The organism is Microbacterium hydrocarbonoxydans (genome assembly GCF_900105205.1).
Taxonomy (GTDB): Bacteria; Actinomycetota; Actinomycetes; order Actinomycetales; family Microbacteriaceae; genus Microbacterium; species Microbacterium hydrocarbonoxydans.
Window position 1 is genome coordinate 1,916,458 of the sequence record NZ_FNSQ01000005.1, and the last position, 57,671, is coordinate 1,974,128.

General features: G+C 69.4%; 43 protein-coding genes and 1 pseudogene (2 of these 44 only partly in view). 34 read left to right on the plus strand and 10 right to left on the minus strand.

Going from position 1 to position 57,671, the window contains the following annotated elements; translation table 11 throughout:
* From BLW44_RS09570 to BLW44_RS09575, 3 genes and pseudogenes are all read left to right on the plus strand, one after another.
* Positions 1–13,341: pseudogene (locus BLW44_RS09570) on the plus strand (beta strand repeat-containing protein); its annotated part reaches 3,071 nt to the left of the window's first position; the annotation flags it as partial.
* A 63-nt stretch (positions 13,342–13,404) separates the two neighbouring features.
* The gene (locus tag BLW44_RS18725; protein WP_476703355.1) at positions 13,405–13,881 is read left to right on the plus strand and encodes a DUF7507 domain-containing protein; all 477 of its coding nucleotides are present in this window, start codon (positions 13,405–13,407) and stop codon (positions 13,879–13,881) included.
* Between the two features lie 24 nt (positions 13,882–13,905).
* A complete protein-coding gene (locus tag BLW44_RS09575; RefSeq protein WP_245647394.1) occupies positions 13,906–14,385 on the plus strand; it encodes a hypothetical protein in 480 nt (159 codons plus the stop codon).
* A 30-nt stretch (positions 14,386–14,415) separates the two neighbouring features.
* Here the strand turns inward: BLW44_RS09575 and BLW44_RS09580 are convergent, their stop codons facing one another.
* Both BLW44_RS09580 and BLW44_RS09585 read right to left on the minus strand, forming a co-directional pair.
* On the minus strand, positions 14,416–15,762 hold the full coding sequence (locus BLW44_RS09580) for a cryptochrome/photolyase family protein (protein ID WP_060926791.1): 1,347 nt from the start codon (positions 15,760–15,762) through the stop codon (positions 14,416–14,418).
* A gap of 77 nt (positions 15,763–15,839) precedes the next feature.
* The gene (locus tag BLW44_RS09585; RefSeq protein WP_060926792.1) at positions 15,840–16,268 is read right to left on the minus strand and encodes a DoxX family protein; all 429 of its coding nucleotides are present in this window, start codon (positions 16,266–16,268) and stop codon (positions 15,840–15,842) included.
* A gap of 54 nt (positions 16,269–16,322) precedes the next feature.
* Here BLW44_RS09585 and BLW44_RS09590 point away from each other — a divergent pair, with 54 nt between their 5' ends.
* The 3 genes from BLW44_RS09590 to BLW44_RS09600 are packed head-to-tail and all read left to right on the plus strand — an operon-like array spanning position 16,323 to position 19,274.
* Positions 16,323–16,682, plus strand: a complete 360-nt coding sequence (locus tag BLW44_RS09590; RefSeq protein ID WP_060926793.1) for a YnfA family protein — start codon at positions 16,323–16,325, stop codon at positions 16,680–16,682.
* 46 nt (positions 16,683–16,728) lie between these two features.
* Positions 16,729–18,729: a threonine--tRNA ligase gene (thrS, locus tag BLW44_RS09595; RefSeq protein WP_060926794.1), complete on the plus strand. Its 2,001-nt coding sequence runs from the start codon at positions 16,729–16,731 to the stop codon at positions 18,727–18,729.
* Complete coding sequence (locus tag BLW44_RS09600; protein ID WP_060926795.1) at positions 18,726–19,274, plus strand: HIT family protein; 549 nt, start codon at positions 18,726–18,728, stop codon at positions 19,272–19,274. The genes thrS and BLW44_RS09600 overlap by 4 nt, the downstream gene beginning before the upstream one ends.
* A 47-nt stretch (positions 19,275–19,321) precedes the next feature.
* Here the strand turns inward: BLW44_RS09600 and pdxY are convergent, their stop codons facing one another.
* Both pdxY and BLW44_RS09610 read right to left on the minus strand, forming a co-directional pair.
* Positions 19,322–20,173, minus strand: a complete 852-nt coding sequence (gene pdxY, locus BLW44_RS09605) for a pyridoxal kinase PdxY (RefSeq protein WP_060926796.1) — start codon at positions 20,171–20,173, stop codon at positions 19,322–19,324.
* A 46-nt stretch (positions 20,174–20,219) separates the two neighbouring features.
* Positions 20,220–21,527 (minus strand): aminotransferase class I/II-fold pyridoxal phosphate-dependent enzyme, encoded by a 1,308-nt coding sequence (locus tag BLW44_RS09610; protein WP_060926797.1) that lies wholly within the window; start codon positions 21,525–21,527, stop codon positions 20,220–20,222.
* A gap of 112 nt (positions 21,528–21,639) precedes the next feature.
* Between BLW44_RS09610 and pdxS the strand changes: the two genes are divergently transcribed.
* Both pdxS and pdxT read left to right on the plus strand, forming a co-directional pair.
* Positions 21,640–22,533: a pyridoxal 5'-phosphate synthase lyase subunit PdxS gene (gene pdxS, locus BLW44_RS09615; protein ID WP_060926798.1), complete on the plus strand. Its 894-nt coding sequence runs from the start codon at positions 21,640–21,642 to the stop codon at positions 22,531–22,533.
* On the plus strand, positions 22,523–23,131 hold the full coding sequence (pdxT, locus tag BLW44_RS09620; protein WP_060926799.1) for a pyridoxal 5'-phosphate synthase glutaminase subunit PdxT: 609 nt from the start codon (positions 22,523–22,525) through the stop codon (positions 23,129–23,131). The genes pdxS and pdxT overlap by 11 nt, the downstream gene beginning before the upstream one ends.
* Here pdxT and BLW44_RS09625 read toward each other — a convergent pair.
* Complete coding sequence (locus BLW44_RS09625) at positions 23,110–24,504, minus strand: pyridoxal phosphate-dependent decarboxylase family protein (protein WP_060926800.1); 1,395 nt, start codon at positions 24,502–24,504, stop codon at positions 23,110–23,112. The genes pdxT and BLW44_RS09625 overlap by 22 nt on opposite strands.
* A 43-nt stretch (positions 24,505–24,547) precedes the next feature.
* Positions 24,548–25,234, minus strand: coding sequence for a carboxylesterase family protein (locus BLW44_RS09630; RefSeq protein WP_082724517.1), 687 nt, complete (start codon positions 25,232–25,234; stop codon positions 24,548–24,550).
* Positions 25,235–25,321: 87 nt separating this feature from the next.
* Between BLW44_RS09630 and BLW44_RS09635 the strand changes: the two genes are divergently transcribed.
* From BLW44_RS09635 to BLW44_RS09670, 8 genes are all read left to right on the plus strand, one after another.
* Complete coding sequence (locus BLW44_RS09635; RefSeq protein WP_060926801.1) at positions 25,322–26,083, plus strand: YebC/PmpR family DNA-binding transcriptional regulator; 762 nt, start codon at positions 25,322–25,324, stop codon at positions 26,081–26,083.
* 45 nt (positions 26,084–26,128) lie between these two features.
* Positions 26,129–26,710: a crossover junction endodeoxyribonuclease RuvC gene (ruvC, locus tag BLW44_RS09640; RefSeq protein WP_060926802.1), complete on the plus strand. Its 582-nt coding sequence runs from the start codon at positions 26,129–26,131 to the stop codon at positions 26,708–26,710.
* 9 nt (positions 26,711–26,719) lie between these two features.
* The gene (gene ruvA / locus BLW44_RS09645; protein ID WP_060926803.1) at positions 26,720–27,325 is read left to right on the plus strand and encodes a Holliday junction branch migration protein RuvA; all 606 of its coding nucleotides are present in this window, start codon (positions 26,720–26,722) and stop codon (positions 27,323–27,325) included.
* On the plus strand, positions 27,318–28,343 hold the full coding sequence (gene ruvB, locus BLW44_RS09650; protein ID WP_060926804.1) for a Holliday junction branch migration DNA helicase RuvB: 1,026 nt from the start codon (positions 27,318–27,320) through the stop codon (positions 28,341–28,343). The genes ruvA and ruvB overlap by 8 nt, the downstream gene beginning before the upstream one ends.
* A gap of 79 nt (positions 28,344–28,422) precedes the next feature.
* Positions 28,423–28,842 carry a preprotein translocase subunit YajC gene (locus BLW44_RS09655; RefSeq protein WP_060926805.1) on the plus strand — a complete coding sequence of 140 codons (420 nt, stop codon included), beginning with the start codon at positions 28,423–28,425 and terminating at the stop codon, positions 28,840–28,842.
* A gap of 55 nt (positions 28,843–28,897) precedes the next feature.
* The gene (secD, locus tag BLW44_RS09660; RefSeq protein WP_060926806.1) at positions 28,898–30,628 is read left to right on the plus strand and encodes a protein translocase subunit SecD; all 1,731 of its coding nucleotides are present in this window, start codon (positions 28,898–28,900) and stop codon (positions 30,626–30,628) included.
* Complete coding sequence (gene secF, locus BLW44_RS09665; RefSeq protein ID WP_060926807.1) at positions 30,628–31,617, plus strand: protein translocase subunit SecF; 990 nt, start codon at positions 30,628–30,630, stop codon at positions 31,615–31,617. Before secD ends, secF begins: the two co-directional genes overlap by 1 nt.
* Before the next feature lie 68 nt (positions 31,618–31,685).
* Positions 31,686–33,935 carry a RelA/SpoT family protein gene (locus BLW44_RS09670; protein ID WP_060926808.1) on the plus strand — a complete coding sequence of 750 codons (2,250 nt, stop codon included), beginning with the start codon at positions 31,686–31,688 and terminating at the stop codon, positions 33,933–33,935.
* Here BLW44_RS09670 and BLW44_RS09675 read toward each other — a convergent pair.
* Together BLW44_RS09675 and BLW44_RS09680 are read right to left on the minus strand one after the other, a co-directional pair.
* Entirely contained in the window at positions 33,922–34,473 is a 552-nt protein-coding gene (locus BLW44_RS09675; RefSeq protein WP_060926809.1) for a type IV toxin-antitoxin system AbiEi family antitoxin, read from the minus strand. The genes BLW44_RS09670 and BLW44_RS09675 overlap by 14 nt on opposite strands.
* A gap of 61 nt (positions 34,474–34,534) precedes the next feature.
* Entirely contained in the window at positions 34,535–35,896 is a 1,362-nt protein-coding gene (locus BLW44_RS09680; RefSeq protein WP_082724518.1) for a DUF349 domain-containing protein, read from the minus strand.
* 215 nt (positions 35,897–36,111) lie between these two features.
* Here BLW44_RS09680 and nirB point away from each other — a divergent pair, with 215 nt between their 5' ends.
* The 4 genes from nirB to BLW44_RS09700 are packed head-to-tail and all read left to right on the plus strand — an operon-like array spanning position 36,112 to position 40,944.
* Positions 36,112–38,691 carry a nitrite reductase large subunit NirB gene (nirB, locus tag BLW44_RS09685; protein ID WP_174521354.1) on the plus strand — a complete coding sequence of 860 codons (2,580 nt, stop codon included), beginning with the start codon at positions 36,112–36,114 and terminating at the stop codon, positions 38,689–38,691.
* On the plus strand, positions 38,688–39,056 hold the full coding sequence (gene nirD / locus BLW44_RS09690; protein ID WP_060926810.1) for a nitrite reductase small subunit NirD: 369 nt from the start codon (positions 38,688–38,690) through the stop codon (positions 39,054–39,056). The genes nirB and nirD overlap by 4 nt, the downstream gene beginning before the upstream one ends.
* Positions 39,053–39,820: a uroporphyrinogen-III C-methyltransferase gene (cobA, locus tag BLW44_RS09695; protein ID WP_060926811.1), complete on the plus strand. Its 768-nt coding sequence runs from the start codon at positions 39,053–39,055 to the stop codon at positions 39,818–39,820. Before nirD ends, cobA begins: the two co-directional genes overlap by 4 nt.
* Positions 39,817–40,944 (plus strand): uroporphyrinogen-III synthase, encoded by a 1,128-nt coding sequence (locus BLW44_RS09700; protein ID WP_060926812.1) that lies wholly within the window; start codon positions 39,817–39,819, stop codon positions 40,942–40,944. The genes cobA and BLW44_RS09700 overlap by 4 nt, the downstream gene beginning before the upstream one ends.
* Positions 40,945–40,997: 53 nt before the next feature.
* Here the strand turns inward: BLW44_RS09700 and BLW44_RS09705 are convergent, their stop codons facing one another.
* Positions 40,998–41,900, minus strand: coding sequence for a formate/nitrite transporter family protein (locus BLW44_RS09705; protein ID WP_060926813.1), 903 nt, complete (start codon positions 41,898–41,900; stop codon positions 40,998–41,000).
* Between the two features lie 166 nt (positions 41,901–42,066).
* Positions 42,067–42,381, minus strand: a complete 315-nt coding sequence (locus BLW44_RS09710) for a hypothetical protein (RefSeq protein WP_060926814.1) — start codon at positions 42,379–42,381, stop codon at positions 42,067–42,069.
* A 113-nt stretch (positions 42,382–42,494) separates the two neighbouring features.
* Between BLW44_RS09710 and BLW44_RS09715 the strand changes: the two genes are divergently transcribed.
* From BLW44_RS09715 to BLW44_RS09780, 14 genes are all read left to right on the plus strand, one after another.
* Entirely contained in the window at positions 42,495–43,826 is a 1,332-nt protein-coding gene (locus BLW44_RS09715; RefSeq protein WP_082724519.1) for a replication-associated recombination protein A, read from the plus strand.
* Positions 43,827–43,988: 162 nt separating this feature from the next.
* Entirely contained in the window at positions 43,989–44,618 is a 630-nt protein-coding gene (gene rpsD, locus BLW44_RS09720; protein WP_052677824.1) for a 30S ribosomal protein S4, read from the plus strand.
* 105 nt (positions 44,619–44,723) lie between these two features.
* Entirely contained in the window at positions 44,724–44,912 is a 189-nt protein-coding gene (locus BLW44_RS09725) for a hypothetical protein (RefSeq protein WP_060926815.1), read from the plus strand.
* Between the two features lie 82 nt (positions 44,913–44,994).
* On the plus strand, positions 44,995–47,655 hold the full coding sequence (gene alaS / locus BLW44_RS09730; protein WP_060926816.1) for an alanine--tRNA ligase: 2,661 nt from the start codon (positions 44,995–44,997) through the stop codon (positions 47,653–47,655).
* Entirely contained in the window at positions 47,652–48,128 is a 477-nt protein-coding gene (ruvX, locus tag BLW44_RS09735) for a Holliday junction resolvase RuvX (protein WP_060926817.1), read from the plus strand. The genes alaS and ruvX overlap by 4 nt, the downstream gene beginning before the upstream one ends.
* On the plus strand, positions 48,128–49,813 hold the full coding sequence (gene mltG, locus BLW44_RS17495; RefSeq protein ID WP_082724520.1) for an endolytic transglycosylase MltG: 1,686 nt from the start codon (positions 48,128–48,130) through the stop codon (positions 49,811–49,813). The genes ruvX and mltG overlap by 1 nt, the downstream gene beginning before the upstream one ends.
* Entirely contained in the window at positions 49,810–50,622 is an 813-nt protein-coding gene (locus tag BLW44_RS09745; RefSeq protein ID WP_060926818.1) for a shikimate dehydrogenase family protein, read from the plus strand. The genes mltG and BLW44_RS09745 overlap by 4 nt, the downstream gene beginning before the upstream one ends.
* A 53-nt stretch (positions 50,623–50,675) precedes the next feature.
* On the plus strand, positions 50,676–51,905 hold the full coding sequence (aroC, locus tag BLW44_RS09750) for a chorismate synthase (protein ID WP_060926819.1): 1,230 nt from the start codon (positions 50,676–50,678) through the stop codon (positions 51,903–51,905).
* On the plus strand, positions 51,889–52,413 hold the full coding sequence (locus tag BLW44_RS09755) for a shikimate kinase (RefSeq protein ID WP_060926820.1): 525 nt from the start codon (positions 51,889–51,891) through the stop codon (positions 52,411–52,413). Before aroC ends, BLW44_RS09755 begins: the two co-directional genes overlap by 17 nt.
* Positions 52,410–53,498: a 3-dehydroquinate synthase gene (aroB, locus tag BLW44_RS09760; RefSeq protein ID WP_060926821.1), complete on the plus strand. Its 1,089-nt coding sequence runs from the start codon at positions 52,410–52,412 to the stop codon at positions 53,496–53,498. Before BLW44_RS09755 ends, aroB begins: the two co-directional genes overlap by 4 nt.
* Positions 53,495–53,932, plus strand: a complete 438-nt coding sequence (aroQ, locus tag BLW44_RS09765; protein ID WP_060926822.1) for a type II 3-dehydroquinate dehydratase — start codon at positions 53,495–53,497, stop codon at positions 53,930–53,932. Before aroB ends, aroQ begins: the two co-directional genes overlap by 4 nt.
* Before the next feature lie 74 nt (positions 53,933–54,006).
* Complete coding sequence (gene efp, locus BLW44_RS09770) at positions 54,007–54,567, plus strand: elongation factor P (RefSeq protein WP_060926823.1); 561 nt, start codon at positions 54,007–54,009, stop codon at positions 54,565–54,567.
* A gap of 3 nt (positions 54,568–54,570) precedes the next feature.
* Positions 54,571–54,981, plus strand: a complete 411-nt coding sequence (nusB, locus tag BLW44_RS09775; protein WP_060926824.1) for a transcription antitermination factor NusB — start codon at positions 54,571–54,573, stop codon at positions 54,979–54,981.
* Positions 54,982–55,037: 56 nt separating this feature from the next.
* Positions 55,038–57,671 carry the 5' portion of a DEAD/DEAH box helicase gene (locus BLW44_RS09780; protein WP_245647395.1) on the plus strand. It continues 663 nt past the right edge of the window, so only the first 2,634 of its 3,297 coding nucleotides appear in the window; its start codon is at positions 55,038–55,040; its stop codon lies beyond the right edge, outside the window.

The window sequence follows — 57,671 nt, forward strand, 5'->3', positions numbered from 1 at the left end:
CGCATCCTCTGCCGAGGTGACGGTCGCGACCGTCGCGGCCGCACCCGGTATCGCGATCACGAAGAACGCGACCGGCGGCGGCGGCGGAGTCGGCAGCGTCGTGACGTACACCTTCCGTGCCGTCAACACCGGCAACGTCACGCTCACCGGGGTCGGCATCGCTGATCCCCTCGCCGGTCTCGCGCCGCTGGAATACCAGTGGCCAGGAGCCACCGGCACGCTCGCACCCGGGCAGGCCGTGGTCGCGACCGCCGCCTACACGGTGACGCAGGCCGACGTGAACGCCGGTGTCATCACCAACACCGCCACCGCGAGCGGCGCGGGCGGCGGGACGACCGTCTCCGCATCCTCGGGTGTCGTCTCCACCCCGACGGCGGCGATCGCCCCGGCTCTCGCTGTGACGAAGACCGGGACGCTCTCGGGCACGGGTGCCGCCGGCGATACCATCACCTACGACTTCACCGTGCGGAACTCCGGGAACGTCACTCTGACCGGCGTCTCGCTCGTCGACCCGCTGATCGGCCCCGCAGCGGTCTCGCTGAGCGGCTGGCCGGGTGCGGCCGGGACGCTCCAGCCGGGGCAGACCGTCTCGGGATCCGCGACCTACACCGTGAAGCAGTCGGACGTGGACGCCGGTGCCGTCGCGAACACGGCGACGGCGACCGGTACGCCGCCTCGCGGAGCTGCCGTGAGCGCCACCGCACCCTCCACCGTGCGCATCGCCGCCGTGCCCTCGATCTCGATCGTGAAGAGCGGCTCGATCACGAGTGGATCGGGTGACGTCGGCAGCACCGTCACCTTCGCCTTCACGATCCGCAACTCGGGCAACGTCACGCTCGGCGGGATCGCGCTCACCGAACCCTTGCTGGTCTCAGCAGCCCCGTGATCACGTGGCCGGGGTCGCCGAACAGCCTCGCTCCGGGACAGACCGCCACGGCGACCGCCACCTACACGGTGCGTCAGGCCGACGTCGACGCCGGATCGGTGCGCAACACCGCCGCGGTCAGCGGCCGCCCGCCGACCGGCGCGGTCGTGAGCGCCACCTCGGTCGAAGCGGTCGTTCCCACGAGTGCGGCGGCGCCAGGACTGACCGTGGTCAAGACCGCGGACACCGCGGCGGGCACGCGGGCCGGTGACGTCGTCTCGTACACGATCCGCGCGACGAACAGCGGGAACCAGACGCTCACGGGCGTCACCGTGACCGACCCGCTCGCCGGACTCTCCGCTCTCGCGATCACCTGGCCGGCGACGACCGGGGTGCTGGCTCCAGGCCAGACCGCGATCGCCAGGGGCACGTATGTGATCACCCAGGCGGATGTGAACACCGGCTCGATCCGCAACACGGCGTCGGCCGGAGCGACAGCGCCCGGAGGGGTGCCCGTCACCGCGTCGTCGGCCGAGCTCGTCACGCCCACCGTCACCGCCGCGCCGCGCGTGACGCTAGACAAGACCGCCAGCCTGGCCCCGGGCGCCACCGGGCGAGCAGGCGATCTGGTCACCTACAGCTTCACGGTGCGCAACGCCGGAAACGTCACGCTGACGGGCGTGGGCATCACCGATGCGCTGCCCGGGTTGTCGGCCATCACCTATGCGGGCTGGCCGGGTGCCACAGGCACCCTGCAGCCGGGCCAGAGCGTCACGGCCAGTGCGACACGCGCTCTGACGCAGTCGGACGTGGATGCCGGGTCCGTCGCGAACACGGCTCGGGCGACCGCCACGCCGCCCACCGGCGACGCCGTGATCGCCGATGCCCCCGCGACCCTCCCGCTGGCCGCCGGGCCGCTGCTCACCCTCGGGAAGAGCGCCGCCTACACTTCGGGCACCGGCGCCGTCGGCAGCGTCATCACGTACACCTTCACCGCGCGCAACACGGGAAACGTCACCCTCACGGGGGTGACCGTCACCGACCCGCACGCCGGGCTCAGCCCCATCTCGCTCGCGTGGCCGGGTACCGCCGGCACTCTCGCGCCGGGCGCGCAGGTCGTCGGCACGGCCACCTACACCGTCACCCAGGCGGATGTGGATGCCGGAATCGTGCGCAACAGCGCCCGTGTATCGGGCACGCCGCCCTCGGGTCCCGCCATCGGCGCGGATTCCCCGACCGTGACGCTCGCGACAGTGGCCGCCGGCCCCGCGCTCACGACCGCGAAGTCCGCGACAGTGGGCGGGACGGGCGCCGTGGGCGACGTCGTCGACTACACGGTCCGGGTGACCAACACCGGAAACGTGACGCTCCGCGATGTGACGGTGATCGACCCGCTGCCCGGTCTCAGCGCGTTCGCCTACACCTGGCCGGGCGACTCCGGGGTGCTGGCACCGGGTGCGCAGGTCGTCGCGCGGGCCAGCCGCACGATCACCCAGGCAGACGTGGATGCCGGCTCGCTCGTGAACGTCGCCACAGGTAGGGGTGTCGCACCGAACGGCACCCCGGTCACTGCGGCATCCGGCACCGTCACCACTCCGACGGCCGTGGGGGACCCGCGTCTCCAGGTGACGAAGGCCGGTGCGCTTCCGGCGGGTGCCACCGGAGTCGCCGGTGAGACGATCACCTGGACGGTCACGATCCGCAACACCGGCAACGTGACGCTCTCGGGCGTCAGCGCGACCGATTCCCTTCCGGGCATCTCGGACCTGGCCTACGGCGCGTGGCCCTCCGGCACCGCAGGGCGCCTCGCACCGGGCGACGCGGTGACGGCCACGGCGACGTCGACCGTACGACAGAGCGACGTGGATGCCGGGGCGATCTCGAATGCGGCCACCGCGACAGGAACGCCGGCGCGCGGCCAGTCGACGTCGGCGATCGGTGCCGGCACGGTGCCGCTGACCTCTGCGCCCGCGCTCGCCCTCCAGAAGTCCGGGGCGTACACGACCGGCTCCGGGGCGGTCGGCGACACCATCACGTACACCTACACGCTGCGCAACGCGGGCAACGTGACACTGTCCGGCGTCGCCGTCACCGACCCGCACAGCGGGCTCTCTGCGATCAACTACGGCACCTGGCCATCGGGGACGGCGGGGACGCTCGGCCCGAACCAGACCGTGGTCGCGACCGCGACCTATCAGGTGCGCCAGAACGACGTGAACAGCGGCTCGATCACCGATGTGGCGACGGCATCCGGACGTCCTCCCACGGGTGCGGCGGTGTCGGCGACGTCTCAGACGGTCGTGCTCGGCACGGCGGCGGCCGCCCCCGGCATCCTCACGACGAAATCGGCCTCCGTCGGCGGCGCGGGGCAGCTCGGCGATCTCATCACCTACACCTTCCGTGCGACGAACACCGGAAACGTCACGCTCACCGGCGTCGCACTGTCCGACCCGGCCCCCGGATTGAGCCCGCTCGCCTACGGGCCATGGCCGGGTGCCAGCGGCACACTGCAGCCGGGGGAGTCCGTGACCGCCACGGCGACGCACCGCATCACGCAGGCCGACCTCGACACCGGGTCGGTCACGAACATCGCGACCTCGACCGGCACACCGCCGACAGGTCCTGCGGTCAGCGACCCGTCGGACACCGTCGTCACCCCGACGGCGACGAGGGCCCCCGACCTCGAGGTGACCAAGTCCGGCACCCTCCGCGGCGGCGCCACCTCTCGCGCCGGTGACACGGTCGCCTACTCGTTCACGCTGCGCAACACCGGCAACGTGACCCTCACGGGTGTCGCTCTGACCGATCTCGAGCCGGCCGTGTCGCCGCTCGCGTACTCGTGGCCGGGCTCCGCCGGCACTCTCGCTCCCAACCAGGTCGTGACCGCGACGGCGACGTACATCCTGACGCAGGCCGACATCGACGCCGGCGGCGTCGACAACACGGTGAACGGCTCCGCGACGGCGCCGGGCGGCACCACGATCAGCGAAGCCGCCGCAGTCTCCGTGCCGATCGACCCTGCAGCGTCCGTGACGGTCTCGAAGACGGGAACCGTGGTCGGCGACGGTGTGGACGACGGCGAGGTCGGCGACGACATCCGCTTCGAGTTCGTGATCGCGAACACCGGGAACGTCACGCTGACCGATGTCGAACTCGCCGACAGCATCCCCGGCCTCGTCCCGACCGTCACCTGGCCAGACCCCGCGGCGCCCGGCGTTCTCGCCCCCGGTGCCACCGCGACGGCGGTCGCGCTGTATGACATCACTCAAGCCGATGTGAACGCCGGGTCGGTGACGAACGCCGTGACCGTGACCGGGACCCCGCCGTCGGGCGCAGATGTGCAGGCCTCGGACGACGTCGAGGTCGCCACCGGTGCCCAGCGCTCCGAGCTGCGGCTCGCGAAGTCGGGCACGACCGTCGCGGGAGAGGCTGGCGTGGGCGACGTCATCACCTACTCCTTCGTGCTCAGCAACACCGGGAACGTGACGGTCGACGACATCGTCATCACCGACCCGCTCGCAGGGCTGTCCGCGATCGTCGCCGACTGGCCAGGAGCCACCGGCGTGCTCGATCCCGGCGAGCGCGTCACTGCGACTGCGACCCTGCAGATCACCCAGGCGCACGTCGATGCAGGCCGCGTGCTCAACACGGCGACGGCGTCCGGATCGGCGCCCGATGGGGACGTCACCGCGTCCTCGCCCGAGAGCACCGTGCGGGTCGAGGCCGCCGCGCCGTCGATCGCCGTGACGAACCAGGGCACCCTTCCTCCGGGGTCTGTCGCCGGTTCGACCGTGACGTGGACGTACTCGCTGCAGAACACGGGCAACGTGACGCTCACCGGCGCCGCGCTGTCGGACGCGCTCCCGGGGACCACCGCACCGGTGTACCAGTGGAACGGGACGGCAGGTGTGCTGGCACCGGGCGCGACTGTCACAGCGACCGCGACGACCGTGCTCACCCAGGCCGACGTCGACGCAGGGTCGATCGTCAGCGTCGTGACCGGACGCGGCACGGCGCCGTCGGGCGCGGTCGTGTCGGCTGCCGCGCCCGCGACCGTTCCGATCGACTCGACCGCGGGCTTGACGCTGGTGAAGACCGCCTCGCGAGAGGACGATCTCGCGGTCGGCGACGTCGTCACGTTCACCTTCGCCGTCACGAACTCCGGTACGGCCACGATCGACGCGATCGCGCTGAGTGACCCGCTCCCTGGGCTCTCGGCGATCTCGTTCGGTGCATGGCCGGGTTCGCCGGGCGTGCTGGCTCCCGGCGGCACAGTCACCGCGACGGCTTCGTACACGATCACCCAGGCCGACGTCGACCGCGGTGGTGTGAGCAACACGGCGACGGCGACGGGACTCACCCCGGCCGATGCCGCCGTGTCCGACTCCGACGCCGTCGAGCTGACCACTCAGACGCGCGCACCGGCCCTGGAGCTGGTGAAGGACGACGCGCTGACCGGCGACGGTACGCTCGGCGACTCGATCGAGTACACCTTCACGGTGCGCAACGCCGGCAACACCACGATCACGGACGTCGCCGTGGATGACGAGCTGGAGGGCATCTCGGGTCTCGCCTTCGGAGCGTGGCCGCGCGGTCAGACCGGCGTCCTCGCTCCCGGTGACGTCGCCACGGCGACCGCGCGCTACACGGTCGTGCAGCGCGACGTCGACGCCGGCGAGGTCGTGAACACTGCCGTCGCGACGGGCACAGCTCCGGCCGACGTCGATGTCGCGTCGAGCGACGCCGAGGTGACGACGGAGCTCGCGCCGGCGACTCCAGATCTCACCGCGACGAAGCGAGGTGCACTGGCCGCCGGTGCGACCGGCCGCGCCGGGGACATCGCCGAGTTCCGCTTCTCGGTCGTCAACACCGGCGACGTGACCATCAGCGAAGTGACGTTCGACGACGCTCTCGCCGGCCTGAGCCCCCTGGCGATCACCTGGCCGGATGCGGCGGCACCCGGCATCCTCGCCCCCGGGGCCGAAGCGACGGCGACGGCCAGCTATACCCTGACGCAGGCGGATGTCGACGCCGGATCCGTCGCGAACGCCGTCACCGTCACCGGCACGCCGGTCCGCGGCGCCCTCGACCCCGCGACCGCGGTCGCCACCATCGGCATCACCCCGGGAGCCGCGTTGTCTGCGGTGAAGTCGGGGGTGTTGGCTGCGGGTGGTGTGGGTGTGGTGGGTGACACGGTGGAGTATGTGGTGGTGGTGACGAACACGGGGAATGTGACGGTCACTGGTGGGGTGTTGGTGGATCCGATGGTGGGTCTGTATGACGTGTCGATCGTGTGGCCGGATGCGGGTGTTCCTGGTCGTGTGGGTGTGGGGGAGCAGGCGGTGGGTCGGGGGAAGTATGACCTGACTCAGGCGGATGTGGATCGTGGGTTCGTGGAGAACACGGCGTCGGTGGCGGCGTCGGCGCCTGGTGGGGTGCGGGTGTCTGCGGATACGAATACGGTGCGGGTGAATACGGTGTTGCCGGCTGCGGGGTTGGCGGTGTCGAAGTCGGGTGTGTTGGTCGGTGGTGGTGGTGTCGGTGATGTGGTGTCGTATGAGTTCGGGGTGACGAATACGGGCAATGTGACGGTGGGCGATGTGGTGCTCTCTGATGCGTTGCCGGGTGTGGTGTTGTCGGGTGTGGTGTGGCCGGATGCGGGTGCGCCGGGTGTGATCGCTCCGGGGGAGACGGCGACGGCGTCGGGTGAGTATGTGTTGTCGCAGGCGGATGTGGATGCGGGTCGGGTGGTGAACTCGGCGTCGGCGTCTGGTGTGGCGGTGCGGGGTGGGCCGGTGTCTGCGGTGTCGGCGGAGAGTGTGGTGGTGACGGACGCGGCGGCGCCGGTGGTGTCGGTGGTGAATTCGGGGGTGTTGGCTCCGGGTGCTGCGGGTCGTGCGGGTGATGTGGTGACGTTCACGTATGTGTTGACCAACGAGGGCAATGTGTCGTTGTCGGGTGTGGTGTTGGCGGATGCGTTGGGTGGGGTGTCTGCGCCGTCGTATGTGTGGGAGGGTGCGGCGGGTGTGTTGGTGCCTGGGCAGTCGGTCACGGCGACGGCGTCGTATGTGCTGACGCAGGCGGATGTGGATGCGGGTGGGGTGACCAGTGTGGTCACCGGTACCGGCACACCACCCACCGGCGCACCGGTGTCGGCGGCGGCCCCAGCGACCGTGGCGATCACCGCCGCGCCAGAGCTCATCGTGACGAAGGACGACGCGGCCACCGGCGGTGCCGTGGGCGACAGCGTCGAGTACTCCTTCACGATCGAGAACCGCGGGAACGTGAGTCTGTCCGGCGTGGTGCTGAGCGACACCCTCGCGGGCCTGAGTACCCCGTCGGTCTCCTGGCCGGGAACGACCGGTGTCCTCACGCCCGGACAGATCGCCACGGCGACCGCGACCTACACCATCACGCAGGCGGACGTCGATGAGGGTCGCATCGAGAACACGGCGACCGCGAGGGCGACGATCCCGGGCGGCACCGGCATCCAGGCCTCTTCCGACACCGTCGTCACCGAGCTCGACGAGGCGGCACCCGCCGTCGTCACCACGAAGTCCGCGCGCCTCGCAGACGGCGCGAGCGGAGCGGTCGGCGACGCGATCGAGTACACGGTCACGGTGCGCAACTCCGGCAACGTCACCCTGTCGGACGTGGGTATCGTCGACGACCTCGAGAACCTCTCGGACATCGCGGTCGTGTGGCCGGGAGCGGCAGGTGTGCTCGCACCCACGCAGACCCTCGTCGGCACGGCGCGGTACGTCATCACGCAGGAGGACGTCGACCGAGGCGCCGTCTCGAACGTGGCCGTCGGCTCCGGTACCGACCCGTCGGGGACGGACGTCGACGATCCGTCCGCACAGGTCGTCGTCGACACCGCCGGCGCGGCACCCGCAGCGACCGTGAGCAAGGCCGGTGCGCTCGAGCCCGGCGCGACCGGGCGCGCGGGAGATCTCGTGCGCTTCACCTTCCGGGTGGTCAACACGGGCAATGTCACGCTCTCCAACGTCACGCTCGTCGACCCGCTCGAGGGGCTCTCCGAGATCGAGGTCGCCTGGCCGGCGGCCGACGGTGTGCTGGCCCCCGGCGCTGCCGCGGAGGCGACCGCCGAGTACGCCCTCACGCAGGCGGATGTCGACCGAGGACAGCTCGACAACACCGTGACGCTGTCGGCGACGGCTCCGGACGGCGCGGTCATCGAGCGCACGGCCGACGCCGTCGTGCCGATCACCGAGGCGGCGGAGCTGACGACCGTGAAGAGCGGTGAGCTGCTCGAACCGGGCATCGGCGCGGTGGGAGATGTGATCGAGTACCGGCTCGTCGTCACGAACACCGGAAACGTGACGGTGCAGGAGGGGCGACTGATCGACCGTCTGGCCGGACTCTCGCTGCCCGAGATCGCATGGCCGGGCCCCGAGGGGGAGCTGCTGGTCGGTGACACCGTCGTCGGCGTCGCACGGTACACGCTCACGCAGGCCGACATCGATCGCGGCTTCGTCCGCAACATCGCCGGGGTCGAGGCCGTCACCGAGCAGGGGACGGATGTCGTGGCCGACTCGAACCCGGTCGTCATCAACACGGTGCAGCCCGCCGCCGCCCTGACCGTCGTCAAGGACGGGGTCATCGACGGCGACGGAGGCGCGGGCAGTGCAGTCGACTACACATTCCGCATCACCAACACCGGCAACGTGACGGTCAGTGCCATCACTCTCGCCGACCCGATGCCCGGGCTGAGCGTTCCGCAGATCACCTGGCCCGGCATCGCCGGCGTCCTCGCGCCGGGACAGTCGGCGACCGCCACCGCCGGATACGTCATCACGCAGGACGACGTGGATGCGGGATCGATCGCCAATGCCGCGACCGCGAGCGGATCCTCGCGCGGCGGCCCCGTCACGAGTCCGGCGGGCATCGAGACGGTCGAGACCCAGGGCATCCAGGCTTCCATCGATGTGCGCAAGACCGCCGAGTTCGAGCCGGGGGCGACCGGTGTCGCTGGAGACGTCGTGAACTGGGCCTACTCGCTGCAGAACACGAGCAATGTGACTCTGACCGGGGTCTCGCTCGCCGATCGCCTGACCGACTCGTCTGCGCCGACCTACGTCTGGCCGGACCCGGCCCGTCCCGGCGTCCTTCTTCCCGGACAGACGGTGACCGCCGTCTCCGCCTACGTGCTCACGCAGGCCGACGTCGATCGGGGCACGATATCGAGCGCGGTCGATGGCGTGGGCATGCCGCCCCGCGGAGCCGATGTCACCGGATCGGCGACGGCATCCGTCGAGATCGCGGCACGACCGGGCATCTCGGCATCGAAGTCCGGAGTCGTCGACGGCGCAGGCGATGTCGGCGACCGCATCGACTACACGTTCGGCATCACCAATACGGGCAACGTGACCCTGACCCTCGTCGATCTCATCGATGCTCTGGTCGGCGTCAGCGCACCGACGTTCGACTGGCCGGGCGAGCCGGGCATCCTGCTTCCCGGTGAGACCGTCGAGGCGGCAGCCGAGTACACGATCACGCAGGCGGACGTCGACCGCGGCACGGTGACGAACATCGCCACCGCGAGCGGCAAACCGCCGGTCGGCGACACCATCACGGCCAGCACGCCCCCGACGAACACGACGGTCGCCGCCGCAGCGCCCGAGCTGCGCACAGAGAAGACGGGCGTCGCTCGCGGTGACGGCGCAGTCGGCGACATCATCGACTACGCGTTCACGATCGAGAACACCGGCAATGTGACCGTGACGGCGATCGGTCTCGCGGATCCGCTGCCAGGGCTCTCGGTGCCGGACGTGCGGTGGCCGGGTGAGCCGGGCATTCTCGCCCCGGGCCAGATCGCGACCGCGACGGCCAGCTACGCCATCGTCCAGGCGGACGTCGACGCGGGCGAGGTCGTGAACGTCGCGACGGCAGCGGGCACGACCCCTGCCGGTACCGCGGTGGAAGACGCGAGCGATCCGGCGCGTACTCCGACCATCGCCGCTGCCGCCGCCGTCGCGATCGACAAGACCGGTGCGCTCGCGCCGGGCTCGACGGGCCAGGTCGGCGACCTCGTGCGGTTCGCCTTCACGATCTCGAACACGGGCAACCAGACGCTCACCGACGTGACGCTCACCGACCGGCTCGTAGGGCTCAGCGACATCGACGTGGTGTGGCCGAGCGACGATCCCGCGTCCGTCGGGGTGCTGCCGGTCGGCTCTCAGGCTCGCGGCACTGCCACGTATACGCTCACCCAGGCTGACATCGACGCGGGCGCGGTCGCGAACGCCGTCGAGGTCGACGCCGCCACTCCGTCCGGCGCCCCAGTGGACGCATCCGATGCATCGACCGTCGAGATCCCGAGGACTCCCGCGTTGTCTGCGGTGAAGTCGGGGGTGTTGGCTGCGGGTGGTGTGGGTGTGGTGGGTGACACGGTGGAGTATGTGGTGGTGGTGACGAACACGGGGAATGTGACGGTCACTGGTGGGGTGTTGGTGGATCCGATGGTGGGTCTGTATGACGTGTCGATCGTGTGGCCGGATGCGGGTGTTCCTGGTCGTGTGGGTGTGGGGGAGCAGGCGGTGGGTCGGGGGAAGTATGACCTGACTCAGGCGGATGTGGATCGTGGGTTCGTGGAGAACACGGCGTCGGTGGCGGCGTCGGCGCCTGGTGGGGTGCGGGTGTCTGCGGATACGAATACGGTGCGGGTGAATACGGTGTTGCCGGCTGCGGGGTTGGCGGTGTCGAAGTCGGGTGTGTTGGTCGGTGGTGGTGGTGTCGGTGATGTGGTGTCGTATGAGTTCGGGGTGACGAATACGGGCAATGTGACGGTGGGCGATGTGGTGCTCTCTGATGCGTTGCCGGGTGTGGTGTTGTCGGGTGTGGTGTGGCCGGATGCGGGTGCGCCGGGTGTGATCGCTCCGGGGGAGACGGCGACGGCGTCGGGTGAGTATGTGTTGTCGCAGGCGGATGTGGATGCGGGTCGGGTGGTGAACACGGCGTCGGCGTCTGGTGTGGCGGTGCGGGGTGGGCCGGTGTCTGCGGTGTCGGCGGAGAGTGTGGTGGTGACGGACGCGGCGGCGCCGGTGGTGTCGGTGGTGAATTCGGGGGTGTTGGCTCCGGGTGCTGCGGGTCGTGCGGGTGATGTGGTGACGTTCACGTATGTGTTGACCAACGAGGGCAATGTGTCGTTGTCGGGTGTGGTGTTGGCGGATGCGTTGGGTGGGGTGTCTGCGCCGTCGTATGTGTGGGAGGGTGCGGCGGGTGTGTTGGTGCCTGGGCAGTCGGTCACGGCGACGGCGTCGTATGTGCTGACGCAGGCGGATGTGGATGCGGGTGGGGTGACCAGTGTGGTCACCGGTACCGGCACACCACCCACCGGCGCACCGGCGACCGCCGTCGCCCCGGCGACGGTCTCGCTGGCGCCCGCGCCCGGCCTCGTCTTCACGAAGACCGCAGCCCTCGACACTCCGGGAGCGAACGCCGCGGGCGACGGAGTCACCTTCGGCTTCCGTATCGAGAACACCGGCACGGTGACGCTGTCGGGCGTCGCCGTCACCGATGACCTCGCCGGCATCGGACCGCTCACGATCGACTGGCCGGGAGCGGTCGGCACGCTGGCGCCGGGGCAGATCGCTCGCGGAACCGCGGCGTACGACATCAGCCAGGAGGATGTCGATCGCGGCTCGGTGCAGAACACGGCATCCGTGCGGGCGATGACCCCCGCCGGCAGCCTGCTGACGAGCCGCTCGACGATCGAGCCGCTCAGCACAGCAGACCACGCGCCGTCGATCCAGACGGTCAAGGGCGGCAGCTACGTCAGTGGCACGGGCGGTGTGGGCAGCATCATCGAGTACACCTTCGACATCACCAACACGGGCAACGTCACGCTGCGCCTGATCCGACTGCAGGACGACCTCGAAGGGCTCGGCATCCCGCAGCTGGACTTCCCGTCGGTGACCGGCATCCTGCCGCCTGGCGGCACAGCGACCGGCGTCGCGCGCTATACGGTGACGCAGGCCGACGTGGATGCCGGATCGATCACGAACGTGGCCACCTCGTTCGGGACCTCGCCGCGCGGCGTCGTCGTCTCGGACAGTTCGGCGCCGTTCACGATCGCCACCGACAGTCCCACGAATCCGGAGCAGGCGATCCGCACCACCCAGACCGCGGAGCTCGCCCCGGGTGACATCGGAGTCCTCGGCGACGCGATCGACTACACCTTCACGATCGAGAACACCGGCAACAGGACGTTGACCGGCGTGACGCTGAGCAACACGCTCACGGGTCTCGGTGGATTCGTCTACACCTGGCCGGATGCCGCGAACCCCGGGCGACTGCTGCCGGGGCAGACCGTGACGATCACGGCTTCGCATCCCGTCACGCAGGCGGAGGTCGACGCGGGGACCGTGCGCAACGTCGCGACCGGCAGCGGCACGCCGCCGACAGGTGCCGCGGTGACGCATTCGACGCCCATGACCATCGTCCCGCTCGCGGGCGGGACCGGGTCGCTCGAGGTGTCGAAGTCGGGCACGCGCCTCGGTGACGGCAGCGTCGGCACAGAGATCCGATACGACTTCGTGGTGCGCAACACCGGCACTCTCACCCTGTCGTCGGTCGCACTGACGGACGCCCTCGAGGGGCTCTCGGAGATCTCGTACGGCGACTGGCCGACCGCGGAGGGCACGCTCGCACCGGGGCAGTCCGTCACCGCGTCGGCGACTTACACGCTTCAGCAGTCCGACATCGACGAGGGCGCCGTCCGCAACATCGCGGCTGCCAGCGCCCGCACGCCCGGCGGCGACGGGATCGCCGTCGAGTCGCCGGAATCCGTCGTGACGACGATCGGGGCCGCACCCGCGATCGATGTCGAGAAGCAGCAGGTGCTCGCGGATGGTGCCACCGGACGCCCCGGCGACGAGGTCGAGTACGCGTTCACGGTGACCAACTCCGGCAACGTCACGCTGCGCGGCGTCTCGCTCGCCGACGCGCAGACCGGTCTCACCGGCCTCGAGATCACGTGGCCCGGAGAGGTCGGCGTGCTCGCCCCCGGGCAGACCGCGTCGGCGATCGCGCGGTACACGCTGACCCGGGCGGATGTCGATGCGGGCCGGCTCCAGTCCCTCGCGACGACGACGGGCATTGCGGACGGCACGGTCGTCCGTGACGAGGACGCCGCAGAGACGCTGATCGCCGCGGCTCCTGCTCTGACCCTGGAGAAGACCGCCGAGCTCACCGGTGCCGCACAGCAGGGCGGCGGCATCCGCTACCTCGTCACCGCGACGAACACCGGCAACGTCACGCTCACGGATGTCGCTGTGACCGACGAGCTCGCCGGTCTCGGCTCGCCGAGCACGGCATGGCCCGGTACGCCAGGCGTCCTCGCAGCAGGCGAGAGCGTCACCGTGCGCGCCGACTACGTCATCACGTCGGCCGACGTCGTGCGCGAGCGCGTCGACAACACCGCATCCGTGACCGGGACCGCGCCGGGAGGTGCGACCGTCGAGGCATCCGATTCCGTCCGCGTGGACGTGCCGAACGAGCCGAGCATCCACCTCAGCATGAACATCACGGTGAAGGACGGCCAGCAGGGCTATGCCGGCGACACTCTGATCTTCCGATACACCGCCACGAACACCGGGACATCGTCGCTCACGGGCGTCCGGATCGTCGACCCGTACCCCGGCCTCTCCGCACTCACCTACACCTGGCCCGGCGAGCCGGGAGTGCTGCTCCCCGGTCAGAGCGTGACGGCGGTCGCGAGCGTCGTGATCACCGCGGCCATGGAGGGCACCGTGATAACGTCGCGTGCCGTGGTGACCAGTGTCGAGGCGGAGTCGGGCGTGCAGGTGCTCGATGTGGCCTCGGACGCCGTCGATCTCCCCGCTCCTGAACCGACCGGCATCCTGCCGTTCACGGGCGGTGGCGATCCGCTGCCCCTGGTGGCCGGATCCGCCGCGCTGCTCCTCGCCGGTCTCGTGCTGATGCTCCTCGCACGCCGCCGCCGTGCGGAGCGCACCTCGAACCTCTTCTCCTAGCGATCTGCACTGAAAGGCGACACGATGCTGAACCTCCGTTCCTCCCTCCCCACCTCCTCCGGCCGCACGACGGCCAGAGGAGCGATCGTGGCCGGGATCGCCGTGACGCTCGGTCTCGTGCTCGCCGGATGCACCGACTCGGCACCGGAACCGAAGCCCACACCGACCGCCACGGAGCAGGCCGAGGCCGGGATCACCGACATCCAGGACACCCCCGGCTCGGGAGAGGGCCTCGAGGGCGCCTTGGCGGATGCCGAGGTCAAGACCTGCGAGCTCGCCGGCGACCACTGGGAGGTCGAGGGCACCGTGACCAACTCGAGCGAGGCTGCGGCGTCGTACCGCATCTACGTCTCGCTGCTCACCGAGGGCGGGGACACGCGGTCGTTGACTCAGGTCGACGTCGACCCGATCGACGCCGGGGAGAGCGCCGACTGGAAGACGTCGGTCGACGTCCAGGACGAGGCGCTGGACTGCGTGCTGCGCGTCGAGCGCTACGCCTCCTGACTCCTGTCGGTCGGCCCTTCGGGCGCGCGGTCAGGACTGCGTGGCTGTCCGCTTGACGACCTCGTAGGCGGCGAGCGCCGCCTTGCGGGTCGCCGCCAGATCCACGATGGGCTCGGTCGGCGCATCGGCGGCCCACTGGGAGATGTAGAGGCTCTGTGGGTCGAACTTCTTCGCCTGCAGCTCGGGGTTGAACACCCGGAAGTACGGTGCGGCATCCGCGCCCGACCCCGCCACCCACTGCCAGTTGAACGGATTGCTCGCGCCGTCCGCGTCGACGAGCGTGTCCCAGAACCACTCCTCGCCGCGCCGCCAGTCGATCAGCAGGTTCTTGACGAGGAAGGATGCCGTCACCATGCGCACCCGGTTGTGCATGAAGCCGGTGTGCCACAGTTCGCGCATGCCGGCATCGACGAGCGGGATGCCCGTCGATCCCCGCTGCCACGCCTCGAGATGAGAGGGACTCAGCCGCGGCCACGGGAAGGCGTCGTACTGCCGACGGAGGTTCTTCGTGGCGATGTCAGGCGCGTGGAAGGTGGTGTGCCAGGCGAACTCGCGCCAGCCGAGCTCCGAAAGGAACCCCGCGGTGCCGTGCGCTTCCACGGCCTCGTGCCACACGGTGAACGGGCTCAGCTCGCCCCAGCGCAGGCGTGGGGAGAGGAGCGAGGTCGCGCCGGCCGAGGGTTCGTCGCGTGCGCGGTCGTAGGCCGGGACGTCGTCCTGCAGGAAGGTGCGCAGCCGCGCGCGTGCGGCAGGTTCCCCCGGTTCCCAGGTCTCGCGCAGACCGCCGGTCCAGTCGGGGCGGGTGGGCAGCAGACCCCAGTCGTCCAGCTCGTCGGAGGACGGAGGCGGGGTCAGGCCGTCGAGTGCTCGCGGAGCAGGGAGCGGCGCGCGCGGGGTCGGCAGAGCCAGGCACGCCCGCCAGAACGGCGTGAACACCGAGAAGTGCGTGCCGCTCCCGGTCGTGACGGTCCACGGCTCGTGCAGCAGCGAGGCCTGGAAGGAGGCGACCTCGACGCCCTCCTCGCGGAGCGAGGATTTCAGGCCAGCATCGATGTCTCGCTCCGCGCCTCCGTACCGTCGGTTCCAGTACACGGCTCCCGCACCGATGTCGGCGACCGTCTGACTGACGACGCGCTCGGCGGGGCCGCGGCGCAGGGTGAGGGATCCGCCGAGCTCCTTCACCCGCTCGCGCAGTGATGCCAGCGAGTGGTGCAGCCACCAGCGTGCCGCTCCGCCGTGCGGTCGGATGCCGGGGGACTCCTCGTCGAGGACATAGAGGAGCGCGACCGGCTCACCGCGATCCATGGCAGCCCTCAGCGCGGGGTTGTCGGCGAGTCTGAGATCGTCGCGGAGCCAGACGAGTGAGGGGGAGGCCATGCCTCCATTCTCGTGCCCGGTACGACGTGCGGCTCGGGACGCGCCCGGCGGCCGATGGGAACGGTCGCAGCGAGCGCTCAGCGCGAGCGGCGTCGCAAGCGACGGCGCAGAGGACCGCGGTGTGCCGGCTCGGCAGTGCACCACAGCGCCCAGAGCACGAGGACCGGCTGCAGGAAGAGGCGTCCGAACCGCCGAGCCTCCGTGTCGAGGCCCGGCGTCGACCGGTGCGTCCGCCACTGGTGGACGTTCCCGGGGAGGACCGCGACGAAGAACGCGGCGGTGGCGATGCCGATCCGTCGGCGCTCTCGCGGCAGCGCCAGCAGCCCCGCAGCCAGAGCGACCTCTGCGGCCCCGGATGCGATCACGATCGCGTCCTTGTCCAGTCGAGTGATTCTGGTCGCCCAGTCGGGAACGACGACCCTGAACCCTCGCGTGCTCACGAAGTGGACGACGCCGATGGCGCCCAGCGCGAGGGCGAGTATCCAACGGGCGGCTGCTCTGACCATCCGCTCACGCTACCGTGATCGCCCCGACACCCGACGCTTTGCCACACTGGGTGCATGACCGTCCTGCGCATCAGCATCCTCTTCGTGCTCGCCGCCGTCGCCGAGATCGGGGGCGCCTGGTTGATCTGGCAGGCCGTCAAGGAGAACAGGGGCTGGGTGTTCGCAGTGCTCGGCGTCATGGCGCTCGGGGCCTACGGCTTCCTCGCGGCCCTGCAGCCGGACGCCAACTTCGGTCGTGTGCTCGCCTCCTACGGCGGCGTGTTCATCGCCGGGTCCCTCGCATGGGGGATCATCGTCGACGGCTTCAAGCCCACGATCTGGGACTGGGTCGGCTCCGCGATCGCGCTGGTCGGCGCGGCCATCATCATCCTGGCTCCGACGTCGACGGACGCCACGGCGGAGACCGCGCTGTAGCGGTCAGCGGCCCCCGGGCATGCGAGTAGCCTAGATCCAGACCCAGATGGAGTGTGCAGTGCCTGAAAATGCTCAGCCGAAAGACGGCTTCGCCCTGTTCTCTGACCGTTCCGTCGTCGCGATGCGCGTCGGCGGCGTCCTCAAGGACCTCGCCGCGACAGTGACCGATGCCGACGACGTCGAGCCCGTCACCATCGACAGCCCCGACGGGCTGAACATCCTCCGCCACTCGGCCGCGCACGTGCTCGCGCAGGCGGTGCAGCGCATCAACCCACAGGCGAACCTCGGCATCGGCCCGCCCATCACCGACGGGTTCTACTACGACTTCGGCGTCGACACCCCGTTCACGCCCGAGGACATCAAGGCCATCACGAAGGAGATGCAGCGCATCATCCGCGAGGGGCAGCGCTTCGTGCGCCGCGTCGTCACCGACGACGAGGCACGGGCCGAGCTCGCCGACGAGCCGTTCAAGCTCGAGCTCATCGGACTCAAGGGCGGCAAGGAAGCCGCTGAGGGCGCATCGGTCGAGGTCGGCGAGGGCGAGCTGACGATCTACGACAACACGACCCGCGACGGCGAGGTCGTCTGGAAGGACCTCTGCCGCGGGCCGCACCTGCCCAACACCCGCATGATCGGCAACGGCTGGGACCTCACCCGCATCGCCGCCGCCTACTGGCGCGGCAGTGAGAAGAACCCGCAGCTGCAGCGCATCTACGGCACGGCATGGCCGTCGAAGGACGAGCTGCGCGAGTACCAGCACCGCCTCGAGGAGGCCGCCAAGCGCGACCACCGCCGCCTCGGCAAGGAGCTCGACCTGTTCTCCTTCCCCGAGGAGATCGGCTCCGGTCTCTCGGTCTGGCACCCGCGCGGCGGTATCGTGCGCGGCGAGATGGAGCAGCACGCCCGCAAGCGCCACATCGCCGGCGGCTACACCTACGTGTACACCCCGCACATCTCGAAGGAAGACCTCTTCCTCACCTCGAACCACCTCGTCACCTACAAGGAGGGCATGTACCCGCCGATCGTCATGGACGAAGAACGCGACGACGAGGGCAACATCACCAAGCAGGGCCAGGACTACTACCTGAAGCCGATGAACTGCCCGATGCACATCCTGATCTACAAGGAGCGCGCGCGCAGCTACCGCGATCTGCCCCTGCGGTTCGCGGAGAACGGCACGGTATACCGCAACGAGCTGTCGGGTGCGCTGCACGGCCTCACCCGCGTGCGCGGCTTCACCCAGGACGACTCGCACCTCTTCGTCACCCCCGACCAGCTCGAGGGCGAGGTCGCGAAGGTCCTGGAGTTCATCCTCTCGATGCTCCGCGACTTCGGCCTCACCGACTTCGAGCTCGAGCTGTCGATGAAGGACGACGAGAAGTCGAAGTGGATCGGCTCCGACGAGTTCTGGGAGTCCTCGACGGATGCGCTGCGGCGCGTCGCCGTGGCATCCGGTCTGAAGCTCACCGAGGTGCCGGGAGAGGCCGCGTTCTACGGTCCGAAGATCGACCTGAAGACGCGCGACGCGATCGGCCGCACCTGGCAGCTGTCGACCGTGCAGGTCGACCCGAACCTGCCCGAGCGCTTCGAGCTCGAGTACATGGACAAGGACGGGCAGAAGAAGCGGCCGATCATGATCCATCGCGCTCTGTTCGGGTCGATCGAGCGGTTCTTCGCCATCCTCCTCGAGCACTACGCGGGTGACTTCCCGGTCTGGCTCTCGCCCGTCCAGGTCGTCGGCATCCCCGTCGCCGACGAGTTCGCCGACTACCTCGGCGAGGTCGTCGACGCCCTGCGCAGCCACGGAGTCCGTGCCGAGCTCGACACCTCCGACGACCGGATGCAGAAGAAGATCCGGACGCACACCACCGGCAAGGTGCCGCTGCTGCTGATCGCGGGGGAGAAGGACCGCGACGCGGGCACCGTCTCGTTCCGCTACCGCGACGGCACGCAGGAGAACGGCGTGCCGATCGCCGACGCGGTGGCGCGCATCCGTGCCGCGATCGACGCGCACACCCTCGTGCAGACAGCAGGGGACCTGGCGTGACGACGCCTTCGGAGCCGTGGGAGGACGCCGGCGAGTTCGCCGGCGTCCCCGACGAGTTCCAGCGGCTGTGGACCCCGCACCGGATGGCGTATATCCAGGCCGGCCCCGAGCCGCTTCGCGAGGAGTGCCCGTTCTGCGAGGCGCCGAAGTTCCCGGATGCCGAGCGGCTGATCGTCGCACGGGGGGAGACGGCCTACGTGCTGCTCAACCTCTTCCCGTACAACTCCGGTCATCTGCTGGTGTGCCCGTACCGCCACATCGGCACGTACGACCAGGCAACGCCCGAGGAGGTCGCCGAGATCGGCGCCCTCACCCAGACGGCCATGCGGGTACTGCGGGAGGTGTCGCGCTGTGACGGCTTCAACCTCGGGATGAACCAGGGGGCAGTGGCGGGCGCCGGCGTCGACGGTCACCTCCACCAGCATGTAGTCCCGCGGTGGACGTCGGATGCGAACTTCTTCCCGATCATCGCGAAGACCAAGGCGCTCCCGCAGCTGCTGGGCGAGGTCCGCGACGCCGTCGCCGAGGCCTGGCCCCGGCCGTAGCGCCACGCGCCCCCGGCGGGCAGTGCCCTACCGGGGAGCCGCCGTGCTCAGCGGATCTGGCGCGCGGTGAACTGCATGCGCGGGTGCGCGTAGAACTCCTGCGCCTCGACCAGCTGCAGCTCCCGCTCGCCCGAATCCAGCGTGGCTGAGAGCAGGTCGAAGACGCTGGATGCCGTGCGCTCGAGCGCCGTCTTCGCATCGGACGTCTCGACGTAGTGTGCCGTGAAGAGCGCTGCGGTGACGTCGCCGGAGCCGTTCGCCTTCATCGGAAGCCGAGGAGTCTGCACGATCCAGGCGCCGGTGGAGTCCGCGACGAGCATCTCGATCGTGCCCTCTTCGCGATCCGGGCGCTCGACGCTGGTCACGAGCACGGTGCGCGGCCCCATCGCCATCGCGAGGTCGACCGAGGCGAGGGTGGACTCCAGCGTGTCGGGCTCGGTGCCGGTGAGGAATCCGAGCTCGAACTGGTTGGGCGTGATGATGTCCGCGACCGGGACGACCTTCTCGCGCAGCAGGATCGGGATCGCCGGGGCGACGAAGCATCCGGACTTCGCGTTGCCCATCACCGGGTCGCAGGCGTAAACCGCGTCGGGGTTGGCCGCCTTGACCCTCGCGACCGCGTCGATGATCACGTCGCCGATGCCCTCACCGCCCTGGTACCCGCTGAGGACCGCATCGATGCCGCCGAAGACGCCGCGCTCCTCGATGCCGGTGATCACTTCGCGGACGTCGTCGGGGGAGATCAGCGGACCGCGCCAGGCGCCGTATCCGGTGTGGTTGGAGAAGTTCACGGTGTAGACCGGCAGAACCTCGACGCCGATGCGCTGCAGGGGGAAGACGGCGGCGGAGTTGCCGACGTGTCCGTAGGCGACTGCGGACTGGATGGAGAGCACCTTCATTCTCCGATCCTTTCATTCAGGGCGGGACTGCTCCCGCGGCGGTGGGTCATCGCACGGCGGCGACGAGGTCGGCGACGAGCGTGTCGGCATCCTCATCCGACAGATCGTGCACGGTGAGGCGCAGGTGATGCGAGGGGTCGGCGCGCTCGTCGAGCGCGAAGTCGTCTCCCGTGCGGGCGAGCCATCCACGCCGCATGAGTCCCTCGGCGACGACGCGAGCCGGCTTCGGCAGGCCGATCCACAGGCTCAGCCCGTCGGGTGTGGGGGAGTCGAGGCCGTGCTCGCGCAGACGCGCGGCGAAGGCGGCATTGCGTGCGGCATAGTGCTCGCGGGCGTCGGAGATCCGCGCCGTGACCGCTGGATCCGTGAGCTGGGTCAGAGTCAGTCGCTGCAGCAGGTGGCTCACCCAGGTCGTGCCGGGGCTGAGACGCATCGCCAGGCGTTCAGCGGTGGTGCGGTCGGTCGCCGCGATGGCCAGGCACATGTCGGGGCCGAGGAACTTCGACACCGAGCGGACCAGGGCGAATCGCCGATGCGTCGGTCCGATGAGCGATTCGTACGGGCGCTGCGACAGCATCGAGAAGTGGTCGTCCTCGATGATCAGCACATATGGATGATCGGCCAGCACAGCCCGCAGCTCGGCCGCCCGCGTGGCGGTGAGGCTCGCACCCGTGGGGTTCTGCGCCCTGGGCGTGCAGATCACGGCGCGGACGCCCGCATCCAGTGCCGCGCGCAGACCGTCGACCGTCATGCCCTCGTCGTCCACCGGCACCGGGACCGCTCGGTAGCCGCCGAGACGCACGGTGTGGATGCTGGCGAGGAAGCACGGGTCCTCCAGGGCCACCGCGTCGTCGCGCATCAGCGCCTGGGCGAGCAGTCGCTCGACCGCATCCACCGCGCCGCTCGTGATCGTGACGGCGAAGTCGAGGTGACCGAGGTCCTGAGCGATCCACTGCCGCGCCCATTCGTCGAGCCCACGATCGATGACGGGCTCGCCGTACAGCACCGGGCGCCCGGCGACGGTCGCGAGGGCCTGAGAAGGGTCGGGGATCAATCGCGGGTCCGGATTGCCCGTCCCCACGTCGCGGAGCACGGTGTCGGAGGCATAGCCCTCCTGCGCGACGGATTCGTGACCGGTGATCACGGTCCCGGCGCGGCCGCGCGAGACGACGAGACCCGCCTGCGCGAGCTGACGGTAGGCGGCTACGGCCGTGTTGCGATTGACGCCGAGGGTCGAGGCGAGCTCACGCACCGGAGGCAGCGGGCTGCCGGGAACGAGGATTCCGCGGTCGCGCAGCGCACGCACACTGTCGGCGATGTCCGCTGCGGTCGTTCCGGTGATCTGGTCGCTCATGGGTCCTCGTGTCGATTCTAGGTCGTTCTGGACAGTGCTATCGTTTGGCCTAGATCAAACGACATTTCGTTCGGTCCGACCCGAACCCGTGCTTCAGCCGACAGGAGCTCCCATGACCGAACAGACCACCACCGGATCCTCGCGCGTCAAGCGCGGTCTCGCCGAGATGCTCAAGGGCGGCGTCATCATGGACGTCGTCACCGCCGAGCAGGCGAAGATCGCCGAGGATGCCGGAGCGGTCGCCGTGATGGCGCTCGAGCGGGTGCCGGCCGACATCCGTGCTCAGGGCGGCGTCTCGCGGATGAGCGATCCCGACATGATCGACAGCATCATCGATGCCGTCTCCATCCCCGTCATGGCCAAGGCCCGCATCGGTCACTTCGTCGAGGCGCAGGTCCTGCAGGAGCTCGGCGTCGACTACATCGACGAGTCCGAGGTGCTGTCGCCGGCGGACTACGTCAACCACATCGACAAGTTCGGCTTCACGGTTCCCTTCGTCTGCGGCGCCACGAACCTCGGCGAGGCACTGCGGCGCATCAACGAGGGCGCGGCGATGATCCGCTCCAAGGGCGAGGCCGGCACCGGTGACGTCTCGGAGGCGATGAAGCACATCCGCAAGATCCGCGGCGAGATCGCGGCCCTCACGGCACTGCCGAAGGACGAGCTCTTCGTCGCAGCCAAGGAGCTGCAGGCACCCTACGACCTGGTGGCGGAGATCGCCGAGACCGGCACCCTTCCCGTGGTGCTGTTCGTCGCGGGTGGCGTGGCCACACCGGCGGATGCCGCGATGATGATGCAGCTCGGCGCGGACGGCGTCTTCGTGGGGTCCGGCATCTTCAAGTCGGGCAACCCCGCTGAGCGTGCGAAGGCGATCGTCAAGGCGACCACCTTCTTCGACGACGCGAAGGTGATCGCCGAGGTGTCTCGCGGTCTGGGCGAGGCGATGGTCGGCATCAACGTCTCCGACCTCCCGGCACCGCACCGCCTCGCCGAACGTGGCTGGTAACCCTCGGGTCGGAGTCCTGGCGCTGCAGGGCGACGTGCGCGAGCACGCCGCCCTGCTGTCCGGGCTCGGTGCGGACGTCGTCCTGGTGCGTCGTCCTGAGGAGCTCGCCGCGGTCAGCGGCCTCGTGATCCCCGGGGGAGAATCGAGCGTCATCGACAAGCTGTCCCGCGCCTTCGGCATGCAGGAGCCCATCCGTGACGCGATCGCCGCAGGACTCCCCGTCTACGGCACGTGCGCCGGACTGATCCTCCTCGCCGACGAGGTGCTCGACGGCATCGCCGGGCAGGAGTCGTTCGGGGGGATGGACATCGCGGTGCGCCGCAACGCGTTCGGGCGGCAGAACGAGTCGTTCGAGACCTCGCTGTCGGTTCCGGTGCTCGGGGATGCTCCGGTGCGGGCCACGTTCATCCGCGCACCGATCGTCGATCGCGTCGGGCCGCAGGTCGACGTGCTCGCCGCTCTGCCCGACGGCGGAGTCGTCGCGGTACGGCAGGGGGCGCTGATCGGGACGAGCTTCCACCCCGAAGTGGACGGGGAGACGCGCTTCCACGAGCTCCTCCTCGAGAACGCGCGCGCCTACCGTCGTTCGGTCGCCTGAACGACGAGACCGCGGATGGCCGCGACCGTGCGGTCGATATCATCCCGCGTGGTCGCCCAAGACGACATCGAGCACCGCAGTGCGGCGTGACCGTCCCAGGCGGCACCGGTCAGCGCCGCGGTGCCCTCGAGGAGCACGGCCTCACCGAGTGCTGTCGTGGCATCGTCGGAATCGAGCCGGAACATCACCTGCGTGTAGTCGACCTCGTTGAGGACGCGGATGCCGTCGATCGCGGCGAGGCTGGCGGCCATCGCCGCCGCGTTCTCGTGCAGCCGATCGATGAGGTCCGACACGCCGCGCCGACCGAGGCCGCGCAGCGCCGCCCACGCGGGCACTCCTCGTGCGCGGCGGGAGAGCTCAGGTGTCACGTCCCACGGGTCGAGGCTCGTATAGAGGAGGTAGTCGCCGCCGGTGCGGAAGGCGGCGATCGAATCGGCCGGATCACGGACGATCGCCATGCCGCAGTCGTACGGCACGTTGAGCGTCTTGTGGGCATCAGTGGCCCAGGAGTCCGCCGCCGCCATGCCAGCGGTCAGCGGACGCAGCGACTCCGAGGCGGCGGCCCACAGGCCGAAGGCCCCGTCGACGTGCACCCAGGCGCCGTGCTCTTGGGCGATCGGGATGAGGGAGGAGAAGTCGTCGAAGGCGCCGGTGTGGACCTCTCCCGCCTGCAGGCAGACGATCAACGGGCCCGACGCGTCGGCGAGGATCCGTTCGAGAGCGTCCGGACGCATCCTCCCCTGATCGTCGGAGTCGACGATCAGGAGCTCCTGCCGCCCGATGCCGAGGAAGCGGGCGGCTCTGTCGATCGATCCGTGACGGTGCGCGCCGACGACGAAGCGCAGCCGCGGCGAGTCGCGGATCCCCTGTTCGCTGAGGTCCCATCCTGCTCGGGCGAGGACCGCGTTGCGCGCGGTCGTCAGACACGTGAAGTTCGCCATCTGGCAGCCGGTGACGAAGCCGACGCTGGAGGAATCCGGAAGGCCGAGGATGTCGAGCATCCAGCGCCCGGCGACGCGCTCCATGGCGACCGTCGTCGGGGTGAGGGTCGCGGACCCGGAGTTCTGATCCCACGCCGACACGAGCCAGTCGGCGGCCAAGGCCGCAGGATGTGTGCCGCCGATGACGAAGCCGAAGAACCGTCCTCCGGGGATGGCGACGAGTCCCGGATCCGCAAGACGCGCGATCTCCTCGATCACCGCCTCGGCGTCTGCGCCCTCGTCGGCGAGCGGGCCGCCGAACGCGTCCAGCATGTCGTCGAGGTTCGCACGCGGCCACACGGGCCGATCATCCAGCGTGCCGAGGAAGTCCACGGCGGCGCGGTGCGCGGCGTCGAGGCCGCGGGCTCTGTCTTCGGTGACATCGTCGTCCATGTGTCCGGACTACACCCGTGCACGGCCTCGCGCCAGAGGGATATCAGCGGAGACGCCGGTGGGAGAGCAACCAGTCGTAGAACCGCGGGTTCTCGTAGGTCGCGGTCCAGGAATCGTGACCGACGCCAGGGTAACGCGTGAACTGCACGTCAGCGCCGAGTGAACGGAGCTCAGTCACGATGTGCTCCGTGGCGGAGATCGGCACGACATCATCCGCATCTCCATGGAACGCCCAGACGGGCAAGCTGCGGATCGGTGCAGCGCTCTGCAGCCAGAGCCCGCCGCAGACGGGCGCGATCGCAGCGAACCGATCGGGATACCGCACCGCCAGGCTCCAGGTTCCGTAAGCGCCCATGCTGAGTCCGGTCACCGAAATGCGTGCGGCATCCACGCGATGCTCCGCGACGACCTCGTCGAGCAGTACGGAGAGTGTCGAGAGTTCCGCGACCCACTGGCTCGACGCGCCGCACTGTGGCGTGACGAGGATGAAGGGGAACTCGTGGCCGGCATCCGCCAGCTTCGGTGGGCCGTGCAGCGCGGCCAGGTCGAGGTCGGAACCCCGTTCGCCTGCACCGTGCAGGAACAGCACGAGCGGCCAGCGCCTGTCCGGGTCGGCGTCGTAGTCGTCCGGCAGATGGATCAGGTATCGCAAGGTGTCGGCCGGCATCGGCTCGTGGGCGCGCACCTCGGATGTGCGGAGGACAGGGGCGACGTGTCGGGATCTGCGCATATGTCCATCCTGAACCACTCGCGTGGTTCGATAGAATGGACGATGCCCTGGGCTGAGCCCCGGGGCGGATACGACGAGCGGAGACTTATGTCCGGGCATTCCAAGTGGGCCACCACGAAGCACAAGAAGGCCATCATCGACTCCAGGCGCGCCAAGTCCTGGGCCAAGCTCATCAAGAACATCGAGGTCGCCGCGAAGCTCGGCGGACCCGACCTGCAGGGCAATCCGACTCTGTTCGACGCCGTGCAGAAGGCGAAGAAGACCTCGGTCCCGAAGGACAACATCGACCGCGCAGTGAAGCGCGGAGCGGGCATCGGCGGCGAAGCGGTCGAGTACACCTCGATCATGTACGAGGGGTACGGACCCAACGGCGTCGCGATGATGATCGAGTGTCTGACCGACAACAAGAACCGCGCAGCGGCAGAGGTGCGCACCGCGCTCAGCCGCAACGGCGGAACGCTCGCCGACCCCGGCAGCGTCGCCTACAACTTCAGCCGCAAGGGCGTCATCGTGGTCGGCTCCGAGGGCACCACCGAGGACGACGTCATGATGGCGGCGCTCGAGGCGGGTGCTGAGGAGATCGAGCCGCATGCCGAGGGCTTCGAGATCATCACCGAGGCGACCGACCTGGTCGCCGTGCGCAGCGCGCTGCAGGATGCCGGCATCGACTACGAGTCCGCAGACGTCGAGTTCGTCCCGAACCTCAAGGTCGAGATCGACGCCGACACCGCTCGCAAGATCTTCCGTCTGATCGATGCGCTCGAAGACAGCGAGGACGTGCAGAACGTCTTCACCAACTTCGATCTCAGCGCCGACGTGCAGGCAGAGCTCGAGAACGACGACGCGTAGGCGCGCCGGACGTCCTGGCGGCGGTACGGCGAATAGCCTGGGCGAGTGACCTCCTCTCTGCGCGTCCTCGGCATCGACCCTGGGCTCACCCGCTGCGGCGTCGGCGTCGTCGACGTCGACAGGGCGCGCCGAGGCACTCTGGTGCACGTCGGGGTGATCCGGTCCGCCCCCGAGATGCCGATCGGCGAGAGGCTCGCGCTGGTCGCGGCCGGAATCCGGGAGGTCATCGCCGAGCATCGCCCTGACGCGGTCGCGGTCGAGCGCGTGTTCGCGCAGCAGAACAGTCACACGGTGATGGGCACGGCCCAGGCGAGCGGTGTCGCACTGCTGCTTGCGGCGGAGGCCGGGTTGCCAGCCGCGACGCATACGCCGAGTGAGGTCAAGGCCGCGGTGACCGGCTACGGCTCCGCCGACAAGCGTCAGGTGCAGTCCATGATCGCCCGCATCCTGCGCCTGGATGCTCCGCCGCAGCCCGCCGATGCGGCCGACGCCCTCGCGATCGCGCTCTGCCACGCGTGGCGACGTGGCGCGGCCGGCGCTCCAGGACAGGAGACGCTGACTCCGGCGCAGCGCGCCTGGGCCGACGCGGAGCGTGTCGCTCGAACATATCTACGATCCGGTGCGTAGGCTGGAGCGATGATCTCCTCGCTGCACGGCGCCGTCCTTCACTCGACCGCCGATCAGGTCGTCATCGACGTCGGAGGAGTCGGGTTCTCCGTCGCGGTGCCTGCCGATGTCGCGCATACAGCGACGGTGGGCGAGAAACTGCTGCTGCACACGAGCCTCATCGTCAGAGAGGATGCTCTGTCGCTATACGGGTTCATGGACCGCAGCGAGCTGGAGATCTTCGGACTCCTGATCAGCGTCACCGGCGTCGGGCCGAAGTCCGCGCTCGGGGTCCTGTCGCACCTGACCGTCGACCAGATCGCCGAGGCGGTCACCGCGGAAGACGACGCGCCCTTCCGCCGCGTCTCGGGAATCGGGCCGAAGACGGCGAAGCTGATCGTGCTGCAGCTCGCCGGCAAGGTCCACCCGGTCGGAGCGCCCTCGAAGCAGGCTGCGAGCGGACCCGTCGACGTCGTCGATCAGGTGACCGCCGCGCTGGTCGGACTCGGCTGGTCGGAGAAGGTCGCCGCCGAAGCCGCCGCCCAGACCGCGGCCGAGGCGACCGAGGCCGAGCGCGCCACCGTCGCGCCGCTGCTGCGCCGTACGCTGGCACTGCTGGGGCCGGCGCGTGTCTGAGGCGCGTGACGCGACGGAACCCGTCGACGACACCGAGCTCGCGATCGAGGGGGCGCTGCGCCCGACGAGTCTCGACGAGTTCGTCGGTCAGCAGAAGGTCCGCGGCCAGCTGCAGCTGCTGCTCGACGCCGCGCGCATCCAGAACCGACCACCGGACCATATCCTGCTCGCCGGTCCTCCAGGGCTCGGGAAGACGACGCTCGCGATGATCGTCGCGCACGAGAGCGAGCGGCCACTGCGCCTGTCGAGCGGTCCTGCGATCCAGCACGCCGGTGATCTGGCAGCCCTGCTGTCGAGCCTGGTGCCGGGCGAGGTGCTGTTCATCGACGAGATCCACCGGATGGCGCGCTCCGCCGAGGAGATGCTGTACCTCGCGATGGAGGACTTCCGCATCGACATCATGGTGGGCAAGGGCGCTGGGGCGACGAGCATCCCGCTGGAGCTCGCGCCCTTCACGCTCGTCGGTGCGACCACCCGCTCGGGTCTCCTGCCCAACCCGCTGCGCGACCGCTTCGGGTTCACCGGGCATCTGGAGTTCTACGACGAACCGGAGCTCGAGAAGGTGATCGAGCGCTCGGCACTCGTCCTCGGTGTCGACGTGCCCAGGGACTCGCTCTCCGAGATCGCACGGCGCTCGCGCGGCACGCCCCGAATCGCCAACCGCCTGCTGCGACGAGTACGCGACTACGCGCTCGTGCACGGGGGAGGAGCCGCGACCCTGCAGAGCGTCCAGGCGGCACTCGAGCTGTACGACGTCGATCCGATCGGTCTGGACCGACTCGACAGGGCGGTGCTCGAATCGCTCGTCCGCCGGTTCCGCGGCGGCCCCGTGGGACTCAGCACGCTCGCCGTCGCGGTCGGCGAAGAGGCCGAGACGGTCGAGAGCGTCGTGGAGCCCTACCTCGTCCGGATCGGCTTCCTCGGGCGCACTCCGCGGGGGCGAGTCGCCATGCCCGAGGCGTATGCGCATCTCGGTGTCGCGCACCCGGACGGGGCGCTTCGCCTCGATGACCTATAATCGCTGAAGACTTCCCCTGATAGAACTGCGCGTGCATTCCGGCGCGCGCACCTGAGAAAGGCCCTTCGCCACCATGCCCATGGAAATCCTGCTCTTCGGCCTTCTCGCCGTGCTCGTCGTGTTCATGTTCGTCAACGGGCGCAAGCGTCAGAAGCAGATGAAGGCCGAGCAGGAGGAGAAGGCGACCAAGACGGTCCCCGGCGTGAAGGTCCTGCTCCAGGGCGGCATCTACGGCACCATCGTCGCGTACGACCACGACGACCTCGACTCGCCCGCTCTCGTCGAGATCGCCCCCGGCACGGTCATCGAGGTGCACAGCCAGGCGATCCTCCGCATCGTCGAGCCCAAGGGCGTCGTCGCGGACGAGCTCGACTCCGACGTCGTGGTCGTCGACGAGACCCCGCTGGCCGACCAGGCGCCGCTGACCGACGACGCTCCCTCGATCGAGACCGCCGAGGAGACCCGCCGTCGCCTCGAGCGCGACGCCGACGACAAGTAACCGCCGCACCGTAGCGGCACCTCGGCACTCCGGCATCTAAGAAAGCTGATCACACGTGGCCACTTCTTCCCCGGTCCGTCACGCCTGGCGGGTCCTTCTGGGCCTGCTCCTGGTGACGGGCGTCCTCTTCGGCATCAACGCGCTCGGAGTCCACGTCTTCGAGAAGAGCTCGTGGACTCCTGAGCTCGCACTCGACCTGCAGGGTGGAACGCAGATCGTGCTGAGCGCCGAGACCGAGGACGGAGCGGCTCCCTCGAGCGAGCAGCTCGATCAGGCTGCGGCGATCATCCGCCAGCGCGTCGACGCATCCGGTGTGGCCGAGGCCGACATCACGACCGAGGGCGGCCGCAACATCGTCGTCCAGATCCCCGGTGTGGCGGATGAGCAGACCCGCGAGCGAATCCAGTCGAGCGCGCAGCTGCAGTTCCGCGCGGTGCTGTACACGACGGCCGGCACGAACACCTTCATCGGGGAGGACGGCAACGAGACGCCGTTCCCGACGCCGGACGAGTCGCTCAGCGACACGCCGACGGCCGAGCCGACCGACCCGAGCGACCTCTCCTGGGTCACCGAGAAGCTCGCCGCCGAGTTCCAGGCGTACGACTGCGCCAACCCCGACAACGACCCGTCACGCGAGCCCGCGGACGAGCCGCTCATCGCCTGCGACCCCTCGGGTCAGGCCAAGTACATCCTCGGCCCGACCGAGCTCACCGGCACGGCGATCACGGATGCCACGGCCGGCCGTGACCCGAAGTCCGGCGCCTGGCTCGTGCAGCTCACGATGAACGGCGACGGCACCGAGGCGTTCGGCAAGGTGAGCACACGCCTCAACCAGAACCGTCTGGCCAACCTGTCGCCTCGCGACCAGTTCGCCTTCGTCCTCGACGGGTCCGTCATCAGCGCGCCGCAGATGAACGGTCAGATCCTCGACGGTCGCCCGAGCATCTCGGGCAGCTTCACGCAGGAGACCGCGACGACGCTCGCCGATCAGCTGAAGTTCGGTGCGCTGCCGCTGAGCTTCGAGGTGCAGAGCTCCGACACCATCTCGGCGACGCTCGGCACGCAGCAGCTGCAGATCGGCCTCATCGCCGGCCTCATCGGCCTCGCGCTCGTCGCGATCTACTCGCTGATCGTCTATCGCGCGCTGGGATCGGTGATCATCGCCTCCATCGCGGTGATGGCCGTCCTGACGTACATCATCATCTGCATCCTCGCCTGGCGCCTGGGCTTCCGCCTGTCGCTGGCAGGTGTCGCCGGTCTCATCGTGTCGATCGGGTTCACGGCCGACTCGTTCATCGTGTACTTCGAGCGAATCCGAGACGAGCTCCGCGACGGGAAGTCGATCACCTCCGCGGTGGAGGACGGCTGGGGCAGGGCCAAGCGGACGATCTACATCTCGAAGTCGATCAACATCCTGGCGGCCGTCGTGCTGTACATCCTCGCGGACGCCACCGTGAAGGGCTTCGCCTTCACGCTCGGTCTCACGACCCTCATCGACGTGTTCATCTTCGTGATCTTCACGCACCCCGTGATGCAGCTGCTGGCACGCACGCGGTTCTTCGGCGGAGGGCACAAGCTGTCCGGTCTCGACCCCGAGTCGCTCGGGGCTGTCTACCGCAGCCGCTCGCAGTTCCGCGAGGTCTCGTCCGCCACGGCAGGGCGAGGCGCGAAGAACTCGCGCGCCCGCGGTGAGGCCGAGCGCCGACAGACCATCGCAGAGCGCAAGCGCGCCGAAGCACTAGCCGGTGACAGATCCACCAGCACCGGAAGCGAGGGGGACGCCTGATGGCTTCCATGAACGAGTTCGGTAACAACCTCTACACGGGGAAGACCTCCTTCCCGTTCGTCGGCAAGCGCCGCCTGTGGTTCATCATCGCGATCGCGCTCGTGGTCGGCTCGGCCCTCGTGCCGCTGATCCGCCCGATCCAGTTCTCGATCGAGTTCACCGGCGGATCGCAGTTCACCGTCCAGGCGCCCGACAGCACCGACCAGCAGACGGCGACGGATGCGGTGCAGTCGATCGTTCCGGGAGCGGCGACCAAGGTCGTCGTGATCAGCGGCAACGACATCCGCGTGCAGACCGACCAGATGAGCGCTGACCAGACCCAGCAGGTCTCCAACGCCCTCGCGGAGGCGTACAGCGTCGAACCCGACAGCGTCACTTCGTCGTTCATCGGCCCGGCCTGGGGAGAGAACGTCACGAGGCAGTCGCTCTGGGGCCTCGCGATCTTCCTTGCGCTGACGTTCCTGATCCTCGCGATCTACTTCCGCACCTGGAAGATGTCCGCCGCCGCGATCATCGGCCTCCTCGACGTCCTCGTCATCACGGTCGGCGTCTACGCGCTGGCCGGCTTCGAGATCTCACCGGCCGCCGTCATCGGCTTCCTGACGATCCTCTCCTACTCGCTGTACGACACCACGGTCGTCTTCGACAAGATCAGGGAGAACACGACGGAAGACGGTGAGCAATCGTCCCGGCTGTTCGGGGAGTCGGTCAACCTGGCCGTCAACCAGACGCTCGTGCGGTCGATCAACACGTCCGTCGTGGCTGCGCTGCCGGTAGGTGCGGTGCTCTTCATCGGAGCCTTCTGGCTCGGAGCGGAGTCGCTCACCGACATCTCCCTCTCGATCTTCGTCGGCATCCTCGTTGCGACCTACTCGACCCTGTTCGTGGCTGCCCCGCTCTACTCGCTGTTCCGCGAGAACGAGCCGGGCATCGCCGCCCGCGATGCCAGGATCCGCGAGGCGCGCACCCGCGCCACCGTCGAGGCCTGATCGTTCCCGCTCTGCGGGGCCGCACCCCGCAGAGCACGCGTAAGATTGTGTGATTCGGAGGTGAGCGGATGGCGGAACCGCAGACGGCGTCGCAGGGATCGAGCCTGAGACGACTGGTTCCCCGCATCTTCTCCCGCGCGCCCAGGGTCAACGACCTCGACAATCTCACCCGCACGGTCCGTGCGAACCACCCGAAGGGTGATCTCGCGGTCATCGAACGGGCCTACGCGGTCGCCAAGGAGAAGCACTCCGGGCAGCAGCGTCAGAGTGGCGAGCCGTACATCACGCACCCGCTCGCGGTCGCGCAGATCCTCGCGGAGATGGGCCTCGGGCCTCGGGCGATCGCCGCAGCGCTGCTGCACGACACCGTCGAGGACACCGGCTACGCGCTCACCGACCTGACCGCCGAGTTCGGCGACGAGGTCGCGATGCTGGTCGACGGCGTCACGAAGCTCGACAAGGTCAAGTACGGCGAGAGCGCGCAGGCGGAGACCGTCCGCAAGATGATCGTCGCGATGTCCAAAGACATCCGCGTCCTCCTGATCAAGCTCGCCGACCGGCTGCACAACGCACGCACCTGGGGCTTCGTCCCGCCCGAGAAGGCGGCGAAGAAGGCCAAGGAGACGCTGGAGATCTACGCGCCGCTGGCCAACCGACTCGGCATCCAGGCGATCAAGTCCGAGCTCGAGGACCTGTCGTTCGCTGTCCTGCATCCGAAGATCTACAACGAGATCCACAACCTCATCGCCCAGCGCACCCCGCAGCGAGAGAAGTACCTGACGCAGGTGGTCGAGGAGATCGACGAGGATCTGCGCGACCTGCGCATCAGGGGCAAGGTCGTCGGACGGCCGAAGCAGCTCTATTCGGTGTATCAGAAGATGGTCGTGCGCGGTCGCGAGTTCGACGACATCTACGACCTGATCGGCATCCGCGTCCTCGTCGCCTCGGTGCGCGACTGCTACGCGGTGCTGGGCGCCATCCACGCGCGCTGGACGCCCCTGCCCGGCCGCTTCAAGGACTACATCGCGACGCCGAAGTTCAACCTGTACCAGTCGCTGCACACGACGGTGATCGGCCCCTCAGGGCGCACCGTCGAGATCCAGATCCGCACGCACGAGATGCACCAGCAGGCCGAGTACGGTGTCGCGGCGCACTGGATGTACAAGGAGCGGATGAACGGCGGCAAGGCCGAGGTCCGCGCGGCCGACAACGACATGGCCTGGCTCGCGCACATCTCGGACTGGCAGGCCGAGACAGCGGATCCGGGCGAGTTCCTGGATTCCCTGCGGTTCGAGATCGGTGCGAAGGAGGTCTACGTCTTCACTCCGAAGGGACGTGTGATCGGCCTTCCCGCCGGCGCGACGCCCGTCGATTTCGCGTACGCAGTGCACACCGAGATCGGGCACCGCACCATGGGGTCCAAGGTCAACGGACGCCTCGTGCCGCTGGAGTCGGAGCTCAAGAGCGGCGACGTCGTCGAGGTCTTCACCTCGAAGAACCCGGATGCAGGGCCGAGCCAGGACTGGCTCGGATTCGTCAAGAGCACCAGAGCGCGCAACAAGATCCGCGGCTGGTTCACCAAGGAGCGCCGCGAAGAGGCGATCGAGCAGGGCAAGGAGGCCATCGCCCGCGCGATGCGCCGACAGAACATGCCTCTGCAGCGCCTGATGAGCCAGGACTCCTTCGCCGAAGTGGCGCACCAGCTCCGCTATGAAGACGTCTCCGCGCTCTATGCCGCTGTCGGTGAAGGTCACGTGTCGACGCAGTCGGTCCTCGAGAAGGTCACCGCGCTGGTCGCCGCCGCCGATCCGGTCACCGGATCCATCGAGCTGCCGGGCAGCATGCCCTCCCGAGAGCCGCGCTCCGGCGACTCGGGCGTGCTCGTGCGCGGGGCGTCCGACATCCTCGTCAAGCTCGCCAAGTGCTGCACCCCGGTGCCAGGCGATGCGATCGTCGGCTTCGTCACCCGTGGCAGCGGCGTCTCGGTGCACCGCTCCGACTGCGTGAACGTCAAGGCGCTGGCCAGCGAGGAAGACCGATTCGTCGAGGTGTCGTGGGCGCCGACGACGAAGAGCGTCTTCCGGGTGCAGATCCAGGTCGAGGCTCTCGACCGCTCTGGCCTGCTCTCCGATGTCACCCGTGTTCTCAGCGAGCATCACGTCAACATCCTCTCGGCGACCGTCAGCACCACGGACGAGCGCCTGGCGATCAGCCGATTCGTCTTCGAGATGGGCGATGCCGTGCATCTCGACAGGATCCTGAACGCGGTCCGGCGTATCGACGCGGTGTACGACGTGTACCGCGTCACCTCCTCCTGACCATCAGCCGCTCGAGGGCCCCGCGTCCCGCGCGGGTGCCCGGCACTCGCGAGAGCGTCGACATCGCTGCGGCTGCCTCGACGACGAGCGTGTCGTCGACCGCCGCGAGCAGGAGCATCCATCGTCGCAGCGACTCGTCGCGGTACAGCCCCAGGGCGAGATCGACCATCGTGCGCACCGGGGTCATGACCGCGATGCCCCCGAGCTGCACCACGGCATCGCCCGGCAGCGCGGTGTCGTGAAACCTCACCCGTGCGGTGAGTGCGGGGCGGATTCGGCGGGCGACGGCACGCCGGACATGATGGATCGGCGGTGGCGCGTCGCCGGCGCCGTGGATCCAAGCCGAGGTCGGACCGGACGCCGCCGTGTCTGCCGGGATCAGCGCCGCGATCGCCGAGGCTCGCGCCGCTGGGCTCTCCACCAGATCTGCGGGGATATACCCCTCGCCGAGTTCGACCACGTGCCCGTCGAGGCGGGCGGCGCTCAGCTCGGAGACCGCCAGCCGCCCACCGGGCAGATACAGGAACGCGGGATGCATCCCGCCAGTGTGGCGTGCTGCATCCCGCGTTCCGTGTGGATCCGAGGATCTGTGGAGAGGTTCAGCCGCCCAGGGCGCTGAGCCAGGTGCGACGGGCCTCGAGGGCGTCCGCCGCTTCCTTCGCGGCCTTCTTGTCGCCTGCCTTCTCCGCTGCCGCGAGCTCGGACTCGAGCTTCTCGATCGCCTCGAGGAGCTGCGAGCTCATGTCGTTGGCGCGGGCCTTGGTCTCGGGGTTGTTCTTCTTCCAGTCGACCTCTTCGCGGGCCTTCAACGCCTGCTCGATCACGCGCAGGCGGTCATCGAGCGCCCGCTCCTTCTCGCGGGGGAAGACGCGGCCGATCTCGTCCCACTGACGCTGGATGCCGGTGAGCAGTGCCCGTGCGCGCTTGATGTTCGGCTCGTCGGCGACAGCCTTGGCCTCTTCGAGAAGCGCCTGGCGCGCCTCGATCTTCGGGGCGGAGTCGGCTTCCTCGGCCGCGGCCTGCTCGGCACGCGCGGAGTAGAGCGCGTCGCCGGCGGCCTTGAACCGTGCCCACAGCGCGTCGTCTGCCTTGCGACCGGCCCGGCCGGCGGCCTTCCACTCGTCGAGCAGAGTGCGATACGCCGGGATCCCGTCGACGCCGCGCGGTGCGAGTGCCTCGGCACGCTCGACCAGACGGGTCTTGGCGTCGCGAGCGCTCTTGTGCGTGTCGTCGAGCTCGGAGTAGAAGGCGCGGCGTGCCTTGTCGACCGTGGCGCGGGCATCGCGGAATCGCTTCCAGAGCTGCTGCGACACGCTCTTCGAGAGCCGCGGACCGTTCTGCTGGTGGGCCTGCCAGGCGTCGAAGAGCTCTCCGAGCTCGGCGGTCACCTGCTTCCACTGCACCTTCGACAGATCGCGCGCTGCGATCGCCTCGGCGCGCTCGACGAGGGCGGTGCGCTCGGCGATCGCCTTGTCGACGAGTTCCTTGGCCTGCTGGGCCTCCTGCGCGGTCGCCTCGGAGAGCGAGGCGGTCAGGGCGTTCAGACGGTCCCGCAGTCCAGCGAGGTCGCCGACGGCGGCCGCATCCGTGGCCTCCTCGAGGAGGTGGCCGGCCTGCTTGACCAGGTCGGCTGCACTCGCGCCGCCCGACTGGTGACGCTGTTCGAGAGCGTGCACCTTGAATGCGATGTCGTCGTACTTGCGCACGAAGTAGGCGAGGGCCTCGTCGGGGGTGCCGTCGGGGTACTGCCCGACCACGCGCCAGGTGTCGTTCTCGCGGACCTCGACGGTGCCGTCCTCCGAGACACGGCCCCATTCGGCGGCGTCGGACGACGAGCTCCCGGTGGGGGCGGCCGGTACCGCCGGAGCGACGGCCGCGGGGGTCGGCAGCTTGCGCGGCAGGGGCTTCGCCGGGGGAGCGGGAACGGGGGGAGTCGGCTTCGACGGCTCTGTGGCAGACACGTGATTCTCCTTGCGCGGTAGGGCCCGCGGGAGGCGGAAAGGACGAGGTTCAGCCTAGTACGCCCGCGAGCCTCGGATGTGGTGAGCGCTTCTCACAATGATCGTTACCGATCTGTGAGCAGATCGTTCGACGCGTGAAACACCCTGCGTCACATCCGGGAAACACCGCGCTCCTATCGTCACCATCACGGCATCCCTCCGGCGATTGGAGCACAATGAGCGATTCGGTCCTCACCCCGGTTGAGATCGTGGTCGTGGGCGCCGGCATGGTGGCCCACCGATTCGTGGAGAGCTTGCTCAGCAGAGCGGAGCACCCGCTGCACGTCACGGTGATCGGCGACGAGGGCCGGAACCCGTACGACCGGGTGGGCCTGACCGGCTTCTTCTCCGGCGCGACCGCCGAGGAGCTCGAGCTGGATCGCTCGGTGCTCGACGACTTCCGGGTGCGCTTCCTCGCGGACGATCGGGTGCTGCGCATCGACCGCGCAGCGCGGACGGTGACCACCCGATCACGTCGGACGATCGCGTACGACACCCTGGTGCTCGCCACCGGCTCGTATGCGGCGAAGGTCGCGGTCGACGGGGCCGAGCTGCCCGGATGCTTCGTCTATCGCACCCTCGACGACGTGCAGGGCCTCAGAGACTTCGTCGAGCGCCGGAGCCGAGCGCTCGGGCGTCCGCTGCGCGGTGCGGTGATCGGGGGAGGGCTGCTCGGTCTCGAAGCCGCCGGTGCGCTGCAGGGTATGGACGTCGAGGCGACCGTCGTGCAGTACTCCGACCGCCTGATGTCCGCTCAGCTCGACTCCGCAGGAGGAGGGATGCTGAAGCGCCTGCTCGAGGCGCGCGGCATCTCGGTGCGCACGGAGTCCCGCACCACGCGCCTCGACCCCGACGCCTCCGGCGCCGTCACGGCGCTGGAGTTCCAGGACGGCTCGATGCACCGTGCCGATGTGGTCGTGTTCACCGTGGGCGTCCGCCCACGAGATGAGCTGGCGCGCAATGCGGAGATGCGGGTGGATCCGCGAGGCGGGGTGGTGATCGACGAGCGCTGCGCGACCTCCGATCCGCACATCCTCGCGATCGGCGAGGTGGCCAACTACGACGGACGCTGCGTCGGGCTCGTGGCGCCGGGGTACGCGATGGCCGAAGTCGCGGCGACCCGACTGCTGGGTGGCGATGCGGTCTTCCCCGGATACGACGACTCGTCCAAGCTCAAGCTCTCCGGAGTCGATGTCGCGAGCTTCGGCGATGCGATGGCGACCACACCGAATGCGCTCGACGTCGTGTACGCCGACCCCGTGGCCGGGGTCTACAAGAAGCTCGTGCTCTCCGACGACGCGCAGACGCTGCTCGGCGGGATCCTCGTCGGCGACGCGTCGGCGTACGGCGCGCTGCGACCCCTCGTGGGCGCGCGCCTCGGCGCCGACCCCGCCGCGTACCTCCTTCCCGAAGGCGGCAATGAGGCGCCAGGCGGGGAGCTCCCCGATGAAGCGGTGGTCTGCTCGTGCTCGAACGTGACGGCCGGTCGCATCCGAAAGGCCGTGCACGAGGAGGGGTGCGTAGACGCTGCGGCCGTCAAGGGCTGCACCAAGGCCGGCGCGACGTGCGGCTCGTGCGTCCTGATGGTCAAGAAGGTCGTCGGGCAGGAGCTCACGAAGCTCGGACAGACCGTGTCGCACGCGCTCTGCGAGCACTTCGACCTGTCGCGCCGCCAGCTGTTCGATGCCGTGAAGGTCGCGCAGCTGACCACCTTCAGCGGCATCGTGGAGCGGTTCGGACGAGGACGCGGCTGCGATGTCTGCAAGCCGGCGATCGCCAGCATCCTCTCGGTGCTGGTCGGATCGCACGTGCTCGACGGCGAGAACGCGACGCTGCAGGACACCAACGACCACGTCATGGCGAACATGCAGAAGGACGGCACCTACTCGGTCGTGCCGCGCATGCCCGGCGGCGAGGTGACTCCGGAGGGACTGCTGGCGATCGGTCAGGTCGCCAAGGACTTCGCGCTCTATACGAAGATCACCGGTGGCCAGCGGATCGACATGTTCGGTGCCCGTCTCGAGCAACTGCCGCAGATCTGGCAGCGCCTCGTGGATGCGGGGTTCGAGTCGGGGCAGGCGTACGGCAAGTCGCTGCGCACAGTGAAGTCGTGCGTCGGATCGACCTGGTGCCGCTACGGGGTGCTCGACGCCGTCGGCATGGCTGTGAAGCTGGAACTGCGCTACCGCGGGCTGCGAGCGCCCCACAAGCTGAAGCTCGGCGTCTCCGGCTGCGCCCGCGAATGCGCGGAGGCTCGGGGCAAGGACGTGGGGGTGATCGCGACCGAGACCGGATGGAACATGTACGTCGGCGGGAACGGCGGCTTCTCTCCCCGTCATGCGCAGCTGCTCGCCTCCGACCTCGACGACGACGGGCTGATCAGGGCGATCGACCGATTCTTCATGTACTACATCCGCACGGCGGACCGCCTGCAGCGCACTGCTCCGTGGTGCGAGGAGCTCGAGGGCGGGCTCGACGGCCTCCGCGGAGTGATCTTCGACGACACCCTCGGGATCTGCGCCGACCTCGACGAGGCGATGGCGCAGCACGTCGACCGGTACGAGGACGAGTGGGCGGCGACGCTCCGGGACCCGGAGAAGCTCGAGCGGTTCCGCTCGTTCGTCAACGCCGCGGACACCCCCGACCCCTCGCTGGCTTACGTCGCGGAGCGGGGTCAGATCCGGCCCGCGACGGCGGAGGAGCGCCGCAGCGGCGGCGTCCTGATCGCCGGGACCGCTTTGGAGGTGCGGCGATGACCCTCTCGATCGACACGACGGTCGCCGTGCGCGTGTGCACCGTGCACGATCTCGAGGTCGAGCGAGGCAGGGCGGCGCTCGTGGACGGCGACCAGGTGGCTCTGTTCCTGTTGCCGGACGGCAGCGTGCACGGCGTCGACAACCTCGACCCGTACAGCGGCGCCCATGTCATCTCGCGCGGGATCGTCGGCTCCCGCGGCGACACGCCCACCGTGGCCTCCCCACTGCACAAGCAGGTGTTCGATCTGCGGACCGGGGAGTGCCTGGAGACGCAGGGCAAGGATGCGGCGGCGTTGCGCGTCTGGCCCGTCTCGGTCGTCGACGGCGAAGTCCGTGTCACTCGGCCCGAGGAGCGATCCTCATGAGACGGGCGCTCGTCGGGCGGGTCGACCTCATCGGCGGCGGCCCGGGGCCCGCTGATCTCCTCACGCTGCGGGCGTACCGCCTGCTCATGGCGGCCGACGTCGTAGTGGCCGATCGGCTCGGGCCCTTCGAGGAGTTGCGGGACGAGCTGCCCGCGCACGTCGAGGTGATCGATGTCGGCAAGAGCCCAGGCCACCACCCCGTGCCGCAGCACGAGATCAACGCGCTGCTCGTCGCGCGAGCGCTGGCCGGTCGCCGCGTGGTCCGGCTGAAGGGCGGCGACCCGTTCGTCCTCGGGCGCGGCGGCGAAGAGGTCCTCGCCTGCGAGGCCGCTGGCGTGCCCGTGACGGTGACCCCCGGGATCAGCAGCGCGATCTCCGTGCCGCAGGCTGCGGGGATCCCGGTGACCCACCGAGGCGTGGCCTCTGCCGTGCACGTCGTGAACGGACATGGCGATCTCTCCGCCAGCGCGATCGCCTCGCTGGCGGACCCCGAGGTCACCACCGTCATCCTGATGGGAGTGGCGTCGCTTCCGCGACTGACCGCCGCCGCACTTGCAGCGGGGGTGGCCGGCGACACCCCGGTGGCGATCGTCGAGAACGGTCACACCGAGCGGCAGCGCACGATCCGCAGCGTCCTCGCCGACATCGTGCCGGACGCGACGGCCGCGCAGCTCGCCAATCCTGCCGTCATCGTGGTCGGAGAGGTCGCGCGCGCGGGTGTGCTGCTCCCCACATCCGCGATGCTGTCGGAGAGCATGAGATGACGACCGCGCGCACTCTGGATTCCGCGCTTGCCGGCTGCACGATCATCGTCGCCGCGGACCGGCGCTCCGTCGACCTCGCGACCGCCCTGGAGCGGCGCGGGGCGGTGGTGCACCGTGCGCCCGCGCTCAGCATCGTCACGAACGCGGACGACGCGGAACTGCTGGCCCGTACCGAGCAGGTGATCGAGTCGCCCCCGGACATCGTGATCGTCACGACCGGCGTCGGATTCCGCGGCTGGATGGACGCCGCGCACGAGCACGGACTGGACGCGCAGCTGGATGCCGCCCTGCAGGGTGCGCACTTCGTCGCCCGAGGCCCCAAGGCGCACGGCGCCATCCAGCAGGCCGGGTTCACCGCCGACTGGGTCGCCGAATCCGAGACCTCGGCCGAGGTGGGCGAGTACCTGCTCGCGTCGGGCGTCGCCGGCAAGCGCATCCTCGTCCAGCATCACGGTGCGGGCTCGGACGGTCTCGACGACCTGCTGCGGGATGCCGGCGCCGAGGTGCTGAGCATCACGGTCTACCGCTGGGGTCCGCCGCCCAACCCCGAGGTCGTGCGCCGATCGGTGCTCCAGGCGGCCGGCGGCGAGGCCGACGCCGTGCTGTTCACCTCCGCACCCGGCGCTGCATCGTGGATCGGCGTCGCTCGGGAGGAGGGAGCGTTGGACAGGATCCGCCGCCGCGCGGATTCAGGACGACTCCTGCTCGCCTCCGTCGGCCCGATCACCGCCGCCCCTCTGCACGCGGCCGAGCTGCGCACCACGATCGCCGATCGCGGGCGCCTGGGTTCCCTGGCGCGCACGGTGATCGCCCACTTCGGCGGCGGTCGCGCTCCCTCGCTTCCCACGGATGCCGGTCGTGTCGAGGTCCGCAGCGGCGGGGTCCTGGTCGGCGGCGAGTTCATCCCGCTCTCGCGCTCGGCTGCCGCCCTCATCGAGGCTCTCGCGTCTGCGGGCGGTCGTGTGCTCTCGCGGGCGGAGCTGGGTGGCGTCCTGCCCGGTGCAGAGCGCAATGCCCACGCGGTCGAGGTCGCGGTCGCGCGCCTGCGCGAAGCGCTCGGCAGCAGTGAACTGGTCCACACGGTCGTGAAGCGCGGCTATCGCCTGGCCGTCACCGAGGACTGAAGACGAAGAGGCCGGGTGAGCATCGCTCACCCGGCCTCTTCGTGTGCGCGGATTCAGCTGACGCCGGCCGGCTCCGGCGTGCGCTCGACCTCGACGGCGGCGGGGGAGGGCGCGGTGCTCTTGCCGGCGGTGCTCCGCAGCCTCGGAGCCTTGACTCGGCGGGTGGCCGTGCGTCCGTAGGTGAGGTACAGCGGCAGGCCGGCGAGCAGCAGTCCGCCGACCAGGTTGCCGATGACCGTGGGGATCTCGTTCCAGATCAGGTAGTCCATGATCGTGAAGTCCGCGCCGAGCAGGAGGCCGGAGGGGAACAGGAACATGTTCACGATCGAGTGCTCGAAGCCCATGTAGAAGAACAGTGAGATCGGCAGCCACATCGCGATGATCTTGCCAGGCACGCTCTCGGTGACCATCGCGAGGATGACGGCTGTGGACACCATCCAGTTGCAGAGCATCCCGCGGATGAACAGCGTCAGCATGCCCGCCGCGCCATGATCCGCATAGCCGATGGTGCGGCCGTGACCGATCTCGCCGATCGCGAGCCCGACCGGGCTGGGGTCGGCCGAGAAGCCGTAGGTGAAGTACACGGCCATCAGTACAGCGACGAGGATCGCGCCGCCGAAGTTGCCGAGGAAGACGAGGCCCCAGTTGCGGAACATCGCGCCGACGGTCGCGCCCGGACGCTTGTCGAGGACCGCGAGCGGCGCGAGGGTGAACACCCCGGTGAGCAGGTCGTACCCCAGCAGATAGAGGAGCACGAATCCGATGGGGAACAGCAGGGCGCCGAGCAGCGGCTGTCCTGTCTGCGTCGAGACCGTGACGGCGAAAGCGGCGCCGAGAGTCAGGATCGCCGCGCCCATGAAGGCGCGGATGAGTGTGTCTCTGGTCGAGAGCTGCATCTTGTAGGCACCGGCGTCGACCATCCGGGTGACGAGGGCTGCGGGTGTGGCGTACGACATGGGCGACCTCCATGGGGCGAGGGGAGCGGGATGCTCGTGCCGTCCATGGTGTCCGTGGGGGATTTCGGATGATCGCGCGCTGCGTTACAGGTGTGGAGCGATCCGCTCACAGCGTGCGCCCGCGCGATGTGAGGACCAGGCCCGATCACTGCCGGGCGGGCGGGGGCTAGCCCGCGGGCGTCTCGGTCGGCAGCGGTGTCTCGGGCAGCGGTGTCTCGGGCGCAGGGGCGTCGGTGGGAAGCGGGGCGTCGGTGGGCTCGATGCTCGGCGTGGGGGACGGAGCCGGCGGATTCGCCTGCGCATACGCGACCTGGCTCGCGACGGCACCCGCGATCACCAGCACTCCGGCGATGACGGCGATCGTGTTGTCGCGGCCGCGTCGACGGATCTGCCCCTCATGCCAGGTCTTGCGCGCGGCGTGCAGTCGGGCGCGCTCCGCTTCGGTGCGCGACTGCCGCGTGCTCTTCCCGCGTCCGGCCATTGCGTTTCTCCCTCACTGGACGTGAATGTGCGACGTCGCCTGAGAGCCTACCGTCGCGTCGGAGCCGTACCGATCGCGACCGCCGTGTCCGTGGTCCGCGTTAGCCTGGACGGATGACCTCCGCCGCCGCACTGCTCTCCGGGCAGACGCCCCTCGCCGTGCGCATGCGCCCCGTCTCGCTCGACGAGGTCGCAGGGCAGAAGCACCTGCTGCGCGCCGGCTCGCCGATCGTCGCCCTCGCCGACCCCGAGGCCACTTCTCCCGGCGCGGTGTCGATCATCCTCTGGGGTCCGCCCGGCACCGGCAAGACCACGCTGGCGCAGGCCATCGCCCGCTCCTCCGGGCGCCGCTTCGTCGAGCTGTCGGCTATCACGGCCGGCGTCAAGGACGTGCGCGAGGTGATGCAGGAGGCGATCACCCAGCGCGATCTCTACGGTCAGACGACCATCCTCTTCCTCGACGAGATCCACCGCTTCACCAAGGCGCAGCAGGATGCTCTGCTCCCCGGCGTCGAGAACGGCTGGGTCATCCTGATCGCTGCGACCACCGAGAACCCCTCGTTCTCCGTGATCTCCCCACTGCTGTCGCGGTCGCTGCTGCTCACCCTGCAGCCGCTGACCGACGACGACATCGGGCTGCTCGTCGACCGGGCCGTGACCGATGCCCGCGGTCTCAACGGTGCGGTGTCGCTCGCGGACGATGCCCGCGCCGCGCTGATCAGACTCGCGTCCGGCGATGCCCGTCGTGCGCTGACCGGCCTCGAGGCGGCGGCCGCCGTCGCCCTGTCGAACGGCGAGGGCGGCACCGCTCCGGTCGCGACGGCCGACGACGTCGCGCAGGCGGTCGACAAGGCGCTGCTGCGCTATGACCGTCAGGGCGATGAGCACTACGACGTGATCAGCGCGTTCATCAAGTCCATCAGGGGGTCCGATCCCGACGCGGCGCTGCACTACCTCGCGCGCATGATCGAAGCAGGGGAGGACCCGCGCTTCATCGCCAGGCGCCTCGTCATCTCCGCCTCCGAGGACGTCGGGCTCGCCGACCCCCAGGCGCTCGCGATCGCGGTGGCCGCAGCCGACGCGGTCGCCTTCATCGGCATGCCGGAGGGGCGCATCCCGCTCGCGGAGGCGACGGTGTATCTCGCGACCACGGCCAAGTCGAATGCCGCGTACGTGGGCATCGACGCCGCGATCGCCGACATCCGCTCCGGTGGGTTCGGCCGAGTGCCGCTGCATCTGCGCGACGCGCACTACCCCGGCGCCAAGAGGCTCGGCCACGGTCGCGGCTACGTGTACCCGCATGACAGTGAGTTCGGCATCCTGCCGCAGCAGTACCTGCCGGACGAGCTGCAGGGCAAGCGGTACTACGAACCGAAGAATCTCGGCGCAGAACGGGACATCTCCGCGCGCCTCGAGCGCATCCGCCGCATCCTCGACGGGCGCTGATCGCGCATCTGTTAGACTGGATCGGCTCGAAACAGAGTTTTCGGGCATCTCCTCGTTCACACCACACCTTGCTGGCGCCCCGGCGTGCGCTCCAAGGCAGAACGCGGACGATACGTCCGTGAGTCGTGAAAGACGCGACCACGTCATCGGAAGGATAACTTCGTGACCACGAAGTCCCAGGACCGCCGCAAGGTTCGTCTGAGCCGTGCACTCGGCATCCCGCTCACCCCGAAGGCCGCCCGCTACCTCGAGAAGCGTCCGTACGCTCCGGGTGAGCACGGCCGCACCAAGCGCAAGGCAGACAGCGACTACGCCGTCCGTCTGCGTGAGAAGCAGCGTCTGCGCGAGCAGTACGGCATCCGCGAGAAGCAGATGCGCAACACGTTCAACGAGGCTCGCCGTCAGGACGGCCTGACCGGTGAGAACCTGGTTGAGCTGCTCGAGATGCGTCTCGACGCCCTCGTCGTGCGTTCGGGCTTCGCCCGCACCACCGCGCAGGCTCGCCAGCTCGTCGTGCACCGTCACATCCTCGTCGACGGCCAGCTCGTCGACCGCCCGTCGTTCCGCGTGAAGCCGGGTCAGCTCATCCACGTCAAGGCCAAGAGCGAGGGCACCGAGCCCTTCCAGGTCGCAGCAGCCGGCGGTCACGCCGAGGTCCTGCCTCCCGTTCCCGGCTACCTCGAGGTCGAGCTCGACAAGCTCCAGGCCCGCCTGGTCCGTCGCCCGAAGCGCGCAGAGGTCCCCGTGACCTGTGAAGTGCAGCTGGTCGTCGAGTACTACGCGGCTCGCTGAGTTCAGCTTTTCCGCAGAAGGCGTCGGGGTCACCCGACGCCTTCTGTCGTTTCCGCATACGATGGTGACACCGCGCCTTCGCGGGTCAGAGGCAAGGATGGCGACATGAAGAACGTGCTGTGGTTCCTGATCGGTGTGATCGGCGGCTTCGTCGCGGCCCATTTCATGAACAAGGACCCGCGCGGTCATGACATCCTCGCCGAGGTCGACGCTCGCTTCAACGAGTTCACCGGCATCATCGGCGACGCCTACCGCGAGCAGCAGGCGCGACTCACAGACCCCGCGGACGACTGAGCGCCCTCGACGGTCTCCCGTCGCAGCGCATCCGGACGTTCCGCTCTTCCACACCCTGTACGCAAGGACACCTGGCACCCCTATGAAAACTGCGGAGATCGCGCAGCGCTATCTCGACTACTTCGAGAAGAACGACCACGTCATCGTCCCCTCGGCCTCGCTGGTCAGCGATGATCCTTCGCTGCTGTTCACGGTCGCCGGAATGGTGCCGATGATCCCGTACCTCACCGGTGTCGTCCCCGCGCCGCACCCCCGCATCGCCGACCTGCAGAAGTGCATCCGCACGAATGACATCGAAGAGGTCGGCAAGACCGCGCGTCACGGCACGTTCTTCCAGATGATGGGCAACTGGTCGTTCGGCGACTACTTCAAAGAGGGCGCGATCCGCTACGCGTGGGAGCTGCTGACGAGCTCGGAGGCCGACGGCGGCCTGGGCTTCGACGAGAAGGACCTCTGGGTCACGGTCTACGAGACGGATGACGAGGCCGAGGCGATCTGGCGCGACATCATCGGGCTCAAGCCGGAGCGCATCCAGCGCCTCGGCCGTGCGGACAACTACTGGAACACCGGTCAGCCGGGCCCCGGCGGTCCCGACAGCGAGATCTTCTTCGACCGAGGACCTGCGTACGGCAAGGACGGCGGCCCCGCCGCTGACGACTCGCGGTTCCTGGAGATCTGGAACCTCGTGTTTATGCAGGACTTCATCGAGAACATCCGCGGCAAGACCGAGTTCGACATCGTGGGCGAGCTGCCCCAGAAGAACATCGACACCGGAATGGGACTCGAGCGCGTCGCGTTCCTCAAGCAGGGCGTCGAGAACATGTACGAGACCGACCAGGTGCGTCCAGTCCTCGATCGTGCCGTCGAGCTCTCCGGTCGACGCTACGGCGCGGTGCACGAGGACGATGTCCGCTTCCGTGTCATCGCCGATCACGTGCGCTCCTCGCTGATGCTGCTCTCCGACGGCGTGCGCCCCTCCAACGAGGGTCGCGGCTACATCCTGCGCCGCCTGATGCGCCGCACCGTCCGTGCGATGCGCCTGCTGGGCGTCGACGAGCCGGTGTTCCCCGAGCTGTTCGCGACGTCGCGCGACGCGATGAAGACGGCGTACCCGGTGCTCGAGAGCGACTGGTCGACGCTGTCGGCGTCGGCATTCGCCGAGGAGGAGACCTTCCGTCGCACGCTCGCCCAGGGCTCGACGATCCTCGACCTCGCTCTCGACGACACCAAGAAGGCCGGCGGCTCGACGCTGAGCGGACCGGAGGCCTTCCTGTTGCACGACACGTACGGCTTCCCGATCGACCTCACCCTCGAGGTCGCCGAGGAGGCAGGACTCGACGTCGACCGTGCCGCCTTCGACTCCCTGATGCAGGAGCAGCGTTCGCGGGCCAAGGCCGATGCGCGCAACCGCAAGCGCCAGCTCGCCGACGTCTCGGTGTACCGCGACCTGCGCGCGCTGGGGGAGACCGGCTTCGACGGCTATTCCGAGCTCGAGGTCGACTCGCGCATCCTCGGCATCCTCGTCGACGGTCAACCGGCCCGCAGCGCCTCCGAAGGTCAGATCGCCGAGGTGGTGCTGGCCGAGACGACGCTGTACGCCGAGTCCGGTGGCCAGGTCGCCGACAAGGGCGTGATCGTCGGGCCAGGCTTCGAGCTCGAGGTGCTCGACGTGCAGCGTCCCGTTCCCGGTCTCATCAGCCACACGGTCGAGGTCACCCGCGGCGCCGTCGCGGTCGACGATGCCGCCACGACGGTCGTCGATGCGGCGAACCGACGCGCTGCGCGACAGGCGCACTCCGCGACGCACCTCGTGCATGCCGCACTGCGCGACACCCTCGGACCGACCGCCACCCAGGCGGGGTCGCTCAACCGCGCCGGGTACATGCGCTTCGACTTCTCGTGGTCGCAGGCGCTGTCGTCCGAGACGCGCACAGAGATCGAGGAGATCACGAACCGTGCCGTCAACGACGCCCTCGAGGTGACGACGAGGATCGTCACGCTCGATGAGGCGAAGGAGGCGGGCGCCATGGCGCTGTTCGGCGAGAAGTACGGCGACGTCGTGCGGATGGTCGACATCGGCGGACCCTGGTCTCGCGAGCTGTGCGCAGGGACCCACGTCTCGACCAGTGCGGAGATCGGACTCGTCAGTGTCGTCGGAGAGTCGTCCGTCGGCTCGTCGAACCGCCGCATCGAGGCACTCGTCGGGCAGGACGCGTTCCGTGAGCTCGCCGCCGAGCGCGCGCTGGTGTCGCAGCTGACCACGTCGCTCAAGACGCCTCGCGATCAGCTCGCCGAGCGCATCGCCGACCTGTCCGCGAGCCTCAAGGCCGCGGAGAAGCGCATCGCGCAGTTCGAGTCGAAGGAGCGCGCAGGACGCGTTCCGGCGATCGCGGACGCTGCGGCACGCGTCGGCTCGTTCCGAGTGGCTGCGCAGTCGCTCGGCGAGGTCGCCTCGGCCGACGATGTGCGGGAACTCGTGCTGGGCGTCCGCGACCGTCTCGGATCCGACCCTGCCGTCGTCGCTCTCGGAGCCGTGGTGAACGGTCGTCCTGTCGTCGTCGTCGCCACGAACGATCCCGCACGTGCAGCCGGCGCCAAGGCCGGTGCGCTCGCGAAGCGCGCGGCAGCGGTGCTCGGCGGTGGTGGCGGCGGTCGCGATGACGTCGCGCAGGGTGGTGGCACGGATGCCGGAGCGCTGCCTGCCGCGCTGGAAGCCGTCTCCCAGGAGCTGCAGACAGCGTGAGCGGCTTCCGCCGCGGCGTGCGGCTCGGAATCGACGTGGGACGCGCCCGCGTCGGAGTCGCGCGCTGCGACCCCGACGGCATGCTCGCCGTGCCGGTCGAGACGGTGCAGCGCAATGAGACGGCGATCGACCGCATCGCGACGATCGCCGAGGACTACGACGTGCTCGAGTTCGTGGTGGGGCTGCCCGTGAATCTGATGGGCGCTGACACGGCCTCGACCACGGATTCCCGGGAGTTCGCAGCTGTGCTCCAGACGCGCACCGGCACCCCTGTGCGGCTCGTCGACGAGCGTCTCAGCACGGTGACCGCACACGCCGCCCTGCGTTCTTCGGGCAGAACTCAGAAGAATTCTCGTAGCATTGTGGATCAGATCGCCGCGGTAGTCCTGCTGCAGCAGGCGATCGACACGGAGAAGAGCACCGGAAACCCGCCCGGCGCCACGATTCCGCTCGACGAGGAGTCCCCCCGATAATGCCCGAACGCGAGAGTGCTTCCCCCCAGCACGATCCGGATGCCCGTCTGGGCGACCTGTTCGAGAATCTTCCCGACCCCACGCACCAGCTGCCGACGGTGGACAACACCCCGCCGCCGCCGGGATCGCGGAGGGCGGCCCGTGAGGCCGCGCGCTCGGCGAACACGCCGGCCGCAGGTTCCGCAGCCGTCTCCGACCCCGCGGCGTCGCCCGGTCCTGAGACGCCCGGTCCTGCAACACCCGGTGCTGCGACACCCGGTTCCGTGACTACGCCCGGCGTGACGCCGGACGCTCAGGTCTCGTCGGAATCCCCGTCGCCGTCGGATCGCACGCCCGTCGACCGGTCCACGGCATCCGACGTCGCCCCTGGCGAACCGGAAGACCTCTCCACGAGGGCGCTCCCGGTGGCCGACCGCGCAGGATCGCTGCGCACGACCGAGTCGGCGGCGGACTCCGCACAGGCCGCGTCCGCCGCGTCCGATGCCGCCACGGGCGGCACGACTGCAGCAGCGCACACGACATCTCAGCCGCCGGCGGGAGGCGGTCTCGAGGACCTCTTCCAGACCCACTCCGACGATGACGCGGCGCACAGTGCGCCAGCGAAGAAGAAGCGCCGCACCGGTTGCCTGGTCGCACTGATCATCGTCCTCGCGGTCATCGGCGGCCTCGCGGCCGGCGGTGTGTGGGTGTGGAACACCTACGGCGACAAGATCAGCGACGCACTCGGCTGGGGTGAGCCGGCTGACTGGGAGCCCGGTGTCGCGACCGGCGAGGTGCTGGTCACGATCAACGAGGGTGACACGGGCTCTCCCGTATCCACCGCGCTGCACGAAGCGGGGGTGACGCGCACCGAGGAGGTCTTCTACGACTACCTGGTCAAGGAGAACATCGCGGTCACGTTCTACCCGGGCATCTACCGCCTGCAGGAGAAGATGACCGCTGAGGCCGCCCTGGAGGCCCTGCAGAATCCGGCGAACAAGCTCGAGAACTCCGCGAGCATCGGTGAGGGAGCGACGATCGAATCCTCGCTCCCCGGTATGGCCGAATCCCTCGGGATGCCGCTCGAGGAGCTGCAGGCGGCTGTGGATGCCGACCCGTCGACCTACGGAGTCGAGGCGTCGACGCTCGAGGGCTGGCTGTTCCCCGCGGTCTACACGTTCGACCCGGGCGTGACGGCCGAGCAGGTCATCCAGCGCATGGTCGACCGCACCCGCGAATCTCTCGATGCCGCAGGAGTGCCGGCGGCCGATGCGCAGCGCATCCTCACCATCGCGTCGATCATCCAGCGCGAGGGTCGCACCGACGACTTCCCGAAGGTCTCGCGGGTGATCCAGAACCGCCTCGACATCGACATGAAGCTGCAGATGGACTCCACGGCGCAGTACGGCTACGGATCCCTGCACGAGGGCGTCGTGTCGAGTTCGGCCGAGGCGCTCGAGGATCCGAACGAGTGGAACACCTACGTCCACACCGGTCTGCCGATCACTCCGATCGCGAGCCCGAGCGATGCCGCCATCGACGCCGCGATGCACCCCGCCGACGGGCCGTGGCTGTACTTCGTCACGATCAACCTGGCGACCGGGGAGACCCAGTTCTCCGAGACCTACGAGGAGCACCTGCAGGGTGTCGAGAGGTGGGAGCAGTGGTGCCAGGAGAACCCTGACGGCGGCTGCTCGGCCGGATGAGCGCGAGCCGTCTCGCGGTCTGGGGAGACCCGATCGCGCACTCCAAGTCCCCGCAGCTGCACGCAGCGGCCTACCAGGTGCTCGGCCTGGGGTGGCAGTACACGCGGCGCCGGGTCGATGCCGAGGGCTTCGCCGAGGCGCTGGACGGGCTCGATGACTCGTGGTGCGGGCTGTCGCTCACGATGCCGCTCAAGGAGCAGGCCTTCCGCGCGTCGACGACGCTCGACCGTCACGCCCGGCTCACCGGAGCGGTGAACACCCTGCTGCTCAGTGACGGCAGACGAGGGTTCAACACCGACGTCGGGGGGATCGTCGACGCTCTGGCCGCCGAGGGCATCGACGCAGCGGCGCGCGTGCGTATCCTCGGCGCCGGGGCGACGGCGGCATCGGCCCTGGTCGCGAGCGTCGAGCTCGGAGCAGAGTCGATCGAGGTGCGTGCGCGTCGACCGGAGCGCGCGGCCGGTCTCGTCGCCCTCGGCGAACAGCTCGACGTCGACGTCACCGCGACGTCGTTCGATGCGGCGCTCGAACCGGTGGACCTCACGATCGCGACCCTGCCGAGCGGCACGGTCCTGGACCACGGACTCGCCGCCCGGATGAGCGGGTCCGGGGGTGTCCTCTTCGATGTCGCGTATTCGCCGTGGCCGTCCACGCTCGCGACGGCATGGGTCGATGGGCGTGCGCTGTCCGGCGAAGGAATGCTGCTGCGGCAGGCCGTGCGCCAGATCCGCATCTTCGCCCACGGTGACCAGAGCGTGCCGCTGCCGTCAGAAGCCGCCGTGGTCGCGGCCATGAAGGCCGTCCTGTAACGACGCACGACACGCGGCACGAGTCGAGGCGAAACGCGTGGGAGACTAGAGCAATGCTCCGCGTGCTCACGGCCGGCGAATCGCACGGCCCAGAACTCATTGCCGTCATGGAGGGTCTGCCCTCCGGTGTTCCGGTGTCCTCCGACGCGATCCAGACCGACCTCGCACGCCGCAAGCTCGGGTACGGACGCGGCTCGCGGATGAAGTTCGAGCAGGACGAGCTCACGATCTCCGGCGGCGTCCGCCACGGCAAGACCCTCGGCAGTCCGATCGCCCTGCGCATCGGCAACACCGAGTGGCCGAAGTGGATCGAGGTCATGAACCCCGAGCCCGTCGAGCTCACCGACCGGTCGCGCGGACGCAGCGCCCCGCTGACCCGCCCACGACCAGGCCACGCCGACCTCGTCGGCATGCAGAAGTACGACTTCGATGAAGCTCGACCGATCCTCGAGCGCGCGAGTGCTCGTGAGACCGCCGCACGCGTGGCCCTGGGCGCGATCGCCCGCTCCTTCCTGGGGGAGCTCGGCATCCGCCTCGTCAGCCACACCCTGTCGATCGGCCCGGTCCGCGTGCCCGAGGGTGCGGCGCTGCCCACGCCCGACGACGTCGAGGCGTTGGACGCCGATCCGCTGCGCTGCTTCGACGCCGCGACCTCCGCCCTCATGGTCGCCGAGGTCGACGACGCCAAGAAGGACGGCGACACCCTGGGCGGCATCGTCGAGGTACTGGCGTACGGACTCCCGCCGGGGCTCGGCTCCCACGTGCATTGGGACCGGCGGCTGGATGCGCGCCTCGCGCAGGCGCTGATGAGCATCCAGGCGATCAAGGGCGTCGAGGTCGGCGACGGCTTCGAGACGACCCGTCGTCGGGGCTCAGCGGCACACGACGAGCTCTTCGCGACGGCTGAGGGCATCTCGCGCGGTTCCGATCGCGCGGGCGGCACCGAGGGCGGCATGTCCACCGGCACGGTGCTGCGCGTCCGTGCCGGCATGAAGCCGATCGCCACCGTCCCGCACGCCCTGCGCACGATCGACGTCGCCTCCGGTGAGGACGCGACCGCCCACCACCAACGCTCTGACGTGTGCGCGGTGCCCGCAGCGGGCGTCGTGGCCGAGGCGATGGTCGCGATCGAGCTCGCCAACGCCGTGCTGGAGAAGTTCGGCGGAGACAGCATCCGCGAGACCCGACGCAATCTCGACGGCTACCTCGAGGGCATCCCGGCGGAGCTCCGCACCACGCCCGCGTCCGAGGCGGCGCTCATCGCGCATGACGAGCGAGGCTGAGCGGCTCACGCTGGTGCTCGTCGGTCCGATGGCGGCCGGCAAGACCAGCGTCGGTCGGCGGGTCGCCCGCAGGCTCCGCGTGCCGTTCGTCGACACGGACAAACGGGTGGTTGCTGCGCACGGGCCCATCCCGGCGCTCTTCGCCGAGCACGGTGAGCCGCACTTCCGCGCGCTCGAGCGCGTCGCCGTCGCCGAGGCGCTGAGCGACAGCGAGGGCGGCGTGATCTCGCTGGGCGGCGGCGCGGTGACGGATGAGGGGACGCGGGCGCTGCTGCGAGAGCATCCCGTCGTCTTCCTGACGGTGACGCCGGAGGCGGTCGCCGCTCGGATCCGCAGCGGCGCGCGGCCGCTGCTGGCGGGGGAGGACCCCGTCGCGCGCTGGACGCAGATCTTCGAAGAACGTCGCGGCTGGTACGACGAGGTGGCATCGGTGACGTTCGACACGTCGCGACGCCCCATGCAGCGCATCGCCGACGACATCGTCGCATGGAGGAGAGAACTGGCATGACTACGACCACCATCAGCGTGACGGGCGAGAACCCCTACGACGTCAGCATCGGACGCGGCATCCTGGACCGGGTGTCGGCTGCCCTCGATCCTGGCGTGCGCAAGGTGCTCGTGGTGCACCCGCCGACCCTGGCGGCCCGCGCCGCCGAGCTGCGCGACCGGCTCCTCGCCGACGTCGCAGACGGACCGCGCGAGGTGCTGCTGGCGGAGGTGCCGGATGCCGAGCAGGGCAAGCGCATCGAGGTCGCTGCCTTCTGCTGGCAGGTCATGGGGCAGGCGGACTTCACGCGCACCGACGCGGTCGTCGGGTACGGCGGCGGTGCGGTCACCGACCTCGCCGGCTTCGTGGCGGCGACCTGGCTGCGCGGAGTGCAGCTCGTGCAGGTGCCGACGACGGTGCTCGGTCTGGTCGATGCCTCGGTCGGCGGCAAGACCGGCATCAACACGGCGGAGGGCAAGAACCTCGTCGGCGCCTTCTGGGCGCCCCGCGCGGTCATCGGCGACCTCGACGAACTGGCGAGCCTCAGCCCGAACGAGGCGACCGCCGGCTTCGCCGAGGTGGTCAAGGCCGGATTCATCTGGGCACCGGAGATCCTCGACATCATCGAGGCGGATCCGGTCCGCGCGGTCGACACGACCACGTCCGAGTTCCGCCGAGCCGTGGAACTCGCCATCGACATGAAGGCGAAGGTCGTCTCCGATGACTTCCGCGAGGCCGGCCAGCGCGAGATCCTGAACTACGGGCACACGCTCGGCCATGCGATCGAGCACGCCGAACGGTACCGCTGGCGACATGGAGCCGCGGTCTCGATCGGGATGCTGTACGCGGCAGAGCTCTCCCGCCTCGCCGGTCGTCTCTCGGATGCCGCAGCGGAGCGGCACCGCACGGTGCTGGACTCGCTCGGGCTGCCGACCTCGTACCGCGCCGGTGCCTGGCCGCAGCTGCTGGCGACCATGCAGCGCGACAAGAAGAGCAGGGGCGGGATGCTCCGGTTCATCCTGCTCGACGACATCGCCAAGCCCACGGTGCTGCAGGCACCGGACGAGTCGCTCCTGTTCGCCGCCTACCAGGAGGTCGGCGCGTGACGCGGCGGATCCTGCTGGTCAACGGACCGAACCTGAACCTCCTGGGCAGTCGCGAGCCCGAGGTCTACGGCACGGCGACGCTCGCGGACGTCGAACGGCTCACCACCGAGGCTGCGGCCGCGGAGGGCTTCGAGGTCCGCGCGCTGCAGAGCAATCATGAGGGCGTGCTGATCGACGCGATCCACGCCGCCCGCGAGGACTGCGCAGGGATCGTCATCAACCCCGGCGGACTCACGCACACCTCCGTCGCTCTGCGCGATGCACTCACGGGGGTCGCGCTGCCCTTCGCCGAGGTGCACATCTCCGACGTCTACGCGCGGGAGGCGTTCCGCCACCATTCGTACCTCCACGACGTCGCCGCGGTGCGCGTGATCGGCGAGGGCGTGGACGGGTATGTGAGCGCCGTGCGGCAGCTCGCAGCGCTGATCCCGTAGAATCGACTGTCGGCCCACCCAGTCCACCTCGGACGCGAGCGGCCCCCAGACTCTAGGAACGGAAAGTCCCGCGCATGGCATCTACCGCAGACATCAAGAACGGCGTCGTCCTCAGCATCGAGCGCCAGCTCTGGAGCGTCGTCGAGTTCCAGCACGTCAAGCCCGGCAAGGGAGGCGCGTTCGTCCGTACGAAGCTCAAGAACGTCATGACCGGAAAGGTCGTCGACAAGACCTTCAACGCCGGCGCCAAGGTCGAGATCGAGAACGTCGACCGCCGTGACTACACCTACCTGTACACCGACGGCGACGGCTACGTCTTCATGGACCAGACCGACTACGACCAGATCACGGTCAGCGCCGCGACCGTCGGCGACGCGAAGAACTTCCTGCTCGAGAACCAGCAGGTCACGATCGCGCTCAACAACGGCAACCCGCTGTACATCGATCTGCCGGCATCCGTGATCCTCGAGATCACCTACACGGAGCCGGGCCTGCAGGGCGATCGCTCTTCGGCCGGCACCAAGCCCGCGACGCTGGAGACCGGCTACGAGATCCAGGTCCCGCTGTTCGTAGAGACCGGCACCAAGGTCAAGGTCGACACGCGCACCGGCGACTACCTCGGCCGCGAGAAGTAAGGCGTGAGCGCCCGTACGAAGGCGCGTAAGCGCGCACTCGACATCCTGTTCTCCGCCGACGTCCGCGGCGACGACGTCTCGGTGACCCTGGCCGCCGAAGCCAAGCGCGCCGCGAGCGAGCCCGCCCGTGAGGCCTCGTGGCTCTACGCTCGCGAGGTCGTGGACGGCATCATCGACCACCGCGACGAGATCGACGAGCAGATCACGACCCACAGTCGCGACTGGCGTCTCGAGCGGATGCCGGCCGTCGACCGTGCGCTGCTGCGCATCGGCGTCTGGGAGATCCTGTTCAACGACGAGGTGCCGACCGCCGTCGCGATCGATGAGGCCGTCGAACTCGCCAAGGAGTTCTCGACCGACGACTCCGGCGCCTTCGTGCACGGTGTCCTCGCGCGGGTCTCACGCGCAGCCTGAACGACGACTCCGAACGCGGCGACCTCGATGTCCGAGGCAGCCGGAAGGATGGGACGATGCCTGCGCCGCACGTCGATCTCCGCGACCTGATGCACATCACCGATGTCGGCGGGTACCAGCGCGGTCTCGCCTACTTCCGTGAGGGCAACGTCCTCGACGTCGTCTGGCACGAGGATCTCCTCGAGCTCGAGGGGCACGTCCGCGGAAGCGCCGATGCGCAGTACGTGACGGAGATCGTCTTCCACTCCTCGAACGGCACGCGCCGGATGCGCACGACGCGCTGCACGTGCCCGGTCCGCACCGGATGCAAGCACGTCGTCGCGACCGTGCTGGCGTCGAACGTGCACGAGTACTCGCAGCAGAAGGTGGCGCTGCAGACGCCGCCCGAGCCCACGCCCGTACCGCGGGCCGCCCCGAGCGCCTCGTGGCGGAGCCTTCTCGACCCCTCCGTCTCGCGTCATCCGCAGCCGCTCGCCCTGGGGGTGGAACTCCGCCACCGCGACTCGCGCGAGGAGAATCACTGGGGGCCGCGGCCGGTGCGCGCCGCGACTGCGCGTGACCTCGCCCGGCCGAGCGGCGAGCTGCTGCTGGCGATCCGTCCGCTGATGCGCAGCGCGCAGACCGGGGCGTGGATCCAGGGCGCCGCGGGGTGGGATGCCGTGCGCCGCGACGTGTCGCAGTTCGGCCGCGAGCAGAACCGCTGGTTCGGAGACCTGCTCAGCATCTCGCGCGATTCGCTGCTGTCGGGCAACGCCGGCGAGTGGCTGGTCCTCGACCAGGTCGAGTCCCCGCTGCTGTGGGGACAGCTGCGCTCAGCCGCTGAGGTCGGCATCCCTCTCGTCTCGAGTCAGAAGAGCGCCTCGGTGCGCATCGCGACGGCGGCGGAGGTCTCGACCCTGATCGCCCGAGCGGACGACGGCTCGCTGTCGGTGACCGCTGACGTGCGCATCGACGATCAGCCGGTGCCCGCAGCGGAGGTGCACCCGATCGGCCGCACCGGCGTCTACGCCGCGCGGCTCGTCGGAGCGCGCATCGAGATCGTGCTCGCGGAGTCGACGCTCAGCGAGCAGACCCGTGCGCTGCTCGCCACGGCCGCGCCGATCGAGGTGCCTGCATCCGACGAGGCGGCGTTCATCGCCGACGCGTATCCCCTGCTTGCCAGACGAGGGGCGGTGCACACGGTCGGTGCCGTCGATCTTCCCGCCGTCCCCGCACCTGAACCCGTGCTCACCGTCACATACGAGCGCGGGGATGTCGTCAGCTATGCGTTCGAGTGGTCGTACGGGGAGTTCGGCCGTGTGCCGTTCGCCTGGAACGGCGCGGCAGTGCGCGACGCCGACGCGGAGGCGACCGTGCGGGCGACGATCGAGACCGTGTGGCAGGAGTTCCGCAGCACCAGTTTCCGCCCTGCCGGGTCTCTCCACGACATCGATGCCGCCGCGTTCGTCGCCGAATGCGTCCCGGCACTCGAGGCGGCAGGGGTCTCGGTCGAGTCGCGAGGAGCGCGCAAGGAGTATCGCGAGCTGACCGGCGACCCCCTGGTGAAGGTCACCACGGTCGAGACGACGGACTCGGACTGGTTCGATCTGGGCATCCTGGTGACGATCGACGGTCGGCGGATCCCGTTCGGCCCGCTGTTCACGGCGATGAGCCGCGGCCGTAAGAAGCTGCTGCTCTCGGACGGCGGATACTTCTCGTTGAATCATCCGGCCCTCGATCGACTGCGTGACCTGATCGAGGAGGCCGGGGAGCTCGACGAATGGGAGACCGGCCCGCGGATCAGCCGGTATCAGGTCGACCTCTGGGAGGAGTTCGAGGACCTCGCCGACGAGGCGGAGCCCGCCGTCAGCTGGCGAGCCACTGCCGACGGTCTCCGCCAGGCCACCGGAGTTCCCGAGAGTCCGGTGCCCGAGGGGGTGCTCGCCGACCTGCGGCCGTATCAGAAGGCCGGCTTCGACTGGTTGGCCTTCCTCTGGCGGCATCGGCTCGGCGGGATCCTCGCGGACGACATGGGGTTGGGCAAGACCCTGCAGCTGCTCACGTTCATCCAGCACACGAGAGTGCAGGGGGAGACGCGGCCCTTCCTCGTGCTGGCGCCCACCTCGGTGCTCAGCACCTGGCGGTCGGAGGCCGCGCGGTTCACACCCGGACTCCGCGTCGCGGTCGTCGACAGCACGAGCACAGGCGGCAGACGGGCCGACACACTGGCCTCGGCCGCGGCATCCGCAGACATCGTGGTGAGCTCCTACACCGTGGCACGTCTCGACGAGATGGAGTTCGGGAGGATCGAGTGGGCGGGGCTGATCCTCGACGAGGCGCAGTTCGTCAAGAACCCCAAGACACGGCTGCATCGCGCGATCTCGACATTCCACGCGGATGTCACCTACGCCGTCACCGGAACCCCGATGGAGAACAGCCTCACGGAGCTGTGGTCGCTGCTGAAGCTCGCCGCTCCCGGCCTCTTCCCGTCGGCTCGCAAGTTCCGCGACCGCTACATCCATCCGATCGAGAAGGGCAAGGTGCCGGAGAACGAAGAGGGCGGCACGTATCGCGCCCGACGTCTCGCCCAGCTGCGGCGCCGGGTGCGCCCGCTCATGCTCCGCCGGACGAAGGAACTGGTCGCCCCCGATCTCCCGGACAAGCAGGAGCAGCTGCTCGAGGTCGAGCTGAGCGCCGAGCACCGCGCACTG

Bases quoted from the DNA above. Each gene is read 5' to 3' on its own strand.
- BLW44_RS18725 (WP_476703355.1), top strand. From the start codon at position 13,405: ATGAACATCACGGTGAAGGACGGCCAGCAGGGCTATGCCGGCGACACT.
- BLW44_RS09575 (WP_245647394.1), top strand. From the start codon at position 13,906: ATGCTGAACCTCCGTTCCTCCCTCCCCACCTCCTCCGGCCGCACGACG.
- BLW44_RS09580 (WP_060926791.1), bottom strand. From the start codon at position 15,762: ATGGCCTCCCCCTCACTCGTCTGGCTCCGCGACGATCTCAGACTCGCC.
- BLW44_RS09585 (WP_060926792.1), bottom strand. From the start codon at position 16,268: ATGGTCAGAGCAGCCGCCCGTTGGATACTCGCCCTCGCGCTGGGCGCC.
- BLW44_RS09590 (WP_060926793.1), top strand. From the start codon at position 16,323: ATGACCGTCCTGCGCATCAGCATCCTCTTCGTGCTCGCCGCCGTCGCC.
- thrS (WP_060926794.1), top strand. From the start codon at position 16,729: ATGGAGTGTGCAGTGCCTGAAAATGCTCAGCCGAAAGACGGCTTCGCC.
- pdxY (WP_060926796.1), bottom strand. From the start codon at position 20,173: ATGAAGGTGCTCTCCATCCAGTCCGCAGTCGCCTACGGACACGTCGGC.
- BLW44_RS09610 (WP_060926797.1), bottom strand. From the start codon at position 21,527: ATGAGCGACCAGATCACCGGAACGACCGCAGCGGACATCGCCGACAGT.
- pdxS (WP_060926798.1), top strand. From the start codon at position 21,640: ATGACCGAACAGACCACCACCGGATCCTCGCGCGTCAAGCGCGGTCTC.
- BLW44_RS09625 (WP_060926800.1), bottom strand. From the start codon at position 24,504: ATGGACGACGATGTCACCGAAGACAGAGCCCGCGGCCTCGACGCCGCG.
- BLW44_RS09630 (WP_082724517.1), bottom strand. From the start codon at position 25,234: ATGCGCAGATCCCGACACGTCGCCCCTGTCCTCCGCACATCCGAGGTG.
- BLW44_RS09635 (WP_060926801.1), top strand. From the start codon at position 25,322: ATGTCCGGGCATTCCAAGTGGGCCACCACGAAGCACAAGAAGGCCATC.
- ruvA (WP_060926803.1), top strand. From the start codon at position 26,720: ATGATCTCCTCGCTGCACGGCGCCGTCCTTCACTCGACCGCCGATCAG.
- BLW44_RS09655 (WP_060926805.1), top strand. From the start codon at position 28,423: ATGGAAATCCTGCTCTTCGGCCTTCTCGCCGTGCTCGTCGTGTTCATG.
- secF (WP_060926807.1), top strand. From the start codon at position 30,628: ATGGCTTCCATGAACGAGTTCGGTAACAACCTCTACACGGGGAAGACC.
- BLW44_RS09670 (WP_060926808.1), top strand. From the start codon at position 31,686: ATGGCGGAACCGCAGACGGCGTCGCAGGGATCGAGCCTGAGACGACTG.
- BLW44_RS09675 (WP_060926809.1), bottom strand. From the start codon at position 34,473: ATGCATCCCGCGTTCCTGTATCTGCCCGGTGGGCGGCTGGCGGTCTCC.
- nirB (WP_174521354.1), top strand. From the start codon at position 36,112: ATGAGCGATTCGGTCCTCACCCCGGTTGAGATCGTGGTCGTGGGCGCC.
- nirD (WP_060926810.1), top strand. From the start codon at position 38,688: ATGACCCTCTCGATCGACACGACGGTCGCCGTGCGCGTGTGCACCGTG.
- cobA (WP_060926811.1), top strand. From the start codon at position 39,053: ATGAGACGGGCGCTCGTCGGGCGGGTCGACCTCATCGGCGGCGGCCCG.
- BLW44_RS09700 (WP_060926812.1), top strand. From the start codon at position 39,817: ATGACGACCGCGCGCACTCTGGATTCCGCGCTTGCCGGCTGCACGATC.
- BLW44_RS09705 (WP_060926813.1), bottom strand. From the start codon at position 41,900: ATGTCGTACGCCACACCCGCAGCCCTCGTCACCCGGATGGTCGACGCC.
- BLW44_RS09710 (WP_060926814.1), bottom strand. From the start codon at position 42,381: ATGGCCGGACGCGGGAAGAGCACGCGGCAGTCGCGCACCGAAGCGGAG.
- BLW44_RS09715 (WP_082724519.1), top strand. From the start codon at position 42,495: ATGACCTCCGCCGCCGCACTGCTCTCCGGGCAGACGCCCCTCGCCGTG.
- BLW44_RS09725 (WP_060926815.1), top strand. From the start codon at position 44,724: ATGAAGAACGTGCTGTGGTTCCTGATCGGTGTGATCGGCGGCTTCGTC.
- alaS (WP_060926816.1), top strand. From the start codon at position 44,995: ATGAAAACTGCGGAGATCGCGCAGCGCTATCTCGACTACTTCGAGAAG.
- mltG (WP_082724520.1), top strand. From the start codon at position 48,128: ATGCCCGAACGCGAGAGTGCTTCCCCCCAGCACGATCCGGATGCCCGT.
- BLW44_RS09745 (WP_060926818.1), top strand. From the start codon at position 49,810: ATGAGCGCGAGCCGTCTCGCGGTCTGGGGAGACCCGATCGCGCACTCC.
- aroC (WP_060926819.1), top strand. From the start codon at position 50,676: ATGCTCCGCGTGCTCACGGCCGGCGAATCGCACGGCCCAGAACTCATT.
- BLW44_RS09755 (WP_060926820.1), top strand. From the start codon at position 51,889: ATGACGAGCGAGGCTGAGCGGCTCACGCTGGTGCTCGTCGGTCCGATG.
- aroB (WP_060926821.1), top strand. From the start codon at position 52,410: ATGACTACGACCACCATCAGCGTGACGGGCGAGAACCCCTACGACGTC.
- efp (WP_060926823.1), top strand. From the start codon at position 54,007: ATGGCATCTACCGCAGACATCAAGAACGGCGTCGTCCTCAGCATCGAG.